Annotated in this window: 54 protein-coding genes, 1 pseudogene and 1 riboswitch (2 of these 56 running past the window's edge); of the genes and pseudogenes, 10 read left to right on the plus strand and 45 right to left on the minus strand. The window is 35.8% G+C overall.

All coding sequences use genetic code 11. The features are described from left to right. From P0092_RS15855 to P0092_RS15885, 7 genes are all read right to left on the minus strand, one after another. Window positions 1-244, minus strand: partial view of an ABC transporter permease gene (locus P0092_RS15855; protein ID WP_004616512.1) — the beginning only. The gene continues 641 nt to the left of window position 1, outside the view; the window shows 244 of its 885 coding nt (coding positions 1-244); the start codon lies at window positions 242-244; its stop codon lies off the left edge, out of view. Beyond that, window positions 238-1,158, minus strand: coding sequence for an ABC transporter ATP-binding protein (locus P0092_RS15860; RefSeq protein ID WP_004616508.1), 921 nt, complete (start codon window positions 1,156-1,158; stop codon window positions 238-240). Before P0092_RS15860 ends, P0092_RS15855 begins: the two co-directional genes overlap by 7 nt. 165 nt (window positions 1,159-1,323) lie before the next feature. After that, a complete protein-coding gene (locus P0092_RS15865; protein ID WP_004616506.1) occupies window positions 1,324-1,554 on the minus strand; it encodes a hypothetical protein in 231 nt (76 codons plus the stop codon). Window positions 1,555-1,625: 71 nt separating this feature from the next. After that, window positions 1,626-1,799 (minus strand): hypothetical protein, encoded by a 174-nt coding sequence (locus P0092_RS15870; RefSeq protein ID WP_004616505.1) that lies wholly within the window; start codon window positions 1,797-1,799, stop codon window positions 1,626-1,628. Window positions 1,800-1,929: 130 nt separating this feature from the next. Further along, window positions 1,930-2,280, minus strand: a complete 351-nt coding sequence (locus P0092_RS15875) for a DUF3221 domain-containing protein (RefSeq protein WP_004616504.1) — start codon at window positions 2,278-2,280, stop codon at window positions 1,930-1,932. 88 nt (window positions 2,281-2,368) lie between these two features. Beyond that, a complete protein-coding gene (locus P0092_RS15880; RefSeq protein WP_004616503.1) occupies window positions 2,369-3,241 on the minus strand; it encodes an AraC family transcriptional regulator in 873 nt (290 codons plus the stop codon). A gap of 191 nt (window positions 3,242-3,432) precedes the next feature. Further along, entirely contained in the window at window positions 3,433-4,092 is a 660-nt protein-coding gene (locus P0092_RS15885) for a Vat family streptogramin A O-acetyltransferase (RefSeq protein ID WP_004616502.1), read from the minus strand. 142 nt (window positions 4,093-4,234) lie between these two features. Between P0092_RS15885 and P0092_RS15890 the strand changes: the two genes are divergently transcribed. After that, window positions 4,235-5,236, plus strand: a complete 1,002-nt coding sequence (locus tag P0092_RS15890) for a nucleotidyltransferase domain-containing protein (protein WP_004616501.1) — start codon at window positions 4,235-4,237, stop codon at window positions 5,234-5,236. Window positions 5,237-5,319: 83 nt separating this feature from the next. On the opposite strand, the gene P0092_RS15895 is transcribed toward P0092_RS15890, so the two are convergent. The 5 genes from P0092_RS15895 to P0092_RS15915 form a co-directional block, all read right to left on the minus strand. After that, entirely contained in the window at window positions 5,320-6,165 is an 846-nt protein-coding gene (locus P0092_RS15895) for an AraC family transcriptional regulator (RefSeq protein WP_004616500.1), read from the minus strand. A gap of 168 nt (window positions 6,166-6,333) precedes the next feature. Next, complete coding sequence (locus P0092_RS15900) at window positions 6,334-8,337, minus strand: alpha-glucosidase (RefSeq protein WP_004616498.1); 2,004 nt, start codon at window positions 8,335-8,337, stop codon at window positions 6,334-6,336. 40 nt (window positions 8,338-8,377) lie between these two features. Next, window positions 8,378-9,247: a carbohydrate ABC transporter permease gene (locus P0092_RS15905; RefSeq protein ID WP_004616497.1), complete on the minus strand. Its 870-nt coding sequence runs from the start codon at window positions 9,245-9,247 to the stop codon at window positions 8,378-8,380. A gap of 12 nt (window positions 9,248-9,259) precedes the next feature. Next, the gene (locus tag P0092_RS15910) at window positions 9,260-10,132 is read right to left on the minus strand and encodes a carbohydrate ABC transporter permease (protein ID WP_004616495.1); all 873 of its coding nucleotides are present in this window, start codon (window positions 10,130-10,132) and stop codon (window positions 9,260-9,262) included. Window positions 10,133-10,247: 115 nt separating this feature from the next. Beyond that, window positions 10,248-11,564, minus strand: a complete 1,317-nt coding sequence (locus tag P0092_RS15915; protein WP_004616493.1) for an ABC transporter substrate-binding protein — start codon at window positions 11,562-11,564, stop codon at window positions 10,248-10,250. 627 nt (window positions 11,565-12,191) lie between these two features. Between P0092_RS15915 and P0092_RS15920 the strand changes: the two genes are divergently transcribed. Next, entirely contained in the window at window positions 12,192-12,857 is a 666-nt protein-coding gene (locus tag P0092_RS15920) for a DUF4867 family protein (RefSeq protein ID WP_004616491.1), read from the plus strand. 39 nt (window positions 12,858-12,896) lie between these two features. Then, entirely contained in the window at window positions 12,897-14,126 is a 1,230-nt protein-coding gene (locus tag P0092_RS15925) for an ROK family transcriptional regulator (protein WP_040758170.1), read from the plus strand. 125 nt (window positions 14,127-14,251) lie between these two features. Here the strand turns inward: P0092_RS15925 and P0092_RS15930 are convergent, their stop codons facing one another. The 18 genes and pseudogenes from P0092_RS15930 to P0092_RS16015 form a co-directional block, all read right to left on the minus strand. Further along, window positions 14,252-15,163, minus strand: coding sequence for a DMT family transporter (locus P0092_RS15930; RefSeq protein ID WP_004616488.1), 912 nt, complete (start codon window positions 15,161-15,163; stop codon window positions 14,252-14,254). Further along, the gene (locus P0092_RS15935; RefSeq protein ID WP_004616486.1) at window positions 15,163-16,227 is read right to left on the minus strand and encodes a transaldolase family protein; all 1,065 of its coding nucleotides are present in this window, start codon (window positions 16,225-16,227) and stop codon (window positions 15,163-15,165) included. The genes P0092_RS15930 and P0092_RS15935 overlap by 1 nt, the downstream gene beginning before the upstream one ends. An 87-nt stretch (window positions 16,228-16,314) precedes the next feature. Then, window positions 16,315-17,631, minus strand: coding sequence for an L-fucose/L-arabinose isomerase family protein (locus P0092_RS15940; RefSeq protein ID WP_004616485.1), 1,317 nt, complete (start codon window positions 17,629-17,631; stop codon window positions 16,315-16,317). Window positions 17,632-17,666: 35 nt separating this feature from the next. Beyond that, window positions 17,667-18,347: a transaldolase family protein gene (locus P0092_RS15945; RefSeq protein ID WP_004616484.1), complete on the minus strand. Its 681-nt coding sequence runs from the start codon at window positions 18,345-18,347 to the stop codon at window positions 17,667-17,669. Window positions 18,348-18,402: 55 nt separating this feature from the next. Continuing rightward, on the minus strand, window positions 18,403-18,879 hold the full coding sequence (locus P0092_RS15950; RefSeq protein WP_004616483.1) for an RpiB/LacA/LacB family sugar-phosphate isomerase: 477 nt from the start codon (window positions 18,877-18,879) through the stop codon (window positions 18,403-18,405). Window positions 18,880-18,889: 10 nt separating this feature from the next. Next, window positions 18,890-19,834 (minus strand): transketolase family protein, encoded by a 945-nt coding sequence (locus P0092_RS15955; protein ID WP_004616482.1) that lies wholly within the window; start codon window positions 19,832-19,834, stop codon window positions 18,890-18,892. A 2-nt stretch (window positions 19,835-19,836) separates the two neighbouring features. Continuing rightward, on the minus strand, window positions 19,837-20,667 hold the full coding sequence (locus P0092_RS15960) for a transketolase (protein WP_004616481.1): 831 nt from the start codon (window positions 20,665-20,667) through the stop codon (window positions 19,837-19,839). 56 nt (window positions 20,668-20,723) lie between these two features. Further along, window positions 20,724-21,845 carry an iron-containing alcohol dehydrogenase family protein gene (locus P0092_RS15965; protein WP_004616480.1) on the minus strand — a complete coding sequence of 374 codons (1,122 nt, stop codon included), beginning with the start codon at window positions 21,843-21,845 and terminating at the stop codon, window positions 20,724-20,726. Window positions 21,846-22,127: 282 nt separating this feature from the next. Then, window positions 22,128-23,775, minus strand: a pseudogene (dhaK, locus tag P0092_RS22170) (dihydroxyacetone kinase subunit DhaK). A gap of 17 nt (window positions 23,776-23,792) precedes the next feature. Continuing rightward, complete coding sequence (locus tag P0092_RS15975; protein WP_004616478.1) at window positions 23,793-24,875, minus strand: glycerol dehydrogenase; 1,083 nt, start codon at window positions 24,873-24,875, stop codon at window positions 23,793-23,795. Window positions 24,876-25,053: 178 nt separating this feature from the next. Then, window positions 25,054-26,043, minus strand: coding sequence for a PocR ligand-binding domain-containing protein (locus P0092_RS15980; RefSeq protein ID WP_004616477.1), 990 nt, complete (start codon window positions 26,041-26,043; stop codon window positions 25,054-25,056). A gap of 194 nt (window positions 26,044-26,237) precedes the next feature. Further along, the gene (locus tag P0092_RS15985; RefSeq protein WP_004616475.1) at window positions 26,238-27,038 is read right to left on the minus strand and encodes a transglutaminase-like domain-containing protein; all 801 of its coding nucleotides are present in this window, start codon (window positions 27,036-27,038) and stop codon (window positions 26,238-26,240) included. Window positions 27,039-27,051: 13 nt separating this feature from the next. Next, a riboswitch (cyclic di-GMP riboswitch) is annotated at window positions 27,052-27,134 on the minus strand. Between the two features lie 71 nt (window positions 27,135-27,205). Then, window positions 27,206-27,880, minus strand: a complete 675-nt coding sequence (locus P0092_RS15990; protein WP_004616473.1) for a class D sortase — start codon at window positions 27,878-27,880, stop codon at window positions 27,206-27,208. Between the two features lie 24 nt (window positions 27,881-27,904). Then, complete coding sequence (locus P0092_RS15995) at window positions 27,905-32,302, minus strand: SpaA isopeptide-forming pilin-related protein (RefSeq protein ID WP_004616471.1); 4,398 nt, start codon at window positions 32,300-32,302, stop codon at window positions 27,905-27,907. Between the two features lie 317 nt (window positions 32,303-32,619). Next, complete coding sequence (locus P0092_RS16000) at window positions 32,620-32,868, minus strand: peptide maturation system acyl carrier-related protein (RefSeq protein ID WP_004616469.1); 249 nt, start codon at window positions 32,866-32,868, stop codon at window positions 32,620-32,622. A 13-nt stretch (window positions 32,869-32,881) separates the two neighbouring features. Beyond that, complete coding sequence (locus P0092_RS16005; protein ID WP_004616467.1) at window positions 32,882-34,018, minus strand: TIGR04066 family peptide maturation system protein; 1,137 nt, start codon at window positions 34,016-34,018, stop codon at window positions 32,882-32,884. 20 nt (window positions 34,019-34,038) lie between these two features. Further along, window positions 34,039-35,475, minus strand: coding sequence for a Cys-rich peptide radical SAM maturase CcpM (gene ccpM / locus P0092_RS16010; RefSeq protein ID WP_004616465.1), 1,437 nt, complete (start codon window positions 35,473-35,475; stop codon window positions 34,039-34,041). Between the two features lie 105 nt (window positions 35,476-35,580). Then, a complete protein-coding gene (locus tag P0092_RS16015; RefSeq protein WP_004616463.1) occupies window positions 35,581-35,763 on the minus strand; it encodes a CLI_3235 family bacteriocin precursor in 183 nt (60 codons plus the stop codon). 397 nt (window positions 35,764-36,160) lie between these two features. On the opposite strand from P0092_RS16015, the gene P0092_RS16020 reads away from it, so the two are divergent. After that, on the plus strand, window positions 36,161-37,669 hold the full coding sequence (locus P0092_RS16020; RefSeq protein ID WP_004616461.1) for a hypothetical protein: 1,509 nt from the start codon (window positions 36,161-36,163) through the stop codon (window positions 37,667-37,669). 160 nt (window positions 37,670-37,829) lie between these two features. Here the strand turns inward: P0092_RS16020 and P0092_RS16025 are convergent, their stop codons facing one another. From P0092_RS16025 to P0092_RS16045, 5 genes are all read right to left on the minus strand, one after another. After that, a complete protein-coding gene (locus P0092_RS16025; protein WP_242831702.1) occupies window positions 37,830-37,985 on the minus strand; it encodes a hypothetical protein in 156 nt (51 codons plus the stop codon). After that, on the minus strand, window positions 37,985-38,419 hold the full coding sequence (locus P0092_RS16030; RefSeq protein WP_051131984.1) for a hypothetical protein: 435 nt from the start codon (window positions 38,417-38,419) through the stop codon (window positions 37,985-37,987). Before P0092_RS16030 ends, P0092_RS16025 begins: the two co-directional genes overlap by 1 nt. A gap of 189 nt (window positions 38,420-38,608) precedes the next feature. Further along, window positions 38,609-39,526 (minus strand): hypothetical protein, encoded by a 918-nt coding sequence (locus P0092_RS16035; protein ID WP_051131983.1) that lies wholly within the window; start codon window positions 39,524-39,526, stop codon window positions 38,609-38,611. Beyond that, a complete protein-coding gene (locus P0092_RS16040) occupies window positions 39,523-39,876 on the minus strand; it encodes a hypothetical protein (RefSeq protein WP_051131982.1) in 354 nt (117 codons plus the stop codon). The genes P0092_RS16035 and P0092_RS16040 overlap by 4 nt, the downstream gene beginning before the upstream one ends. 80 nt (window positions 39,877-39,956) lie before the next feature. After that, window positions 39,957-40,316 carry an Ig-like domain-containing protein gene (locus P0092_RS16045; RefSeq protein WP_051131981.1) on the minus strand — a complete coding sequence of 120 codons (360 nt, stop codon included), beginning with the start codon at window positions 40,314-40,316 and terminating at the stop codon, window positions 39,957-39,959. A 55-nt stretch (window positions 40,317-40,371) separates the two neighbouring features. Here P0092_RS16045 and P0092_RS16050 point away from each other — a divergent pair, with 55 nt between their 5' ends. After that, complete coding sequence (locus tag P0092_RS16050) at window positions 40,372-40,563, plus strand: hypothetical protein (protein WP_051131980.1); 192 nt, start codon at window positions 40,372-40,374, stop codon at window positions 40,561-40,563. Here the strand turns inward: P0092_RS16050 and P0092_RS16055 are convergent. Continuing rightward, a complete protein-coding gene (locus tag P0092_RS16055) occupies window positions 40,560-40,742 on the minus strand; it encodes a CLI_3235 family bacteriocin precursor (RefSeq protein WP_004616463.1) in 183 nt (60 codons plus the stop codon). The genes P0092_RS16050 and P0092_RS16055 overlap by 4 nt on opposite strands. A gap of 404 nt (window positions 40,743-41,146) precedes the next feature. Here P0092_RS16055 and P0092_RS16060 point away from each other — a divergent pair, with 404 nt between their 5' ends. Then, on the plus strand, window positions 41,147-42,634 hold the full coding sequence (locus P0092_RS16060; RefSeq protein WP_242831701.1) for a hypothetical protein: 1,488 nt from the start codon (window positions 41,147-41,149) through the stop codon (window positions 42,632-42,634). Window positions 42,635-42,717: 83 nt separating this feature from the next. Here P0092_RS16060 and P0092_RS16065 read toward each other — a convergent pair whose 3' ends face one another. Then, window positions 42,718-47,004, minus strand: coding sequence for an S-layer homology domain-containing protein (locus P0092_RS16065; RefSeq protein WP_004616457.1), 4,287 nt, complete (start codon window positions 47,002-47,004; stop codon window positions 42,718-42,720). Window positions 47,005-47,569: 565 nt separating this feature from the next. Between P0092_RS16065 and P0092_RS16070 the strand changes: the two genes are divergently transcribed. Both P0092_RS16070 and prfH read left to right on the plus strand, forming a co-directional pair. Continuing rightward, window positions 47,570-48,670, plus strand: coding sequence for an RNA ligase RtcB family protein (locus P0092_RS16070; RefSeq protein ID WP_004616454.1), 1,101 nt, complete (start codon window positions 47,570-47,572; stop codon window positions 48,668-48,670). Window positions 48,671-48,678: 8 nt separating this feature from the next. After that, window positions 48,679-49,296 (plus strand): peptide chain release factor H, encoded by a 618-nt coding sequence (prfH, locus tag P0092_RS16075; RefSeq protein ID WP_004616453.1) that lies wholly within the window; start codon window positions 48,679-48,681, stop codon window positions 49,294-49,296. Between the two features lie 93 nt (window positions 49,297-49,389). On the opposite strand, the gene P0092_RS16080 is transcribed toward prfH, so the two are convergent. The 5 genes from P0092_RS16080 to P0092_RS16100 all read right to left on the minus strand — a co-directional run bounded on the left by P0092_RS16080 (window position 49,390) and on the right by P0092_RS16100 (window position 54,758). Then, on the minus strand, window positions 49,390-50,043 hold the full coding sequence (locus P0092_RS16080; protein WP_004616451.1) for a class I SAM-dependent methyltransferase: 654 nt from the start codon (window positions 50,041-50,043) through the stop codon (window positions 49,390-49,392). A 5-nt stretch (window positions 50,044-50,048) separates the two neighbouring features. Then, a complete protein-coding gene (locus P0092_RS16085) occupies window positions 50,049-50,456 on the minus strand; it encodes a hypothetical protein (RefSeq protein WP_004616449.1) in 408 nt (135 codons plus the stop codon). Between the two features lie 244 nt (window positions 50,457-50,700). Beyond that, entirely contained in the window at window positions 50,701-53,322 is a 2,622-nt protein-coding gene (locus P0092_RS16090) for a VPS10 domain-containing protein (RefSeq protein ID WP_004616447.1), read from the minus strand. 881 nt (window positions 53,323-54,203) lie between these two features. Continuing rightward, window positions 54,204-54,395: a helix-turn-helix transcriptional regulator gene (locus P0092_RS16095; protein WP_004616443.1), complete on the minus strand. Its 192-nt coding sequence runs from the start codon at window positions 54,393-54,395 to the stop codon at window positions 54,204-54,206. A 3-nt stretch (window positions 54,396-54,398) separates the two neighbouring features. Continuing rightward, window positions 54,399-54,758: a hypothetical protein gene (locus P0092_RS16100; RefSeq protein ID WP_004616440.1), complete on the minus strand. Its 360-nt coding sequence runs from the start codon at window positions 54,756-54,758 to the stop codon at window positions 54,399-54,401. A gap of 402 nt (window positions 54,759-55,160) precedes the next feature. Here P0092_RS16100 and P0092_RS16105 point away from each other — a divergent pair, with 402 nt between their 5' ends. Continuing rightward, window positions 55,161-55,457, plus strand: coding sequence for a hypothetical protein (locus tag P0092_RS16105; protein WP_004616439.1), 297 nt, complete (start codon window positions 55,161-55,163; stop codon window positions 55,455-55,457). An 87-nt stretch (window positions 55,458-55,544) separates the two neighbouring features. On the opposite strand, the gene P0092_RS16110 is transcribed toward P0092_RS16105, so the two are convergent. After that, complete coding sequence (locus tag P0092_RS16110; RefSeq protein WP_004616437.1) at window positions 55,545-56,018, minus strand: GNAT family N-acetyltransferase; 474 nt, start codon at window positions 56,016-56,018, stop codon at window positions 55,545-55,547. A gap of 153 nt (window positions 56,019-56,171) precedes the next feature. Here P0092_RS16110 and P0092_RS16115 point away from each other — a divergent pair, with 153 nt between their 5' ends. Further along, window positions 56,172-56,588, plus strand: coding sequence for a hypothetical protein (locus P0092_RS16115; RefSeq protein WP_004616435.1), 417 nt, complete (start codon window positions 56,172-56,174; stop codon window positions 56,586-56,588). Between the two features lie 318 nt (window positions 56,589-56,906). Here P0092_RS16115 and P0092_RS22080 read toward each other — a convergent pair whose 3' ends face one another. Together P0092_RS22080 and istB are read right to left on the minus strand one after the other, a co-directional pair. Then, entirely contained in the window at window positions 56,907-57,146 is a 240-nt protein-coding gene (locus P0092_RS22080) for a hypothetical protein (protein ID WP_338054725.1), read from the minus strand. Window positions 57,147-57,265: 119 nt separating this feature from the next. Further along, on the minus strand, window positions 57,266-57,671 hold the 3' portion of the coding sequence (gene istB / locus P0092_RS16125) for an IS21-like element helper ATPase IstB (protein ID WP_004616432.1). Its footprint extends 353 nt past the window's final position; 406 of the gene's 759 nt are visible here — the last part of the coding sequence; its start codon lies off the right edge, out of view — the gene reads right to left on this strand; it ends in the stop codon at window positions 57,266-57,268.

Below are 57,671 nucleotides of genomic sequence, written 5' to 3' on the forward strand. Positions count from 1 at the left end.
CCAGTGTACTAGTCACTGTGGTTATGGACAATAATCCTGCTAAAATCCAGCTGTTTATAAGGTACGACAAATCATCGCCCTTCAGCATACCATTTGTTTGTTGATTAACAGAGTCCACTTGCATTTTTGCTAAAAATAAAATATATAATGCAATGACTATTAATACTGACAGCAAAGAAAAGAATACTGATGTTCTGTCACGAAAATACAGGCTAGAATTACGGTAAATTAGTTTTTTTAGCATTTGCCTTCCTCCTGACCTTCTCCAATTACATTTAAAAATACATCATCCATATTGCCATGTATCGCTTCAAATGATGTAATGGAGCCTTTTAAATCAGACAATATACTAATTGCCTTCTCCGAAGTTTCTATATTTATTTCAAGTATATTTTTATTATTAATATAAGCAATCTTCTTTTCGTTTAAATAATTTATAACGATTTCTTTAGGCTCGTAAATCTTGAGCAAATCACCCGTGTACTTCTCTTTCAATTGATTTGGAGTACCTTCAGCTACTATTTTACCTTTGTTAATAATTGTAATTATATCTGCATTTGCTGCCTCTTCCATGTAGTGTGTAGTCAGAAAAACGGTCATTTCAAAGCGCTTCTGCATTTCACTGATTGTATTCCATATTGATGCTCTGGTTTTAGGGTCAAGGCCTGTTGTCGGTTCATCTAAAAAGAGTATCTTAGGTTGATTTATTAGTGCACGAGCAATATCAGCCCTTCTTCTTTGTCCTCCCGATAGCTTGCCATACCTGCGATTAAGAAACTCTCCGCATTCAGTTATTTTTGAAGCCTCACTTATTCTTTTCTTTAAATCGGAGCTGCTTAAACCATAAAATGACCCTCTGACAGATAAATTCTCTCTTACAGTGAGTAAATCATCTAAAACATTGTTTTGAAATACAACTCCAATATCTTTTCTAATTTTTTGGTCATCCTTGCCCAGTTCCCATTCATTTATCACAACACTGCCCGAATTCTTGGTTATAAGTGTGGATAATATATCTATTGTTGTGGATTTACCTGCCCCGTTTGTACCCAGAAATGCAAACAAACTTCCTTTTTCAACTTCAAAGGATACATTTTTTACTGCTTCAATTGAACCGTAATTTTTTGCTAAATTATTTACTGTAATTATTTTTGCCATTAACTAAATTACCCCTGTCCAGTCCACGGTATAATGAGACTTCTTATTAGAAAAGACCATAGACTTAAAAATAGAATTATTATGTAAGATTTAGTAATATTTAATTATATAAACACTTTTTGTATATTGTAAAGAATTATTGACAAACAAACAGATTGATTTGTATTATTTGAATGAAAAATCGACTTTGCCTAATGAATGTTCATTTTCAAATATTTCAAGTGTATACTTTTCTCCCTGTACAAACTTAGGAAATTCAAAATAAACCCGGTAAGCTTTGAACATAAAAAAGTCAGGTCCTGCAAATATATTGAAATCTTTTTGCATTGTTTTATGGGATTCTGAAGTTAAAACAGCTTTTGCTCTGAACATATCGTCAGTTTGTTTCTTTATCATTGCAAAATGAAGCTGATGCGTATTTTCAAAATAAACCGGTTCACTTATCCGGATTCCATCTTCCCTTTTACTTAGTATTGTGCCTTTGAGCTTTGACTCTGGGGTGAATGCATTTGTTTTCGTGTAAATAGCATGGCATGAGTTGTAGAAATTAAATCTGACGTTAAAAAACTGTAGCCAAACAAGCCAGTTCCGATTATAGATATAAATATTACTGATATTAGGATAAGTAATCTCTTTTTCATATAAGATACCTCTTTAAGGCTATTACATTTTCTATAATTATACCATTAAATAGCTATTTAAGAAAATTCAGGAATTGATTATCATACTGAATATGTGATAACAATTCCTGATAGGCTTATACATTTACTTTTATGTTGCAAAATCAATGACCTTTATAGTTTTAGCCTTCCCCTGAACAGGATATGATTCCATCACCTCGCCTTTAAAAACTACTTCTACCCTCATGCCTTCCTTCAATTCACTTGCAGATATTTTTGTACTCTTATCTATGCTAACTGTTGCTTTATCATGTATGGTGTCGCCTTCAACCTTTCCCTCTACAAAAATACCAGTTACTTTTTTGTTATCATCCGTCAAGACCTTGGTAATTAGCCCCCGAATCCCTATCTTTTCTTCATTTTTATTATTGGATGTTTTCATGCACCCCATCATATTGAGCATTAACACAGTTGCAAGTACAATGATTAGTATTTTCTTCATATTGAGGCCGCCTCCTTTGTTTATACTCTATTTGACGTAAGAGGCATTTACAAGTTCCATGGCTACGTAATCTCATTCTTTGGAGACATTACTTTTTTAAAACAGGTATCCATATTTCACTTTTAAAAGTAGGTGAAGTAACATCTTTATGCTCATTCCACAAAATTTCCGGTCCTTCTGCCTGTTCATAGTTTGAGGCTGGAAACCATTCCGAATAGATTCGTCCCCAAACATTTTGCAAGGCATCCGGAAATGTTCCAACCGCTTCGAATACTGCCCAGGTAGAGGCTTTAACCTCAATCTTTGCCAGATTTTCCGGACATTCTTGCGTTGTGGCTACACCGATATAATGATCAAGTTCACCCTTTTCTTCCATTCTACCTTCTGAAAAGTTTACAGATGCGCTAATAAGTCCTAAGGGCTCGACATTTGACAGCTCTTTAAGTTTAGTAATAATTTCCTCGTTTAGACTTTGCCACATTGCAGCAATCTCAGGATTAACTCCACTAAAAACGATTGGTACCCTTTTTTTAATACCTATGATGTGAAACGCCTCTTTTTCTACAATTCGATAGTTCATTTCATTTCCCCCTTTAATTGATAATTGGAAAGTCATTCTTGGATAGGCTTTTAAGGATTTGCCATTATGTCTCGCTTCTGACGGTGTTATCCCATGCAAGCCTTGAAACGCTCTCGTAAAAGAATCAGGTGAGCTGTATCCATATTTAACTGCCAAATCGATGATCCTGATGTTGCTGTTGTTAAGTTCAAAGGCTGCGACTGTAAGACGTCTGCGGCGAATATATTCCGATAGTGAAATACCAGATAAAAAAGAAAACATTCTTTGAAAATGGTACTCCGAGCAAAAGGCCAATCTTGCCACTTCCTTAAGATCAATTTCATTATCAAGATTTTCTTCAATATAGTTCAATGCGTCATTCATTCTCTTTAACGAATCCATTTGTGACCTCCTTTCATCAATAGGATAGCAAAATTCAAGTAAACCTATCCGACATTCCCCGTACGCTTTATGTAGGATTTTCTTAATGATATAAGCAACATCATTGGCCTGCGGAATTCATCCGACATTTCAGGGATACTGTTCAGTAAATATTCTGCCGGTTTGGACTCAACAAGTCCTGTTATTTCATTTTATTCCTCTATAACAATCGACTTAAGCTTATTAATATCATCACTGCAAAGATTAGGAATATTTTCTGTTATCTTCTCGACACTCCAATTCCACCACTTTATTTGTTGCAAATACTCTATGACTTCATCGTCAAACCTCTTTTTTATAATCTTAGCCGGATTCCCTCCCACAATACTATAAGGCGGCACATCCTTCGTAACTACTGATTTTGCAGCTATTATCGCACCATCACCGATTTTTATTCCAGGCATGATAACAGTTTCATACCCAATCCAAACATCGTTTCCAATTACGGTATCACCCTTAAAGGGTAAATCCTTTAATTTAGGAATCCCTGCTTCCCAACCATTTTGAAAGATACCGAAAGGATATGTTGTAAATGCCTTCATTTTATGATTTGCACCATTCATTATAAACTTTACATCAGAAGCAATAGCGCAAAATTTTCCAATGAGAAGTTTATCTCCTAAGAAGTCATAGTGATACAACACATTTTTCTCAAATTTTTCAGGATTGTTGTCGTTATCATCGTAGTAGGTGTACTCTCCTACTACGATATTCGGATTCTTTATTATATTCTTCAAAAAAGCAATTCTGGTAAATTCCTCCTTAGGATAAACAGTATCCGGGCTCGGTCCGTATTTCTTTTCTTCTGTCATTAGAATTATTACCTTCCTTAAAAAATCTCCCTATTTTTATTATGAGTATAATAATATTATTTATGATAATATAGAAAGTAATCTTTCACAACCTGATCCATGCTATACTTTAATAATGGTAGGTATATAAAAGGAGACCCCTATGGATATTCAAGCCTTAAAAGATAAGCTTAATTCTAAAGAATATGATTTTTTAAGAAAAGACTCTCATCTGGGAGATAATATACTAATTCTCACAACCGGTGGGTCTATCGCCTATGGAACCAATGTAGATACAAGCGATATTGATATCAGGGGCGTTACTTTGGAAAACAAGCAGGATATTATGGGTTTGTCTGACTTTGAGCAATTTGAAGACAAATCAACCGATACGGTTATATACGGCCTTAAAAAATTCATCTTACTTTGTATAAATTGCAATCCCAATGTACTGGAGATTCTTGGAACAAAACAAGAACATCTCCTTGTCATTTCAAAAGAAGGGGAGTTGCTTAGAGACAATGTTGAATTATTTCTATCAAAAAGAGCTATACAAAGTTTTGGCAGCTATGCCACAGCCCAATTAAGAAGGCTGCAAAATGCTTTAGCAAGGGATAATTATCCCCACTCTGAAAAGGAGCAGCATATCTTAAATAGTATTCTGTCGCAAATGGAACATTTGCAAAGATCTTATAAAAGTTTTACTAACAAGGAAATAAGTTTATATATAGATAAATCTGACAGACAAGATATGGATACGGAGATATTTATAGATGTAAACTTAAAGCATTATCCCCTCCGGGACTTTAAAAATATTTATTCCGATATGAACAATATAGTTAAGGATTATTCCAAGCTGAATCACAGAAACAGCAAAAAGGATGAACTTCATCTGAACAAACATGCTATGCATCTGATTCGCCTTCTGGTAACAGGCACAGAAATCCTTAAAGGAAAAGGTGTAACTACGTATAGAGAAAAAGAAAGAGCATTTTTTCTTGATATACGCAGTGGAAAATATAGTTATACCGAGATTTTTGAAATGGTCGATGATTATGAGAATGAATTTAAATTGGCAGCTGCAAATACTGCTCTGCCGGACAAACCTGATTATAAACGAATTGAAGAGTTGATGCTAGATATTTATAGTACTACATTACCCTGACTCCTATATGTTCTTGCAGTTACCTTTTAGGTGTAAGTGGAGAGCATATAGGAAAGGTAATCATTCTTAAAGAAATCTATTCATTATTTAGGTATGATGGGAACCCATAATTCATCTTTAGGGTTATGATCAGGTGCATAAAAGCACTCAATGCATGGAAGATTAGCAAGTTCATAGCCTGAAGTCGGAATCCATTCTGTATATAAACGTTTCCAAGCTTCCACAGTATTTGGGAACACCGCCCATGTACTCGGTGGAATTACAATAGCCTCCATTCCTTCTTTAACCTCTCCATCGTACCTTACTCCCATAAAGTAATCAAATTCTTCATGGTTTATGGTTGCCTGCTTTCCACAAATTCCCAATATACTTTCCAGTTTACATTTTGGGTTTTCCCAAGACATATCAACAAGTGTCTGAACAAAACCCTCCTTCACAGCTTCTTCCCAAAGAGCAGGGATTATTTCAAACCCTCTCCTTGTTTCAACAGTTTTCTTTTTACCAATAATCCTTAATTCAAAATCCAAATTTTCAATCCTATACTCCATCTCGGTTTCTCCTTTAATAGATATTTGAAAGGATATTCGAGGAAAGGCCTTTAACTGTACCCCCTTATCACGAGCATTGGACGGATTTATCCCATGTAGCTTTTGAAAAGCCCGTGAAAACGAGTCCGCAGAGTCATATCCGTATTTTACGGCTACGTCAATAATGCGAATATCACTTCTTTGAATTTCAAACGCAGCAAGGGTTAACCTCCTTCGCCTGATATATTCCGACAGGGAAACATCCGTAATAGACGAAAACATCCTTGAAAAGTGATACTCCGAACAACATGCAGCTTGAGATACCTTCGAATAATCTATCTCACCCTCAAGATTACTTTCTATGTAATCCAATGCTTTGTTAATTCTATTTAGCCAATCCATTTGCTCTCCCCTTTCTATATCAATTTTATACAGGATGAAAAAATACTGCCCGACATTTCTTGTACGAAGATGTCGGGTAAAATTTTATTTGTTTTACCATTTTAACATATAAAACCCCCTTAACCGAAAATATAATTTCCAGCTAAGGAGGTAAAATATATCGCTGATTTATTTTATTCCATACTGCTTCTGAATTGATTCAAACAGACTTGCATACTTGGAATTCTTTTTATAAAATGCAGGTGTGAAGCCCATTCCTGCCTCCACTGTAACTGTTCCGCCCTCATACTCCTTACCTGTCCAAAGGTGAACCCACTGGTCATTTGGAAGATAAACCTCCCATTCCCGTGCATCAGGCAAATATACAGGTGCAATCAACATATCTTCTCCGAATAAATATTCGGTTTGAATATCATATGTTTTTTCATCATTTTCATAATGTAAGAACAGTGGCCTTTGTACAGGTAGTCCTGAAGCTGCATTAATACTTACAAGACTCTTTATATATGGTGCCAGCATAGTATAGATTTCCGTCAGTCTCGCAAACTGCTCCAAAGTATCTGCATCATCATAATACTGGAAGTTTTCCTCAGGCCTGTTTCCTTCATGAGTTCTCATTACAGGAGTAAATACAGCCATTTCAGCCCATCTTAAAAATACTTCCTTTGTCCTGCAATTATTAAACAGGGAGGTATAACCGCCGATATCACTATGATGCAGGCCACATCCGCTCATTGCAGCACTGAGTGCACCGCAGATTACAGTAACCAGACCATCGTGCATTGAGAAATCCACACTTTGATCCCCTGCCCACAGCAGTGTACAGTATTTTTGAGAACCGGCTCCTCCTGCTCTCATAAAGTATACTATTTCCCCAAGCTTTCCTGTTTCTACAAGAGCTTCGTAGTTGCATTTTGCCCAAAGGACAGGCCAGTGATTGTGTTCTATCATCGCCGGAGAGCCATTGTATAACTGTAAATCTGTAGGTAGGTATTCCCCGAAATCAGCCATCCAACCATCTATTCCAAATTCAATAATATGTTTTTTTATCAGCTCTTTAAACCATTCATAAGCCTTGGGATTTGTAAAATCTACAACACCGCAGTCAAACTCTCCAAAATCCACAAGATAATCATTTCCGTCAAGAGACTTAGCGAAATATCCCTTTTCCTTGCCTTCCTTATACAAATCTCCCTCTTTTACAAGGTACGGGTTGTTATAAGCAAGGAATCTGATATTTTTTGCTTTATATTCCTTAATTTTTTCAGGCAACTCAGGATACATTTCCTGATTCCACTTCCAGTTCCAGTTAAGGCGCTTACCAAATGAAGTGATTCTCTTTCCCGCCCAATCCTGACACCAGACACCTGAGACTTTAATCCCATTTCTAAGAGAACGGTCAACAAGAGCGAAAGAGCGTTCTGTGCCTCCTTGAAGCCCAAGGATTGCCCCATTATATATCCAGTCAGGCAATTCTACCTGTCTTCCAAGAAATCCGGTGAGCTTTTCAAGCAACTCAATATAGGTAGGTGCGGCTTCAATCCTAATCTGCTTTGGCACTTCCCATATTTGCAATTCATGAAAAGCTTTGTTTTTGAAGTTAAAATCCGCATAAGCAGTTGAATCAACATGGAGGTAATAGTGTTTGGTTGATACGTAAGTAGGCTGAGGATAATTAGTATTGTAATAGTCTCCTCCGGCTTTATTCTCCACATCAGACCTCCAGGTTACATAGGTAGTTTTATCCCTGCCCACACCCGGCTCCGACGTCCAGAGCGGAAAATTTCTCCCTCGCAGATTAAAATAGGACATCTGCTCTCCGCAACCGAAACATTTTTCGTTTTCATCGGCATCTATTCTAATCCAAAATCTGTTGATTTTATCATCTTTCTTTTCAAAGTCCATCAAGAACCTATTATCTTCGATTTTAATATTAGCCGTTAATTTATTTTCAAAATTTAATGAATATCCATTGTTAATTTTTTGTATAGTAAAACTCTTTAATGGATATCTTTCAATTACATAATCCTTGATATCAAAGTTTCCTCTATACATCTCCACAGTTTCATTGCCATACCCTATATAAATAGACGGATTTTCTGCCGTGTGATGAATAATACATTTATCCTGATATAATAGCTTAAAGCCATCATTTAGTTTAACTAGTTCCATTATTTCTCCTCCAGGCATATTTTTCGCGAAAATCAAAGTATTAACCCTTTACAGCACCACTTGTCAAACCCGATATAACCTGTTTCTGGAATAACATGTATCCAATAATACTAGGAGCTATACTGATAATAATTGCAGCGTACATAGAAACGTAATCTGTAGTAAACTGGTTTGTAAAATATCTGATACCTATCTGTATAGTTTTTGTAACCGGTGATGAAGTAAGAAGATTCGCATATACGAATTCATTCCAACAGGTTATAAATTCAAAAGTTGCCGCTGTTACCAAACCTGTTTTAGTTAATGGTAAAATCATTTTAAAGAATCTTCCGTAAAATCCGCTTCCGTCAATATAAGCGGCTTCTTCTATTTCAGCAGGGAAGCTGGCCATAAACCCACGAATAATAAAGGTTGAAATAGGTAATCCGATTGCAGCGTAAAGAATAATTAATGCACCTAAAGAATCTACCAGACCCATTTTACTGAATATTGAAAAATAAGGAACCATAAGTGCATTAAGAGGAACAAGTACACCTACTGAGAATAATGTAAATATGACTTCTCTACCTTTAAACTTGAAACGAGATAAACAGTATGAAAGCATAGCGGCAATCAGAACGTTTATCACTGTAGCTGTTACAGCAACAATAACAGAGTTTGAAATCATTCTGCCTAGATTTGCTTGTTGAAATGCATTTACATAGTTCTGCCATTGTGGTACCGCAGGTAAGGAAAATGGATTATCGAAATATTCCGCATTAGTTTTCAATGATGTAATAAACAGCCATAATAGTGGAAACAATGTATATACTGCAAAAAATATGATTAAAACCCATTTAAAAAACGATGTTAAGTAATCTTTGATGTTCTTTTTATCTCTTACAATTGACTGAGTAGTTTTCGCTGACATATTTCTCCTCCTTTACTCCTTATTTAATTTAGCAAATACACCACGAATGAGTAAGATAACAAAGGCTCCTGTTAATATAAGCATAACGCTGGAAGCATTTGCTCCACCATAGTTATTTGTTTTCATCTGATTGTACAGATAAAGTACAAGCACGGAAGTTCTGTTTGCAGGTCCTCCATTTGTTAACAGATATACCTGTTCAAACGTTCTTAATCCGAAAATCATAGCCAATGTTACACAAGTCTGAAATGAACCTTTGATTAAAGGTATTGTGATATGAATATGTTGTCTTATTCCGTCAGCACCATCAATTTGGGCCGCTTCATAATAGCTTTCATCAATATTGGTTATATCCGCCAACATTATAACCATATAATAGCCGATGTAAAATACCCAATAAATCAGCATACACGGAAAAGCAGTTTTTACTGTACCAAGCCAGTTTGTTGCATATTCACCAAGACCTATGGCTCTCAGCAAACCGTTAATCAAACCGAATTCGCTGTTGTACATTGCTGCCCATAACATGGCGAGAGCAATTCCCGAAATAACCTGTGGCAAAAAGTACACTGTTCTGAAAAATTGCCAACCTCTTGGTTTCTTTGATAATATTAATGCCATAAGCATTGCGAGAGGAACCTGCACGCCTCCGGCAACTACAGCCCACAGAACATTGTTTTTTACACTGCGCCAAAATACTTTATCACTAAAAATATCCCTATAGTTATATAACCCTTTAAATATAGGAGATGTAATCCCGTTCCACTCAAAAAGACTGGTTATTGATACATAGCCTACCGGTATAATAAAGAATAATGTAAATAGTGCAAGTCCCGGCAATATAAAGATGCAGATGTTTTTTATGTCATGTTTTTTAACTTCCATCGCTCCTGCCTCCATCATCCGAACCAACTCAAAATAATATAGTCGTTATTTTTACTTTGGCAGGCTGTAAAGCCTGCCAAAGCACTTCAATTTTTTGTATTGATTATAGTATTATTTATTTTGCAGCTTTTTTTAATTCTGCAACAAACTGCTCTGGAGTATATTCTCCAAGAATAAGACCTTCAAGTGCTGGTGGGAATGCTGTTACTACCTTTGTAGGCATTGCAGACTCAAATGTTCCTATCATATATGGAGCAGCAGTACTTTGTTCAATCATTGTAGCCTGAAGCTTTTCTGTTTGATCAGTAATCTTAGACTTGATAGTAAATATTGAACCTGATGAATTTGACAATTCAGTCACTCTGTCAACATCACAAATATATTTTAAGAACTTAACTATTGCTTCTTCTTTTGCAGGATTGTCCTGCTTAGCAGCAGCTATGTAAGCCTGAACTGCATTTACGTATGCTCCTGACTTACCGCCATTGTAGCCTAAACCTGCACTGATAGCCAGATTGTCATATAAGCCCTGAACACCTTCTTTTTTAATTCTGGATAAAATCCATGATCCGTTTGTATATATTGCTGATCTTTCATTAAAGAAATGTCCGTTTACAACTGTAGCATCAGCTCCAAGTGCATCAGGAGAAGTGTAAGTAAACATCTTTTGCATTATCTTTGCAGCTTCTACAAATGCAGGATCATCCAGTCCTTTTTGATAAACATCAGGTCCTCCTGCTGCTGCGAGCGCATATGAATACCAGAGCATTGAAGTCCATGCGTTTTTATTTGTCATCTGTGCAGTTGGGAATATCTTTTTAGCTTTTAGTGCATCACAGACTTTCCACAACTCTTCGTAAGTAGTAGGAACATTACTTATTCCCACGCTGTTTAATAATTTCTTATTAAACATTATTGCAATAACCGCATTCTCATATGGGAGTGCAAAGTTTTTGCCCTTGTACTGAGATGTCTTAATTACACCTTCTGCAAATTTATCAGCCCATTCCTTATCAGCCAAGTAGGAAGTGAGATCCATTAACTTACCTGATTCAGAATACAACTGTAGGTCTGCGCTTGATTTGAAGGTAAAAATATCAGGTGCATTACCAGTTGATATCATAGCCCTAATCTTATCTTCATAAGCATCATAATCTGTGTATTCTTCAATTTTTACTTCGATTTTAGATTCATTTTCCTTGTTGAATGAATTAACCATCTGACCAAAAACTTTTGCTTTTCCGTCTGTTCCAACCCAAATACTAGGGAAAGTGATTACAACCTTTTCAGTACCTGTACTTTTCCCGTTTGTTGAATTAGAGGTTGAATTTGTCGACTGGCTTACATCTGATTTACCACATGCTGCAAAAATCGCCATTGTCATTGAAAGAACTACCATTAATGCCATAATACGTTTGATAATCTTCCCCATAATTGTTAACCTTCTTTCTCATATTATTTTACCAAATAAAAATTTTACCCTGCTGTATGGATTTTAACATTGGGCACAAGCTATATTTTTAGGCATTTATACCAATTCTTCAATAAATTAAAACCTTTAATTTATTGAAGAAAAAAATAAAACTTGTCGGTGGCTATCCAGTCATTAAGTAACCCTTGGGTTCGTTATGTTACTAACAACTATACATATTCACCAAAAACATTAGTTTACAATGGCAATTATATATCATATATGATAAAAAGTAAACAGTTATTTTATATTTTTCGACTTAATAATACATTTAATAAATTTCACATTTTGTACGGTAAAATTATTTGTTTAAATATTTTAATTATGTCGCACTTCTTTAAGTATCTCAGTATTAATTGGCCTAATACGGGTACTCATGCAGCCATAGTATTTTAAGTCCAACGGATTGAAAGATTTTGATTACTATGATATTCTTAAATAAAGTTCTGCATAATATATTTTCTGGCTTTTTTATTAACACTTATAATTAATTTCTCTTTTACGATATTAATTACGAGATATATTTCCATATATTGTGTAGACAGCTTTATATTTTTTTGTAATATATTATATTTATAAGGAGACTCTATGATAAACTATTTAAAACAATTAAATCCTGCTCTGCAAATAAAAAGTATATTAGATGAAGCTTTTTTAAAGTATGGAAAAGTACTTGACCAATATGACTTTTCCCAATGTATTGAAATTACCAAAACCAAAGGTATTCCCGATTCCGGTAATGTGTATGTTGCAAGTGACGATGAACTAATGAGCACAGCTATTGCAAAAGAGCTTAGTAATAGGTTTTATGGTAACATGCCTATTCAGATAGGATATTGCAACGGTAACAGTACTATGCTCAACGCTCTGGAATACCACAAAGGCTCTGAGATAGATGTAGCTGTAACAGATTTGGTACTTATTTTAGCAGATATAAGAGATATTAAGCATAATCAACTGCCAAGTACATCAACTGAGATTTTCTTTGTTCCACAAGGAACTGCTGTTGAACTATATGGTACTACACTGCATTTTGCCCCCTGTAAAGTATCAGATAATGGGTTTATGAGTATAATAGTACTTCCTGAGGGAACTAATCAGCCACTCCCATCTATTCCGTCCCCCATATGTGAAGAGGATAAGCTTTTATGGATGCAGAACAAATGGTTAATTGCCCACAAGGATAGTATTCCGGCATCTAAAGGAGCATGTGTAGGAATAACAGGTGAAAATATTGAAATAAAATACAAATAATTTTAAGATAACATAATCTAAGGAAAAGAAGTGAGAACTATGGATCAATCCGCAAATGGAATTAACATGCTGGGAGTTAAGATAAAAAACAGGAGTTCAATTTTATATTTGATTTACCGTTCAGGTGGTATCTCCAGAAAGGAGATAGCCAATAAGCTTAATTTGACTCCGGCTGCAATTACTCTGATTACAACTGACTTGATTAACGAAGGAATCCTTGTTGAATCTGCAGTGGAACAAAATAACAATCGTAAGGGACGTAAAGAAATCCTTTTAGATATAAACAGAAAAAAATATGCAACTATCGGTATCTATATAAGTACTAATAAATTTCAGATACTATGTATGGACTTGAATAATATTGTTATTTTTGAAGATACAGTATTTACAGCTGATTGTCACAAGAAATCCTCAGCCATATTAGATAAGGTATGTACAATTTTGGAGCATAACCTTATTTATTATGATATAGTCAGAACGAGAACTATTCTGGGTGTCGGTGTAAGTGTTAAGGGTATTGTAAATTCCAGAGCCGGAGTGAGCATTAATTCTTATAACGTCTGGGAGGATAATGTTAATGTTGTTGAATATATTCAGAAAAGAATGAAGGTTCCCGCAATATTAACAAACAATATCTGTTCTCTGGCACATGGAGAAAGTTTTTTTGCAAACATGGAGCATCCCAAGGATATGCTGTTTATAAAATACGGCCCCGGTGTGGGAGCAGCCAGAGTATTTTATCAGGACACATTAAGTGTTTATGATTTCAATGCAATTCAACTGGGTCATACTATCGCAGACCCCAACGGTGCAATATGTGAATGCGGTAACCGAGGTTGTCTTGAAACCATCGCCGGATACGATGCTATCGAAAGAAATGCCGCCAATATATTATCAAACAAGCTGACGCCATATCTCTTCTCATACACAGACGGAAACACAGAAAATATAAATATAAAAAATATAATAAAAGCATACTATGATGGAGATAAATTGATAGAGGACATTCTTGACAGGTCTATTTATTTTCTGTCTATTGCAATAAAAAATGCAATGTGCTTGTTTGACCCAAAATCAATAATTTTGTACGGCGAACTTTTTGAAAACGAAAAATTCCGAAAGAATCTGTATATACATTTATCAAATTACTCAGGTTATGAAAAAGTAACCTTCAGCAGCTTCAATCTGCAATTGGAAACTCAAGGGCCTGCTTCAACCATAATAAACTTTTTCTTTGAAAACGGCGGCTTAATAGATACAAAGGATTAAATTATATTTTGCATAACTTGCGGGTTCTTCAGAACCCGCATTTATTATTTTAATGGCAAAAAAATAACTGATGCACAGTGAATATAATTTATTCTCTGTACATCAGTCTCTATACCTTAATCAGTTCAGCTTTTTTGCATTTCAGCTTTTTTCTTTTGCTCAAGCAATATTCCAAACGCTCCTGCTAAAACTATTGCTATTCCAATATACTGGCCCGACACCATAACATCTCCAAACAGGAGAAAGGCTACTATTGTCGCAACTATCGGCATCAAAAGCAGGAATACTTTAACAATCCAAACAGGGAAACGTCTAAGGTTATAATAATATACAATATAGATGAGAGTCTGTCCCAAGCCTGCGACCAATATCGCCACCAACAGCGGCCTGTTTTCAGTCAGCCTGCTGAGTTGTCCCATGGTACCCATAAATATCGACGTGCCAATAAACATAATCATAGTAATAAAATTATTATAATAAGCTACTACATTATCCGCCGCAGGATTCTTCTTGTCCAACTGAACGCTTTTAATTACAAAGGCGTTGATGGATACAAATAATGCGCTCAATATAAAGAATATATCTGCTTTATTCCCAATTTTGAACTTACTGAAATCAATTCCCATAACCATAAGAACACCAAATAGCATTATAAAGGTGTATGTCCAGTCCAGCTTCGTGAATTTTTCCTTGTATATTATAACAGAAATTAAATTAACAAAGATAATATCACATTTTAGCAAAGCTGTTCCTGCCCCTGCATGGGAAAGACTAAGTCCAATAAAGGCTGTTAAATCAAGGGAAAAACCCAGAACACCAATCAGTATTAATCTAAATAGAATGCCTTTTGTATTTAATAAAAGCTTTAGCTCGTTTCTTTTAAACATTATTACAGTTAAAAGAACCATAGTTATAAATCTAATAACAATTCCCACTGTAAAAACTGACATTTCCGAGACGGCTTTTTGACTTGCGACATAATAGCATCCCCATATGAATGCTAATAGCAATAAAGGAGCTGTTTGTTTTATTTTCATTAAATCATGTATCCCCTTACAAGTTTTAATAATTCGTCATAACCGCCAATAAACCCGGATACTGTGGTTCTGAAGCCGCCATATTTTTCGAATTCGTTATACTTCATTCCAAATTCGTCAAAGGATTTTTGAAATTCGCTAAGCTTTTTGAGTTGATTCATGTATTCTTCTTTAACAGGTATTTCAATTCTGCTTACAACTTCGATTTCACATGAGTTCAGTTTTTTATGCCAGTTGAAAGGAATAGTCATTGACAAATCCCCACCTATTAATTGTGACCAATGGTGATGGTTTCTGCATGCCGCTGAAAGCAATCTGGTTTTATAGCCTCTTTCCTTAAATATTCTGTAGGCTTCTTTCATAACAGCAACCCCTGACCATTCCATGATTTCAGGATCAACAATTATATCATTTTCGTCAGCATATTTCTTCATCCAGTCATCAGTCCTGCCTATCATTATTGTGCAAACAGGTGACATAGCGTCAGTTGACAGACCTTCAGCTTCTCTTCTCTTTAAACCTCTTTCAACAGCTTCGGCAACTGCAACAGCCTGTGCAACAGTGAAAGAAACAGTTGCATTAATACTGATTCCTCTGTAAGTTGCCTCTTCCATTGCCTTAATTCCTGCTTCTGAGGCAGGCATTTTTACCTGCATATTTTCGCCAAGGCTATTGATAACATCTGCTTGCTGTAACATTTTTTCAGTATCTCTGTAATACTTGGGATTAGTCTGAATTGACAGTCTGCCCTTTTTACCCTTTGACTCACTGAAAATAGAAAGAAGCTTTTTTGATCTAAGTTTACCTATTTCATAAATCAGAGCCCATGCCACATCTTCTTCAGTCATGTCTTTTCTTTCTGCAACCATTTCTTTTATACGCTTTTCCCAAATAGCCAATTCTCCCTTGATAACAGAACCTACTATAGCAGGATTACTTGTAGCACCAACACAGCCTCTCTCCAATGCGTAGTTCAGTTCGTTTTCACCACAGGAATCCATCCATATATCCGTATTTGGAAATTTAACTACCGTTTCATGTAATTTGCCCTTAAATGTGCTCATAATTTAACCCCCTGTATTTTTTAAATGCTTTTGTTAAGGCAATTACCATCAGTTTGTTATCTGAAAAGTAATTGCCCTATATTTTTACTACTCTATAACTTCGTAATTCATCATTTTTGCTGCCAGTCTCAATACATCTCTGTACTCTCCGTACAGCATAGCCAGATGGTGTGCGACACCTGTTTCTGTTACTGTATTGAGCAAGTCATTTATGTTCTGTTCAAATTTTACCTTTGTGTAAGTTCCGCAGAGCTGTTTCTTCATTTCTATTGACTCACCTGCTGCAAGGAACATTCTTGTTTTTCCGCGGGCAGTGTCAAACCTTATAAGATTAACATGTCCCTCTTTCATTACAAACCCTGCAGTTACACCTTTACCTCCGGCAAAATAAGTATCCAGTGTTCTTTCACTCTTTCCGTCCCACAGATTAGCCGGTGCAACACCGCAATGCCACATAAGAGCAAAATCTTCCTGGAGATCAACTTGTGAAAGGTCTGCAAGGAATGGTGTTTCAGCACCCAATGCAGCTCCTGCCAACATGGATAGAGCACCTTCAACGTCACCCTCACAGGATAAAATTATTCCTTTTGATTGAAGAATAGACATTGCTGCACAAGGTGAAATTCCGTAATTTGCTGCAAATTCCGGCCAGCATCTTACTGCTACTGCCGTAAGGCCATTTTTCTCAACAAACTTAGTAGCACTTACACAAAGCTGAGCAACTTTTTTAACCTGTGTATCATTTACTTCCTTACATATGAATAAAGAGCGGACTTCCTTTTCTTCTTCTTCAATTTCAACATCTGTAACAGGCTGTGAAAACATATCAGCAATTTCATAATGGTCTATCAAAATGCCTGTTTTCTGATAGATATCCATGTCATCAACACCAACATTAAAGAATCCGTGTGCACGATAGCCTACAAGTCCTACCCTTGCATTTTGGAGAGCAACCTTTACTCTCAAGGCATCTACCCATTTTTCGTCAATGCTGTCTCCTATAGTGCAGGAGTAGTCATCCTTTCCTGTCTTATAAAGATTGGAAGCATTGAGGTTCAAACCGCAGACAGCATTCAGACGAATTTTACCGCCGTCGTAAGGAAGCTCATTGTACGCCCAGAGTAAAAATGGCTTTTTAATGTATTTTGCAAAAATCAAGGCCAGATGTCCTAAATGGAAAGTACCGCTTATTATAACAACACCATCTACATTTGCTGCTAAAAGCTTAACCGCTGCATCTTCTGCATCTTGTATTTCAATTACGCATTCTTCAATAAACGTATAGTCCACATCAGGCAGCTTTTTCAAGTCTTCAATTGTTTTTGTATACATTGCCTGTGCTGTCTTGTATTCATAAGTAGTTCTGGTCAGACAAACAACTCCAAGTTTAACTTTTTGTTTCATAGTATCTCCCATCTACGCATACAGCGTTCGTAATATTATTCTTTTGCTGTACCATCCCAAGCATTTCTGAATACACCTAATCCATATGCTGTAAAAGGATGCTCAAAGCTTGCCTTGTATACATCCAGTCCACAGGTTACAATGTCTGCACCCAGGGCTGCGAAATCACCGATTTGCTTACCGTTTCTTACTGCTGCAACAATTATTTCAGTATCAAAGCCGTAGTTTCTGTATATATCAATAATGTCAGAAATATAATCTATTGAGTTGTCACCGCTGTTTTCCTTCCAGCCTACGAAAGGTGAAACAAACTTAGCTCCAAGTTTTCCTACAGGAATTGCCTGTGATGGAGAAAATACCAGTGTAACGTTTGTTCTTATTCCCATTTTTTCAAGCTTTTTAGCGGCAATCAGTCCCTGTTCTGTACAAGGAAGCTTTATTACGTAGTTTGGTGAATAAGATGCGACTTCCTTAGCTGCTTCAACTATATCCTCCCACTTATCATGATGTGGATTGATTTCGAAGGATACTGGAAACTTATCCATACCCTCAATTCCTTCTTCCTTTATCCATGCTGCTACATCTTTAACAACCTGCATAAAAGGCTTTCCGCTTAATTGAATATGTTTTGGGTTAGTTGTAACACCATCAATACAAAAATTTTCGTATGCATACTTGATTTCGTCCAGTTTTGCACTGTCTAAAAAATATTTCATAGAAGTTTCCCTCACTTTTCTTAATTGTTTTGGTTATTTGTTTTGGTTGTTTGGTTTATTTATAAATCTCATCTTCAATATTTTTAACTTGTATTCTTGCATTTCTTAAATTCTTTGCTCGCCATTCTTCAAGGTTCTGTGTAAATTCCGTATTAAGGAAGGTGTCTACCATGGCACAGCCCACAATTTCGGCAGTAAGCCAGCCGCCAAGGCATAAAATGTTAGCATCGTTTATAGCTCTGGCTTTTTCAGCAGCATATGTATTTTCACAAACTGCTGCATACACTCCCTTGTGCTTATTAGCAACAATTGATACTCCCATACCGGTACCGCAGATTAATACAGCTCTTTCAAATTCCCCGTCTGATACTCTCTTTGCAACTGCCGAAGCTACTTCAAAATATGGTTTGGGTTCCTCTTCGTTGAGTGTGCCACCGTCAGTAACTTCATAACCCAACTGTGTCAAATGTGCTTTTATAGCTTCCTTTAATGGAAAACCTGATTTGTCGGAACCAATAATTATTTTTTTCATAAAATCCCCCTTATCTTTTCATGGCTATGGCTTTTTCAGCTGCCAGAACTATTTCTTTTTCAGTAAGTCCATATTTTTCTTTCAGAAAGTCTGTAAAACCTACTTCTCCAAAGGTATCCTTTACTCCAACTCTCTGTACTGGAACAGGATAGTTTTCGCTGAGGTATTCTGCAACTGCTCCTCCCAATCCGTTGAGTATGGAATGATTTTCGGCGGTTACAACTGCTCCCGTCTTTCTTGCACTTTGCAGCACAAGTTCTTCATCTAAAGGTTTAATTGTATGAATATTTATTATTTCTGCGTCTATTCCTTTTGCAGACAGTGTTTGAGCTGCCTTCAAAGCCTCCGCCACCATTATTCCGCTTGCCAGAATGGTAACATCTTTTCCCTCTTTAATAACAATACCCTTACCAAGTTTGAATTCAGTATTGTCATCAAATATCTGAACTGCATTTCTTCTTAACAACCTTATATATACAGGGCCGTAATGCTCTAATATTTGTGGGAAAATCTTCTTTAACTGAGCGCTGTCTACGGGTTCGTATATAATCATATCCGGTATATTTCTCATAATTGCTACATCTTCCATACTCATATGAGTACCGCCATTAAGCTCTGCAGTCACTCCGGGGTCACTACCCATAATCTTTACATTCAGTCCTGCATAAGCAACTGATAATGTAACCTGATCACATACACGTCTTGTAGAAAAAGGAGTAAAGGTATGAGTAAACGGTACTTTTCCCATTGCAGACATTCCTGCTGCAACTCCAATCATATTTGCTTCCTGAACGCCGCAGTTTATAGTTCTTTCGGGAAAAGTTTCACCAAAGCGTGTAGTTCCAGCCGCCTTCATAAGGTCAGCTTCTACTATAACAAGTCTTTCATCCTGCTTTGCATATTCTATCAGCAGGTCTACATAGGTCTCTCTTAACCATCTGTTTTCAAGTACCATAATTATGCATCCTCCCTTTTATCCAGTAATTCCACGGCCTTTTTCCATGTATCATCGGAAATAGGCATATTATGAGAGGCAACACTATTTTCACAGAAAAATCCACCCTTACCCTTAATGGTATTTAAAATAATCATATGTGGTTTTCCTTTAATCTTCTTAGCATTGTCAATGGCATATAAAATTTGTTTTAAATCATGTCCGTCAATTGTTTGTACATGCCAGCCAAAAGCTTCCCATTTCCTGTCCAGAGGTTCAAGTCCATTTACTTCCTCTATCAGACCGTCAATCTGCATTTTATTGTAATCTGTAAAGGCTATGATATTGTCAAGGCCTCTGCTGCCTGCCAGCATGGCTGCTTCCCAAATCTGCCCTTCCTGACTCTCTCCATCTCCGATAATTGAGTATACATAAAGACTTTTCTTATCCATTTTAGCTGCAACCGCCATTCCTGTTGAAGCTGAAAATCCTTGGCCCAGTGAACCTGTCGACATGTCGATACCATTTGTTCTCTTCATGTCACAGTGGCTTGGAAGGTTTGTATTAGGCTTGTTCAGGGTATCTAATTCCTCCATTGGAATAAAACCCTTTAATGCCAGTGCCGAATACAGTGCCGGACCTCCATGGCCTTTTGATAAAACCAACCTGTCTCTGTTTTCCATTTTTGAATCATTTGAATCAATGTTCATAACTTCAAAATAAAGTGCTGACAAAACTTCACAGAGTGATAATGCTCCACCTATATGTCCAACACCAAGTTTCCCAATGGTTTGTATGGTTAACTTCCGTATTTCACATGCTCTGCTTTCAAGCATTTCAATTTTGTTATCCATTTGCTACCTCCAAATCTTTGACTACCAAATAATCATTAATTTATTTTAATTTTTCATTATAGAATTGATTTAAGAAGTTTATAAACTGTTTCCTTATTCATTTCAGCCGGAGTTAACTGTATAATCGCAGCTCCAAGACCAACTTCTGTTATATGCTCTAAGTCAGTTTCCTTAACTCCGATTTGGTGTAAACGTACAGGCATATTCATACCTTTCATAAGCTCTTCAATTGCTTCGGAGAATTTCTCCAGACTTTCAAAGCCAAGGTAATCTGTCAGAGCTTTCATTTTTGCTTCAGCCTGCTGTCCGCTGATTTTTATAAATGCAGGAAGAGTTATGGAGCAGGCAGTTCCATGGTTTGCTCCAAATTCTGTTGTTAATGGAAAACTTAATGCGTGTATACCGGTTGTTCTTGTCTGGCTGAAGGCAATTCCTGCAATCAGACTGGCCTTAATCATTGCTGCTCTTGCTTCCTTATTTGTAGGTTCGCTGTACGCAGTTTTTATATTGTCAAGTATCAGCTTCATAGCACCAATTGCAAGCATATCGCAAATTGGCTGTGATGCCTTGTTCCAGTATGCTTCAATCGCATGGCAGAAAGCATCCATTCCTGTAGATGCCGTAACCGGAGCCGGCAAGGTATATGTAAGCTCACAGTCAATTATTGAATAGTCAGGCCAGAATTCATTATTAACCATTGGCATTTTTATGCCGGCCTTTTTGTTTGTATATACACCAACATTTGTTACTTCGCTGCCTGTTCCGGCAGTTGTTGGAATACATACCAGAGTTGCCTGTCTCTTTGACAGTGTCCTGCTGCCGCCGCTGTAATAGTCATAAATGCTGCCTTCGTTTGTAACCAGACAGGAAACTATTTTTGAAATATCAAGAGCGCTTCCGCCACCTAAACCGATAACGCAATCAGCGTTTATAGCTCTTGCAACTTCTGCTGCTTTATCAACGCTTTCACATGAAGGATTAGGCTCCACATCACTAAAGTAGGCAACATTTTTACCTGACATACCTTCTCCGATCTGTTTTGCAACACCGGACTGATAGAGAAAAGGGTCTGAAATAATCAGAACATTCTTTCCGCTGATATACTTATCAACTTTCTTAGATATTCCGGCCTCAAAACATATTTTGGTAGGCATAAAAAATTCAAATTGGTTATCCATAACTTATTCCCCTCCTGAAAATAATTATTTTGCAACTTTTATATTTGATTAATCTTTTTAATTCAATTTCCAAATTTTTTTAAATTTATCTATGGATTTCGACATCTTTCGTCTCTTTATGTATAAATTATATTGCATTTCACTGTGGTATGTCAACATATTTTTAAAGGATTTAATTAATTAGATTCAATGAGTTAAAATAATAAGACCGTATAAAAATTAAGTATTTTATACGGTCTTGATATTTTTAGTATTGAGTTCAATTATCTTTAATTAAATTTTTTAAGCCAAATTTAAATCCTTTGTCAACTCAGTAAAAATTACTCCTATAGCAACTGCTCCTGCATCAGGATAGTTTACACTTCTTTCGCCTACATAGCTGGCTCTGCCTTTTGTCGCCACCATAGTTTTTGTTTTTTCTCCGCCTGCAACAGCAGCTTCAGCAGCAGCCTTCATTGCAGACAACATTTCTTCACCTTTTTCAGCACTGGCTTTTAAGGATTCAGTAGCAGGAATTAAGGCATCCAACAGAGTTTTATCACCTAACTTTGCTCCGCCTCTCTTTTGAATACCCTCTACCGCGCTTTGCATAAGTGCTGCCAATCCCGGTAAATCTAGTTCAGTCTTATCACCTGCGTACTTTGCAGCACTTCTGAAAGCAGACCCCCATATTGGCCCTGACGCTCCGCCACAGTACTCGGTAATTATCATTCCGCAGCCCTTAAGGAATGCCCCTATATTTTCCTGAGAAACGTCATTCCACTCCTGCTTCAACTGCTTAAATCCCTTTGCAACTGACATTCCAAAATCTCCGTCACCCGCAACAGAATCCAGTTCACAAAAATACACCTCGTTTGCTATGATAACATCTGCCATATTCATAACAAGCTCTGTTATTTTTTTAGTAGTCAACATATCTTGTACTTCCTCTCGTTTTTTAGATTTTTAGTGCCGGAGTATCAGCTGAAGCATCCAAATAACTCTTAAGCTCATCATCCAGCTTAAGCAGTGATATGGAAGCACCTGCCATATCTATTGCGGTCATATAGTTGCCCACAAAGGTTTTGTATATCTTTATATTTTTATTTTCAAGGGCAGCAGCAACTGAATTATTGAGTAAATATAGTTCCTGCAACGGTGTTCCTCCAAGACCATTAACCAGAAGAGCAACTTCGTCTCCTGAAACTATTGGGAGATCCTTGGTCACTAAATCTACCATTCTAACGGCCAATTCTTCTGCAGTAGCAATCTTTTCACGGGCAATTCCGGGTTCACCATGAATTCCTACACCAAATTCAATCTCATCATCATTAAGGCAAAATGTTGGTGTTCCCTTTGCCGGAACGGTACAGGAAGTCAATGCAAAACCGATTGAACGTACGTTATTTATTACCTTTTGTGCTACTTCCTTAACCTGCTTTAAATCCATACCCTGTTCAGCAGCAGCACCGGCAAGTTTATGAACAAATACTGTTCCGGCAACTCCTCTTCTTCCAACAGTGTACAAGCTGTCTTTAACTGCCACATCATCGTTTACATAAACTTTATCAACAACAATATCATCATCTTCCGCCATCTCAGCCGCTGCGTCAAAATTCATGCAGTCTCCTGAGTAGTTCTTTATTATGAGAAGCGTACCCTTGTCAGACTCTGTCTCCAGAATAGCATTGTAAACCTGTATGGTGGATGGAGATGCAAATACGTCTCCGCAAACTGCTACATCCAGCATACCTTTACCTACAAAACCTGCATGAGCAGGTTCGTGTCCGCTACCGCCACCACTGATGAGTGTAACCTTGTCTTTATTCAAGTGTTTTCTTTTAATAATTTTATATTTTTTACTGAAAGCAAGTTGCTCAGGATGCGCCTTTACAATTCCCTCGCACATTTCAATGACTATATCTTCAACTTTATTGATTATTTTTTTCATATGCGTTTACTCCTATTCTATTGGCCTAGTTTGTCGGCAGTCATTATTGCAGCATATACGTCCTTTGCCTTAACAGGGAAAGGCATGTTGTGTATTGTTTCACCTTCGGCAGTGGCAGCTTCTGCTATAGCCATGATTTTTTCTTCTGTTACCTGAACAATTCCAAGGTCTTTAAGACAAGTTGGAAGACCTACAGATTTACAATATCCAATTACATTGTCTATTTCTTCTTGTGGTGCATTTTCCAGTACCAAATGAACAACTGTTCCAAAGGATACTTTTTCACCATGCATATAATGATGAGTTTCCTCAAGTACGGTAAGACCGTTGTGAACTGCATGTGCTGCTGCAAGACCGCTGCTTTCAAAGCCCAGACCACTTAGCAGTATGTTTGCTTCAACTATATTTTCAAGTGCAGGTGTAACAACTTTCATTTCACAAGCTGCCTTTGCTTTCAAGGATTCCTCCATCAGTGTTTCAAAGCAAAGTGTTGCTAATGCGTATGCAGCCTTGGTGCTTTTGCCTCCGGGCATGTTGTTTGCGCCGGATCTTATACAAGACCTTGCCTCAAAATATGTGGAAAGCGCATCCCCCATACCTGCTATAAGGAACCTTACCGGAGCCTTTGAGATAATCCCTGTATCAACAAGTACAAGATCAGGATTCTTTTGCAGATGGAAGTATTCTTCAAATTCGCTTTTTTCGTTATATATTATAGCAAGCTTACTTGTGGGAGCATCTGTGGATGCTATGGTAGGAACAATAATTACAGGCTTCTTTGAAAGGAAGGAAGCTGCTTTAGCTGTATCCAGAGCCTTTCCGCCTCCTAAACCGATAAATACTCCGCAGTTTTTATCTTCAGCAAGTTTTTGCAATCTTGCTATTTCTTTTTTTGTACACTCTTCTCCAAACTCTCCATACACTATATCAAAGGAATCTGTTTCCAATGCTTTATCAATATAATTCTGTACTCTTGATTGGTCTACCTTTGAGGCTACCAGTAATGCCCTGTTGGAAAATTCCTTTGCATAGGTTCCTAAATTATACAGTTCATCCTCACCCTGTATATATTTTGATGGTGATATCATTACTTTTTTCATAAAAATAAACCACTCCTTTAAATTTAATATAGAAATGAAATTAAATACTAATTACATTTTCATTATAATTTAAGGAGTGGTCAGGAACTTGAACATAAAAGCACAGTTTTGGGAAAAATCAATAGTAAAATTGCGCAATGATAGTAAAAATCAGCACAAATTTTTTATGTATTTTTTATCAAAGAGCATCGTTTCTGAATTTAGAAGGTGTAACTCCCTCGAATTTTTTAAAGACTTTAATAAAATAGCCGCTGTCTTCAAAGCCCAAATCCAACGCTATATTTGTTATGGGAATATCAGTGGTTTCAAGGAGTTCTCTGGCTTTTTTTATTCTGATTCTGTTTATGTGATTTGAGAAATTATCGCCTATTGTTCTTCTGAACAGCTTACTGAAATAACTTGTACTGATATTGCATAAGCTGGCCATATTATTAAGGCTGATATTTCGGGTATAGTATTTTTCTATATAATCAAGAGCCGGTTTAAGAATAATATTTTCCCGGTTGCTTATATCACTTTTATTTTTTTCAGATATGCCTGTATTCCAGCTTTCCGTATTTACAGACGTTTTGTTATGCTGATAATGATTATAGTGTGCTTCCTTTGAAATAGCCCCATCGCTAAGGTTTATTTTCAGAACTGCTTCGCCTACAATATAGTTACAGATGTTATATATCATTGCAGCATTGGCTCGTACCTTTTGAAGCTTCATTACCGGCAGACTTTTGTACAAATCTTCAAGTTCATTTTTATTGATATAATCAAGAATATCTGTTTTTTGGCTGGTAATTTTCTCTAGTGATTCCATTTCCGAGGCATCTTCAACTCGAACCTGACCTCCCATAACAGCACCAAGGTACTGCCCGTCAACTGCTATGGGTATGGCAAAATCCACTATCCCCATATGGCACAAGTATATATAGGGCTGATTTAACCGAGCTGCCTCCAGACCTCCTCTGGAATCACACTTTTCGCATATGAGGGACAGTTCAGGATGAGAACGTACAAATTTACATAAATTTGTACATTTGCTATGATGAGTTATGGGTTTACCCTTGTAATCCACCGTAATAATAGCCATATCTGTGGAATCAGCAATTGAATCCTGAATATTTCTATAGTTATCGGCGTTTATTATATAATCCAGATCCAACAAGTTCTTTTTCACAGAAAAGACCTCCATTAGTACAGATTTTTACCATATATTTCCTTTTATTTACATAATATTTTAAGTCTATAGATTAACTGTACTATAGATATTTATACTTTTGCAAGTGTATTTTATGGCGGGAAGGTTTGTAAGGGATTTTGGGGACAAAAAAAGCGAGTTATTTGTTTAACTCGCCTTTGGCCTTTTATGTACTAATATATTTTCATAACTTTATAATCACTATTTTGTTTAATCATTGAAACTTTTTTGTTATTACTCAGTTTTGTAGAATCATACGTAGTATCTATGGTAACCCACTTGTTAATTTCCTTGATATATACCTCATTCCATGCATGGTAAGTTTTTATATCGGATTTATATCCTGTAACCATTTTTGCCGGAATCCCCACACTTCTTAACATTGCTGAGTAAATCACTGCAAAATCATAACAAATGCCTTTAGACTTTTTATATACAGTAGGTATATCCGTAATATAATCAGCACTTACTTTTGAAATCTTGCTATAATCATATTTATAATTTTTAACTACATAATTATAAATTGCAATTGCTTTTTCATTATCAGTTTTAAGGTTCTTTGTTAAGCTTGCAGCTTTCTTTATAACCTCCATATCATTATTCCAATTTATTAATTGGATTGACTGGAGAAACACTTTATTTTTGTCCTTTAAATCAAGGGTAATCGTATCGTCTTCTATCAGCTGATAAGAATTTCCTTCTATGTTCTCCCAAACGGAAACATCATAATCCCCATCCCCCAATGTCAATGGGTAAACACCATTATTGTTTAAATTATATGTGTATTTGACGCCATCTTTGGTAATTACAACCTTAGTTTTGGCACCGGAATCAGATGAATAATTAATACTAATAATGCCGTTTCTAAGATTACTTTTATCAATTGCTGTTGATTCTCCTCGTACAACGGTTGTAGAGAAAAATATTGATAAAACCAACACTAGTGACAGTATTGCAGATAGTTTTTTAAACATAAAAAACTCCCCTTTCGGTAACTGGCTATCAACTCAAATGAGTAAGACCCTATAGTTTTGCGTCCTAATCTTTCGATTAGTTTGCCTTTGTCGGTGGAAAGTCACCGCAATCATATTACAATTAAATTTTAGCATGTGGTGCTTAATATGTATATAGGTATTACTACCTAATTAATTTTATTAAGTACTCCCTTTACTACCAGTCTATGTGTTGCAATTCTAATTGGTGAACAGGTGATTAAAGTAATTGTTGGTTTTGCAGTAGTATTAAGTACCCACGTGTCTTCAGGCTTGACTACGATTTTTTCTGTAACAATATATTCATATGTCTTTGTGCCACTCTTGATACCAATAGAATCTCCTTTTTCCAGTTCATCCAATCTGTTAAAGAACTGTCCGTATTTATAACTTCTATGCCCAATTACTGCAAAATTTCCATTTTCACCGGGGTAAGCTGTTTCTAAGAAATGTCCAACAGTGTATCTCATTGCTGCATTGGATGAACCGTCACCAATAGCTACTTTTAAATCTAATTTTGGGATACTCATAATTCCTATAATCTTCGGGAGCTTTCTTTCCTCCTCTTTTTTCTCATTTTCTTGGTCAGGATTCATTATAGTGTCAGGTAACTTTTTTTCGGTAGGTTTATTACTATCAAGAGAAACCTCCGGATTATTATCCGAAGGTCCCCCTTTTTGATTCTTTATATTCTCGCAATATTTCTCATACTGATTTATGAGTTTATGCTGGTTCCAATAAGTATCAGCTTTAAGATATATTGCAAATCCAATTATTAAGCAGCCCAATACTATTAGAATCCAAGGTATTAATTTTTTGAACATTGCTTTCTCCAATCAAACCTAATCTCACTCTTTAGAAAGCTTTCTCTTTCTGGAATTAATGAGCAGTGTTGTACCTGAAATAACTAATACAGCACCTGACAATAACAGCATATATGTATCCATCATTTCTCCCGCCTGCGGAAGTGTTCCTTTTTTATGGTCATTTTTAGTGCTGTTTGGATTGTTTGGCTTACCATCATCTTTATCCGGATTACCATCATCAAACCACCCAAAAGGTACATCTTCGTCTTGTAAATCCTCAACTCTCCTGTTTCTAAAATCAAGTTTTAATGTTTCCTTTTTATCCAACTTGATATCCAGCTTTTTAGTATCTATAACATAACCTTTAGGAGCTTTTGATTCTTGTACTTGATAGTTACCCGGTTTAAGGTTGGAGAAAACCGCCTGTCCATCGGCTCCCGAAACTGCTTTTGCTATAATATTACCTTTTGAATCAAACAGAGTAAATTCAGCACCTGATAAAGGTTTATTCTTGATATCTACTTTATTAATAATTATTTTAGAAGTTCCCTTCTCTTGAGGGATGTCGGTTCCGGGCAATCCGGCATCTTTCTTCTTATTTACAAAAGTAATCTTTTTTGTACTGTTGCTTTGAACTACTACGCTAATGGAAACAGTAGAAGCAACGTATCCTTCCGGAGCTTTACTTTCAACAATTTTATAACTTCCTACCGGGATATTGCTGAATGATACTATACCTGATTTACCGGTTATTGATTTGGCGACTGCTTTGCCTGCATTATCAAACAAAGTAAACTCCGCACCCTCTAAAGGATTTCCGCCTTCATCGTTCTTTTGGACTTCAATTGCTCCATACTGTTTCTTTGTGTTATTTACAACAGTTATTGCTTTAGTATCTCCTGTTGTTACATTAACAGGGTAATCATTTTTGTTGAGTTCATAGCCTTCAGGAGCTTCCGTTTCACGAAGGCTATATTGTCCTGCAACCAAATTATTAAACCTGAGTTTACCGTCATTTTGTGTTATTCCCGATTGAATTATTGTTCCGCCTGCGTTTAATAGTACAAATTTTGCTTCCGGCAATATTTTACCGTTCTCATCTGTTTTCGTTAGAACTAAATCACCGAAAGATACTCCCGGAATTGGACTATTCTTAATTACATTTTTAGAAAGAGTAACTGCCATACCTGTTTTGTCTGCCTTGGTATCTACAGTTGCCAGTATAACGTCGTTTGAAGCATAGTATCCCGATGGTGCTTTTGTCTCTTTTATAGTATATTCACCTTTAGGAATATCACTGAATAAAACTTTCCCCAAACTGTCACTTAAAGCAGTTTTTACAACAGCCCCATTGCTTTTGTTATATAGCGTAAACTCCGCTCCACCCAGAGGTTGGCCTCCCGCACTCTGCTTATGGAACTCTATCTTTGCAGTTGCCTTTTGGTTTTTAAAGGTTATAACATAAGGAGTTTCCGAATTAATTTTTACTTTTTGCAGTTCTGTATTTATCAAGTAACCATCTGGGGCTTTAGTCTCACCAATATAAAAGGTTCTGAATTTAAGTGAAGTGAAATCAGCCTTACCGTCTATATCTGTTGTTTTTGTTGTTACTAATTGTTTGTTTATATCATATAGAGCAAACTCTGCTCCACTAAGCTTTTTGCCGCTATCATCGGTATCCTCTTTTATGATGGATATTTGCCCTCGTTTAGCATACCCAACAGCACTTGAATCATTCACATCAACCCTAACAGTACTTGCAGTACTGCCTGCACTAAATGCCGAACCCTGAAAGGTTATACTGTTTTTTACAGTTGCGTTGTCTGTAAGTACGTCTGTAGTAAATTCCAGTTGATACGCCCCTGTGACAGGGCCTTTTAAAGTCAGTGTGAAGGTTTTACTGCTGTAAGCCACAGAATAGACCGTTTTTGGCAATGGAGACAAAGGATTAACCTTTGTTAATGTTCCGTCCGCATTCAGATTCATTTCATATAACTTTACAGTATCCATATCCAATTCTAATTCATTTTGTAGATTATCTGTTAAAGTTATTCCATCCCAACTTACCTTGCCTGTATTTATAGGCACAACCCAATCAATACTGTCTGCACCTTTTATGTATTGTGATGTCTTATTTACAATTGGATTCTTTATGACCTGTGTTGCTGATGAGCTTACTGTCTTGACCTTATTATCTACAATAATACTGATACTGACATTATTAGTAAAATTCTGTGTAGGAAATTGATTAGCTTTAAGATAACTTTCCTTCATCTCAGTTTCATAAGATATATTGTAGGTTTCACAATCTGAAATTCCGTTGAATATATATTGAAAAGTATCTTTGCCAACAGTATCAGAATCTTCTTTATTAAGATACGTCAAAGCCCCCGCACTGTCGGTTACAGTATTTCCTTTACTATCCAGTACTTTAAAGCTACCGCTTATAAACTTCATTCCTGTTGGTATGGTATCATTAATTTCTGCCTTTGTAAGGGGTATTTTGTTTTTATTAACTGTTATATTCCACTTTACTCTGCGAGTTATATAGTTATATTGCGTCTGTACAGTCTTTTTAATTACTTCGCTGTCAAAAACCTGAGTAGCCGGGCCTGATGTCTGAACTCCTCCTGCGACGCTGGAGCTTTCGAGTTTAGCTGTGTTTGTAAAACTAATTACGCCACCTGTACTGCTATTACTAAAAAATTTAGTGTAATCCGTTACTTTGGTACGGAAAGTAATTGTGTATGTACTATTAATGGTTCTATTTCCAAAATCATATTTTATACTAGATGCGGTGGTTGTTAGTGTACCATTGAAACTCTCCCCGGTTTTATCATTTATGTCAAAAGAATCAGCTACATATTCAACACCGGAAGGAAAATCATCAGTTACAATAGGGTCTACCATGTCAATTTTATTTCGATTGACATATATGGTCCATGTAATAATATCATTTTTATCTTTTTCAAAAGATATTTTGCTTCCTGCTGATTTGGCTATTACGCTTAACCCTATACCTACTCCCAGTCCATCGGATGGAGTTCCATAGGTTGTATTTTCATCCCAAGTAATATTTGCAGTATTATTATATACTTTACCGCCGTTCTGATTTAAGGCAGTGTTATAATCTGAAACTAATGTATCAAAAGTTAATACCTGTCGTCCTGTTAATGTGCCGATATGACTATAAGTTAATTTATTAGCCACATATGTATATAAATCAGACGTTCCTAAACTGGTAACAGGATTATTATTTATTTTTACAGAATCTTCAACTAAATCTAACCCATCCGGAAGAGTGTCAGTAATTACAGGATTAGTCATACTTTGACTGGATGTCGTTGTATAATGCTTGCTATCTTCGGCTACTGAATCATTATTAAAATTAATAGTCCAGTGAATAAGTCTATAATTATTTTGATCGACTTGACCGTTCTTTTGAATCCAATTCAGAGCAACCTTTGCAGCAGCTGTACCTTTGACATCGGTACCCTGTTTTATTGTAGCAGTGTTAACATACTCAACACTTTCATGGCTGCTGTCTTCTGCATTAAAAGAATCCTGTGCCAGTGTTGTTTGGTATGTAATTACTTTTTCTACTCCCATGCCTATGTCTTCCGGGAATACATATGTAAGTTTATGTGCTGATGTATCAACAACTAAATCGGCAGAAGTCGGTACACCATCAACTGCAAATGAGTCACTGACATATTGCTGATTATTACTATATACATCCTCTACGCTAATATTTTTCCCTGTGGTATTTGTTGGTTTTACTTTGACCGTCCAGGTTATCAGATTATTTTGAGGATCATAAACCCCTGACTTGTAGGTATCAACAACTAAATCCGGGTCTGGAGGCGTCTGGGGTTCCTGATGGAATCTAATAGTTATGGCATTACCAGCAAAAATGAATTTTACAGGGTCCGGAGAAGGGTTATTATTTATACTACTATCAAAAGAACCATTTATTGTAAATGAACATCCCATATCACTGTTATTGGATGAATCATCTACATAGTCATTAAAGGTTACTATAATAGAAGAACCGCTGCAGGTCACCACACCCATTTGAGTATTACTGGCATCCTTAATTGGTATACCCTCGGAAGGAACACTAAAAACTATACCCGCCGGTAAAGTAATTGTATGAGTTTGATTTTTATGATAATGGTATTCGGTACCGGCACCGTCATCATCAAGTAATTTAAATGCATACTCAATTTTAAAGGTAGCATTTGTCGGAACATTATCATACTGATTACCGTTTGGCAGTATTTCAGTACCTCCATCCATAACTTTCAAGTTCGCTGTAGTAACTTTAATCTGGTTTTGCGGTATTTCATCTGTATCCGCCGATACAAAATTTATTGGTGAGATAATCTGAAATACCAATGCTATTACTACTAATAGCCATAATTTTTTCTTGTTTTGCATTTAGCATCCCCTTTCGGTAAATAAAAGTTAAACAATAAAACATTTTATAGTAACCATAGACAAATACTTCCTTTAGTTACCTCTCTCTTCTAATTGGAAAAAAATTTTTCCAACTATATTATTACACATCTTACATTTTATATCAATTGTGAAATGTCATACAAAATGACATGGAAATTATGAAATAAATTAGCAATATAGTGTAGCGGAAAACTAGGGTTTCTTTTTTTGAATACTATTATACAAATGTTAAAATCCCCTTTAGGACAACCTTTAAAAAGGTTGTCCTAAAGGGGATTTTAGAATAATGGACAAACTTAATTAAGTGAAAGCAAAATATCAGCTGTTTTATTAATTGTACAAAAACTGCCGTCAGCAATACATTTCTCCGGTATCCGAACACCATATTGCGTTTCAACCTCCAGAAAATAATAAACCAGTTCTCTGGGGGAGATACCTAATTTATTGGAAAAATAGTGTTCGTCAGACATTGTGTTATCTATTTTTTTATTAAACATATCATTAAACATATTTATCAGTTTTTTGACTACTTCTTCCCGCTCCATTATATGCCCCCTTCTAAACACTTTTTACCTCTGCATTTTGACCTAATTCGTCTAACAAGTATTCGTATAGTTTTAACGAATCATGGACATTAATTGAGTTAAACACCGGCAGACCCTCTCGCTTATACTTCTCTGCATTATTATCAATGGCAGGCTTCGCCAGAGTAATATACTGTATGGTATCTTTTGCAGCAGTGGCATCCCAGCTGATTTTTGTATTGGAAAGGTTAAAGGCATTCACATCGTATCCGAATTTGTACTTAATAGAAAGTTTGATTTGCTTAAAATACTCCGGAAAGTAATCTTCGAACAAGGTGCTAAATATTGAAAAATCAGGGGATACCGCTTGGGATACCATATAGTTTACCAAACCAAAGTGGTTATGATATTTATCGGTATATGGCATAATTCCTCCGGGAACACCTATTACAATAATATCGGGGTCCTCCCTCTTCTCCAACTCTATTACAAAACGGTTAAAGCTTTGAATCTTCTCAACATTATCTATTTGTTTGTCAAACATAAATCTTGGAAATGAGTGAAAACCTAACATTTCGCAATAATGTCTGGAGCCTATCTGGCCAACCTTATAGCCATTTTCCAGAAAAAACTTACGCAAAGTCAGTTGTATATCAAACTTATTTGCACGTTCTCCGTTTCCAAACACTAACACCACAGGGACTTTAGGCTCTTTAATAGAATATCCGGCTGAAACCTTTGGCTCTGTATTTCCTAGATAAAAAGCCTGACCATGACTTGGAAAATAGGTAAAGTCTACTCCTTTTTTTTCGCAGTAGTCTTCTATTTCTTCTACCTGATTTTTCTCCAAGGAAAGAAAACACAATATATCTTTTCCCTTTTCAGCTGCCTCAAAAACTTTCGGTCTCAATACTTTGGTATAGTTTAATTCAATATAGGATTCAGTAAATATTACAGTATCACAATTCTCCAAGCTGCCACTAAAATCTCCATTTACAACATGCCCCGTACTAAGCCCTGCTATATGTCCTGCATCAGTCTCTGTCAGACCCCAACCATTAGGTGATACTGTTCTGACAATCTCATAATCGGTTATAAGAGCTGAATTCTTTACAAGTGGAAAACTTTTAAAATCGTAAGGGTATAAAATTGCCCTCTTTTTTTTGCTCATATTTATCCTCCTGTATATTTCTAAAGTATATACACATCTTCTTCATCGAAGTTCATTTCCTTTAATAAACAGTATTCCTTTAATTGTTGCTCTACATTTTCTCTAACTTGCTTACAATAGAACATCTTTCTATCTATTGATAAATTACCTGAATCATCAGCAAATAACGCACATAAATAACAAAACTTTGCAGCCCAGCACCCTTTACACTGGTTCTCCGTTAACTGTCCTATGTTTATTAATTGGTAGATTTTATCCTGGTTGAAACCACTATCAATACTTCCAATTTTCATTGCTTCTGAGCATTCACTTACTTTTTCACAAGGATAAAAATCTCCCTGTGCATTAACAAACAACTTGTGCATTCCTGCTATACACGGCCCTCCATGATGCCCAATCTTTGCCATACCTGCAGTAACGGGACGGTTATCTATCATAGCATTTTTAATATTAAGATAGTAGGCCTCTACAATCTTGGATACATGTTTTTTATCCAAGCGCCCTATTTTTGACATAAACAGCTTAAAAACTTCATAATCATACTGTTTTGAATATTCTTCGGCTGTATCATATACATCATTTATGATATATTCTTTGGCAATATGGGCAAAGCTTGAGTAAAACCCATTAATTCCTTCATAGTTTGTAAAAAATTCATTTATACATCCAAAATCGTTCCGTGGGTCAAGTACACAATTAAACATGACTTTATCCCCATAGGAAGGAAATTTTTCTGATATCATTTTAATATTTTCTATGATTGTATCGAATGAGCCGGAACAGTCCTTCTTGATACGATTTTTATCGTGTATCTCCTTTGGACCATCTATGCTGATTGTTAGCCTGACATCATATTCCTGTAAAAAAGAAACAATTTCTTCATTTAATAAAGTAGCATTAGTGGTTAGATTATACCCCTTTTCCTTCCCCTCGCTGTTTTTTTCTATATACTCTATTACGTTTTTAATAAGCTCAAACTCCAGAAGCGGCTCGCCGCCGTAAAAACCAAAGTTTAGTTTATCGGTATTCGTAGAATGTTTTATATAAAAATCAACTGCTTTTTTTGCAGTATCATAACTCATTCTTACATTTGAGTGGTGTCTGTTCACAAAATTACCTGAATATGTACAATATGCACACCTTAGATTACAAGCCTGAGTTACCTGAAGTGTAAGCATTTGCATACAATTATCAAGGTAATATGGCAGTAGTTTGCTTGCCGGATGCAAAATCTCTTTCCACCGGAATGAATTTAAGTAGCCCTGACGTTGTATTGAACTAATCACTTCTTTTGAATCAGGACATGTAGAATTTAGTTCTCCTGTTTCCACAAACTGTTGAATATCATCATATACATCACTATTAACTTTCAAAATAGCATTTGTATTAAAGTCATAAATGTAGTTAGCTTTGTGGGTTTTAAAAAAGTGTACGAATGGGGTACTATTATTCTTCATATTTCCCTCACTTTTGTTTTGAAGTAAAAAATATTATTAAGGAAACGAAGTTTCCGATAAATTGCGGAAACTTCGTTTTCAGATATCCAGCTATGTAGCTTTTGCTTAATTTCTCCTGCTAGAGTAAGAAGCATCGCTGGAGCTGTACTTTGTACTGCTAAACAGAGAACTGGAAAGGGATGCATCACCCCAACAGTTGCAATAGCAACCGCAGCCGGTACACATACAGTAAGCATATGCTTGTACAGTTTCCTTTGTAGCAGTAAGCTTTTTACCGAGATTTCTCATGAGTTTTCCCTCCTTAAATAATGTAAAATTATCTAACAGCAGCCAAGCTAATGTTAGACTATTACATGTGCTTTTACACATGCAATACCTATATTTTTACCATATTATTACATCTATGTCAATTTATATGCAAATGTATTTTCATATTATTAAATGTATTAATATTTAAACATGTATGGTATTTCGTGTCATTAAATGTAATTAATTGTGTATTTTGTATATTGTAATGGAAAATGTAAAAATATAGAATGTAGTTGTTAACAAGCTTGCTAATATGTAAACAAAGAATAAATGAACTATTTTTTACTTTTCCTCGGCTATTGTTCTGAAAAAATATGCCCCTAAAAAACCTAAGTAATAATTCATTTATCCGAAATATAATATCTAGGAGGTCGTTATGTTAATAAAAAATTACAAGAAATTGGTATTTTTAGTAATGCTAGCATTTACTCTATCTGGAACTTTTTTATTTACTCCACTTGCAAACGCTCAGGTTAATGTAATATCTGACACACCTGCTGTGGGATTTGATAGTACTCTTGCTACAAGTGCCTGGGAAGCAGAGGGACTTTTTAATACGCATAAGCTAACAGCAACTCCCGGAAAGCTTTCTGTTACTTGTGACGGAAGTACTTTTAATGCTGATGGTGTTACTTTAACTAATGATCAATACGCATATAGTGTATATAGAACAACCGTAAGCTTAAAACCAAATACACCTTATGTGATGTCAGGCTATGTCAGAGTATCCGATCTTGCAATAAACCCCAGCCATTTAGCAAATAAAAATCCAAGCCCTTTCGGATTTTCTGTGAAATATAAAGATTATTATAATACAGAAGTAATAAAAACCGCACGCTTATTAAACTCAGCAGGAAATGCTACTGATGGATGGAAAAAACTTGAGTTTCATTTTATTTCTCGTCCACAAACAGATGCAGTAATTAATTTACATCTTGGTAATTTGGCTTATGATGCTAAAGGGAAAGTTGAATTTGCAGGTGTTACATTAAAAGAAGACTCCAGCTATAAAACAGTTTCTCACTCAGACTTTGTAGCTGCGGTTCCTGTAAGTCAACTGGAAGAATACTCTGTAAGCGATACGGAATTTGATAATTGGGGTCTTAAACTAAACTCTGTTACTCAAAAACTTAGACAATTAACTAGTCAAGATGATTTAGGAGTAACTCAGTGTTTCATGCATAATAATAAAACTTTAGATGATGACTACAATGAACCTTATGCATACGCATATTTTGGTGGAATTCTACCTTGCCACTTTAGCACAGCCTGCTCCGAGTTTACTATGCAATATGCTCTTAATCAGGATGCCGTAGAACATTCACAAATTCATGAAATCTCACATACATATAATACAGACCTTAATCGTAAATGGAACTTTGATGATGAAATATTTACTAATGTTCGTGCTGCATATGCTGCTATAGAAAGCAATATTAATGTGGTTTGCGCTCCTAATTCAAAGGTATATAGAGGAATTGAATATAAACAACACTATGATTCTGCATGGGCAGATTATGCATCTAATTCAACAGTAAACAGAAACGGTTACGATCAAAAAGCTATGGGTGATATTTATTTAAGAATGGTTTATGGCGATACTTCAGCCAATTTACCTGCACTTGGTTGGGATGTATTTAAGGAATTCTTTTCACATGGAGCTTCTTACACTCCTACTAATGAAATAAAGTTAGACCCTAATTTGACTTATACTGATGACTTTAAAGTATTTATGAACGGTTTGGACATTATTGCACAAATTTCTCATAAGAGTATGTCCGAAATTATTAAGTACATTCCAGATGGTTTCTATTACAGATGGTATTATAATCCTTCACAATCTCGTTTTAAAGCATATAACCCACAAGATCCAAATAACATATAATTAGTCATTATTGATTTTTATGTAGATGCCCAGTTAGTGGTAAATAGCCACTAACTGGGCATTTTTTTATTTATATCATACTGCTACATATCAAGGAATAGGACATAAACAATTATATAATTCTAAATTAGCAGAATATATGTCCAATTCAGTCGATTAGTTAATCAACTAAACTACTCTTATGTTCTTCATTAATGGCAGAAAATTTGAAGGTTTTACTGTCGTTTTCCAAGTCCTCTTTTGAAATAATGGCATCTGTAAAGAAAAATCTCCATTTCCCAATTTCAGGGTTATAGTAGTTAATTACACCATGCATCAGTGTTGGTACATAGCTGCTGTTTCGTTAATTGTTATCTGGCTTGTGGGAGGAGTATATATTTCTAAACCAATTTTAAAAGTAACTATATCAGCTAAATCCTTAAACTTTGTAAACCAGCCATATGGATTGCACTCCACATTTTCAGCATTTGGTATATTAATGACTGCACCGGCTGCAGCTGTTACCTTTCCTATAGTAAAATACTCCTCTGATAAATCACTGTCATTATTCTGGTAAAAATCCAACGTTCCGCTGCTTCCCAGCTCAACGTCACCGATTGATACCTTTCTATTATTTTGTGAACTCACAGTAATAGCAACAGTATAAGTACCTGTGCCGCTGATATTTCCAACTTTTGTAACACCCTCACTGCCCTGTATACTGAGTGTAACTCCATCAGCTAAGGTAATGTTTCCTACTTCACCGCCCATTATATCTATTGCATAAGAACTTTTTAAAGCATTCTTTACAATAATATCACCAAGTGTGTTTCCACCGATGATTGTAAGTTTTGCGGTATCAGAATCTAATAAACGGGAATACCACTTTCGGCAAAGTGACCCATCAAATCAATTTCAATGGTTACGTCTCCAATTACTTTAATAGATTCTAAGACTCCATTATCTCATTAATGAATCTGAGTAATAAACCGTTTGACCTTCCTTAATGGTCAACATGCTATTTATTCTGCCAGCTACGCCTCTGGCTACCTTGTAGTAAACTCCACCTATCATAACTCGTTCAGTATCAGCACTTGTTACTTTGTAATAATTATCTGTTGGAGCAAAGTCTGTTGGCGTTTCGGCAGTAGATAGTCTTGTCCAAATATCGCTTTCACTAAAGCTAATGCTTGAGTCAGCAGGAGTAATATTCTTTGTTATTTTATATCCTTTAGTTGGCTCTGTACTGGAATCTGCAACTAATTCACTATAAAAAGTAATAAGTAATGCAGAATAACCCAAATCTTGAATTTTATTACTTTGTAATTTATAATGATAATTTTGAGGCAACTGATATTTAGCAATTTCATCCGAATTATTAACGATTGTCAAATTTCTTGAAAATTTTATCGTATACTCAGAAGCCTTTCCGCTAACTGTACCTTTTATGCTTGCCCATCCCAAATCAGCCACTATTTTATTAGTTCCGGTTGGTGAGGTAAAGTTAGCATCACCTATAATTGCATTATAGTCCGCATCAGTTAAATTTATTTTTACATATCCAGGAACATTGCCGTACAATAATTCATAAGTTCCGGGTTCATCTGGTTTTCCAACCTTCGTGTAACTTGATAATTGATGTTTTTCAGAGCCTATCATAACACTTATTTTTGTTGTATCAATAGTCAAGTCACTCGCCGATGCACCATTAGAGCCGGAGAAAAAAAATTGTATATTCTTAACAGCTGAATCCTTGTTAAAGTTAGATACATAACCCACCTGCATACTCAGCTTTATAGAAGCAACTGCCGCATCGGTGTATGCACTGAAATCGGAATTCTGATACTGCGTATTACTGTCTGTTACAATAGCCTTCACTCGTGCAACATAGGAGTTTCCGGCGCCGAGTATGCAGCAATATCTAAGGAGTATTCTTTTATGTTGCTGTCTTCTGCGACATTAGCTGCAGTGATTGTATAAGCAAGTCCGCCTGTTTCAGAAGTATTTGGGGATAGTGTTACACTTGGAGTACCTAATTTTATTAAAACAAAATTTGAATATGGATTTATGTCGGTAATTGAGAGTATATTAGAGGTATTACCTGAAGCATCTTCCGTTACTATATATGCTGTGTATTTTTGATTTGGTGTCAAGCCTGTGAGATTAATCGTATAAAACTCAGGGTTTCCTGAAGCTGTCCCTATTTTATCTGATGCTTTAATCTCCACTATACTAGGAACACTTGCACTTGCATCTTTTACTAAATAATAGTATTTAACGGTTCCTTTCTCTTGTGTAGCTTTATATTTTAATGTAGCCGTTGCCTTTTAGCAGAGTCGTCCGCCGAGACAGCTGAAATTATAGTTGTACCTTCTGCCAATGGAGTTACTATACCGTTATTAACGGTTGCAACGGTTTTATTGCTGGATGACCAGATTATATTTTTGTTTGTTGCATTTGAAGGACTAATTGTTGCTGTTATTGTTCCCGTTGCTTCACCTGCTATCAAGGTCATTGACTCAGGCGAAACACTAATAGAATTAACCTTTACTGGTGCCGGAGTACCACCACCGTTATTTCCGTTACTTCCATTATCTCCTTGACTAGGCGTTGTAGTACCACTTCCTGTATTATTATTTACAACTGAAGTTCCACCCGTTATAGGCACTCCTCCCGCGGTTGCTCCTGTTACACCTGTTGACGCCGTTACATGAGTGTTGGGTGTGATAACACGAGAATTATTTGCACCTGCCTTGAGAAGAACTTGCTCTACAGTTCCTTCACCACTAACAGTAGTTTCTGCATCTGAAAATATTGTGTTAACAACTGCACCCTTTTCAGCCTTTATTGCAGTATTTTCCGATAAATTGCGGAAACTTCGTTTTCAGATATCCAGCTATGTAGCTTTTGCTTAATTTCTCCTGCTAGAGTAAGAAGCATCGCTGGAGCTGTACTTTGTACTGCTAAACAGAGAACTGGAAAGGGATGCATCACCCCAACAGTTGCAATAGCAACCGCAACCGGTACACATACAGTAAGCATATGCTTGTACAGTTTCCTTTGTAGCAGTAAGCTTTTTACCGAGATTTCTCATGAGTTTTCCCTCCTTAAATAATGTAAAATTATCTAACAGCAGCCAAGCTAATGTTAGACTATTACATGTGCTTTTACACATGCAATACTTATATTTTTACGATAATATTACATCTATGTCAATTTTTTATAAATTGTATTAGCCTATATTACTAAATGTATTAATATTTAAACATGTATGGTATTTCGTGTCACTAAATGTAATTTATTGTGTATTTTGTATATTGTAATGGCAAATGTAAAAATATAGAATGTAGTTGTTAACAAGCTTGCTAATATGTAAAAAAGAATAAATGAACTATTTTTTACTTTTCCTCGGCTATTGTACTGAAAAAATATGCCCCTAAAAAATCTAAGTAATAATTCATTTATCCGAAATATAATATCTAGGAGGTCGTTATGTTAATGAAAAATTACAAAAAATTAGTATTTTTAGTAATGCTAGCATTTACTCTATCTGGAACTTTTTTATTTACTCCACTTGCCAACGCTCAGGTCAATGTGACAAGTGACACACCTGCTGTGGGATTTGATAGTACTCTACAACCCCCAAATTGGCACGTATCAGCATATTGGAATACAAATGCACCAACAGCAGTTCCCGGAAAGCTTGATGTTACTTATAACGGAAGTACTTTTCAGGCTGATGGTGTTACTTTAAGTTCTTCTACTTACGGATACGGGGCATATTCAACATCCTTAAACTTAATACCAAATACTCCTTATGTTATGTCAGGTTATGTTAAGGCAACGAATATTGAAATAAACCCTAATCATATGGGTTATACTAATAAAGGCCCTTTCGGATTTTCCAGATTTGATAATATTAATCAGCAGTCAAACTCAAAAACATATACCACACAATTATTAAACTCAGCAAATAGTACTGACGGATGGATAAAACTCGATTTTCATTTCATTTCTTCGTCATCGGGTTTAACATATCTTGATTGTAATCTTGGAGGCTATTGCTGTGACACTAAAGGAACAGTTGAATTTGCAGGCCTTACACTAAAACAAGACTCAAGCTATAAAACAGTTTCTCACTCAGACTTTGTAGCTGCGGTACCTGTAAGTCAACTGGTAAACTATTCTGTAAGCGATTCAGCATTAGATAGTTGGGGTAGTAAATTAAATGGTGCTACGCAAAAACTAAAAGAATTAACCGGTATTAATGATTCAAGAATAAGTCAGATTTATATGCTTAATGATACGGCTTTAGAGGAGCAAACCAAGGTAGATTTTGCATATGCAGGTATACCGTGCATTTTTAACGCAGTAGCCTCCAACTTTACTTTCCACTATGCTGTTACTCAAGATGCTGTAGAACATAGCCAACTTCATGAACTCGGACATACATATAATACAGACCATAACCGTATATGGAACTTTAATGATGAAGTATTTGCTAATGTCCGTGCAGCATATACTGCTGTACAAAATAATATAAAGGTTCGTTTTTGGACAACAGACACATCTAATATTCCAACATATCAAGGAATAAGCTATAAACAATTCTACGATTCTAAATTGGCAGAATATATCTCCAATCCAACTGAAAACGCAAAAGGGTACGAACTCTTTGCTACGGCCGGCATTTATTTAAGAATGGTTTACGGTGATGCTTCAGCAGGTTTACCTCCACTTGGTTGGAATACACTTAAGACATTCTTTACAAATGGAACTTCAACTTCTTACAATCCTACTAGCGGAATCTATCTAGACCCCAATAGAGGTTATACTGACGACTTTAAAGTTTTTACTCAGAGTTTAAACATTATTGCACAAATTACAGGCAAGAGTGCTTCCGATATTGCTAACTATGTTCCAAACGGTTTTTATTGGAAATGGTACAATAATCCTTCACAGTATCCTTTTAAAAGTATAAATTAAAAGATTCGTTAATATTATATAAAAAAACCGCAGGGAGTCTAATTTTGGTATGCTCCCTGCGGTTTTCATATTTATTCTTGGTTCTACTCAACTAAACTACTCTTATGTTCTTCATTAATGGCAGAAAATTTGAAGGTTTTACTGTCGTTTTCCAAGTCCTCTTTTGAAATAATGGCATCTGTAAAGAAAAATCTCCATTTCCAAATTTCAGGGTCATAGTAGTTAATTACACCATGCATCAGTGTTGGTACATAGCTGCTGTTCCCGTTAATTGTTATCTGACTTGTTGGAGGAGTATATATTTCAGAACTAATTTTAAAAGTAACTATATCAGCTAAATCCTTAAATTTTGTAAACCAGCCATATGGATTGCACTCCACATTTTCAGCATTTGGTATATTAATAACTGCACCGGCTGTCGCTGTTACCTTTCCGATATTAAGATATTTCGCTAATAAATCACTGTCATTATTCTGGTAAAAATCCAACGTTCCGCTGCTTCCCAGCTCAACGTCACCGATTGATACCTTTCTATTATTTTGTGAACTCACAGTAATAGCAACAGTATAAGTACCTGTGCCGCTGATATTTCCAACCTTTGTCACACCCTCGCTGCCTTTTATACTCAATTTAACTCCATCAGCTAAGGTAATGTTTCCTACTTTACCACCCATTATATCTATTGCATTAGAACCTTTCAAAGCATTCTTTACAATAATATCACCAATTGTGCATTCACCGATAACGGTAAGTTTTGCGGTATCAGAATCTAGATAAACGGGAATACCACTTTCGGCAAAATGACCCACCAAATCAGTTCCAATGGTTACGTCTCCAATTACTTTAATAGATTCTATGGCTCCATTATCTTTGAATTTGAACATTAATGAATCTGTGTAATCAACCTTTTCATTATTGATTAAACCATCCTTAAAAGTCAATAAACTGTTTATTCTGCCTGCAACCCCTCTGGCTACCTTGTAGTAGGTTTCATCTATCATAACACGGTCAGTATCTGCTGAGGTTACTTTACAATATTTATCTGTTTGGGCAAAATCTGTTGGCATTTCGTCTTGTGAGTATTTTTCCCAACTGCTGTCTTCAAAGGTAACACTTGAGTCAGCAGGAGTAATCTCCATTTCTGCTGTATATCCTTTTTCAGGTTCTGTAACAAATTCACTATAAAAAATGATTTTTGATACAGAGTAACTTAAATCTTGAATTTTATTACCTTGTAATTTATAATAACTACCGTCTAACAGGTATTTAGCAATATACTCGTCGGAATTGTTTACGATTGTCAAATTCTTTGAAAAATTAATCGAAGACTCAGAAGCATCTCCGCTAACTTTATCTTTTACGCTTGCCCATCCCAAATCAGCCACTATTTTATTAATTCCGGTTGGTGAAGTAAAGTTAGCATCTCCTGTAATTGCATTATAGTCCGCATCAGTTAAATTTATTTTTACATATCCAGGAACATTGCCGTACAATAATTCATAAGTTCCGGGTTCATCTGGTTTTCCAGCCTTCGTGTAACTTGATAATTGATGTTTTTCAGAGCCTATCATAACACTTATTTTAGTTGTATCAATAGTCAAGTCACTCGCCGATGCACCATTAGAGCCGGAGAATGAAAATTGTATATTCTTAACAGCTGAATCCTTGTTAAAGTTAGATACATAACCCACCTGCATACTCAACTTTATAGAAGCAACTACCGCATCGGTGTATGCACTGAAATCGGAATTCTGATACTGCGTATTACTGTCTGTTACAATAGCCTTGACTCGTGCAACATAGGAGTTTCCGGCAACAATACCATTATCAGTTGTTATTATCCCTGAAAGTTTGTCCTTCGGAACTGTTAACGTAAGTAGTGTCTCTACAGGAGTTTCCGGCGCTGAGTATGCAGCAATCTCTAAGGAATATTCTTTTATGTTGCTGTCTTCCGCCATATCAGCCGCAGTAATAGTATAAGTAAGTCCGCCTGAAGTATTTGGGGATAGTGTTACATTTGGAGTACCCAACTTTTCTAAAACAAAATTTGAATAAGGATTTATGTCTGTAATGGTGAGGATATTAGAAGAATTACCTGATGCATCTTCCATTACTATATATGCTGTGTATTTTTGATTGGGTGTCAAGTCTGTCAAATTAATCACATAAAACTCAGGATTTCCTGAAGCTGTCCCTGTTGTATTTGAAGCTTTAATCGCCGCTGTGTCAGGAGCACTTGTACTTGCATCTTTTACTAAATAATAGTATTTAACGGTTCCTTTCTCTTGTGTAACTTTATATTTCAATGTAGCTGTTGTGCCAGTCTCTGTACCCAGATTTTCAACTGTTCCGTCAGAAAGTACAGGCGGTGTCATGTCTTTACAATAAGGATTTATGTCTGTAATGGTGAGGATATCAGAGGTATTACCTGAAGCATCTTCAATTACTATATATGCTGTGTATTTTTGATTGGGTGTCAAGTCTGACAAATTAATAACATAAAACACAAGATTTCCTGAAGCTGTCCCTTTTGTATTTGAAGCTTTAATCGTCGCTATGTCAGGAGCACTTGCACTTGCATCTTTTACTAAATAATAGTATTTAACGGTTCCTTTCTCTTGTGTAACTTTATATTTCAATGTAGCTGTTGTGCCAGTCTCTGTACCCAGATTTTCAACTGTTCCGTCAGAAAGTACAGGCGGTGTCATGTCTGCTTTATTAACGGTTACGATAGTCGTAGCTTTTATAGAAGCATCTTCAGCTGATACAGCTGAAATTATAGTTGTACCTTCTGCCAATGGAGTTACTATACCGTTATTAACGGTTGCAACGGTTTTATTGCTGGATGACCAGATTATATTTTTGTTTGTTGCATTTGAAGGACTAATTGTTGCTGTTATTGTTCCCGTTGCTTCACCTGCTTTCAAGGTCATTGACTCAGGTGAAACACTAATAGAACTAACCTTTACTGTTGTTGGAGTACCACCGCCGTTATTTCCTTGATTAGGCGTTGTTGTACCACTTGTTGTTCCACTTCCTGTATTATTATTTACAACTGAAGTTCCACCTGTGACAGGCACTCCTCCAGCGGTTGCTCCTGTTACACCTGCTGACGCTGTTATATGCGTGTTGGGTGTTGTAACACTGGAATTATTTGCACCTGCCTTGAGAAGAACTTGCTCTACAGTTCCTTCACCGCTGACAGTAGTTTCTGCCTCTGAAAAGATTGTATTGACAACAGCACCCTTTTCAGCTTTTATTGAAGTATTTTCTGCTGAATTAATTACAGAAACTGATTTTATTTTTGATTGCTTATCTACCAAAAGGGTAGCGTTGGCACTTGCAACCTTTGTGTCTGAAATATTTGCTGCAATGGCTTTAACAACTACATTTGGAATTCCTATCTCCAAGGTTCCAACGGAACCTGTAACTATAATTTCTTCACCTTTCGCAATTTCAATTTCTTTTACAGTGTTGCCCTCTGAAATTGCTATTCTCAGTTTATCATTAACTTTTTCAATTTTGATATTTGAGATATTTGAAGTACCGGTAATATGTATGGAATTTTCACCACCACCCCTAACTACAGTTTTACCCTTAACGGTTACACTGTCAAGAGTGACATCTCCTTCACCTACACCTTCTGCAATAATCAGATTCTCTGTTATATTAGCTCCCTTTAGTTTTACATCAGGTACCTTTATAACTACCGTTCCGGCTACATTGTCGTTATAAGTACCTGCTTTTGTATAATAGCCTTTTACAATATTATTTAAGATTGCTACAATTTCTGCTCTTGTAATATTTGTTTTTGGATTAAACTTGCCCTTATTTCCATTTACATAACCCTTGGCTTCCATCCCAAATACAGAAGTTTTAGCCCAAGATGATACTTCTTTTTTATCAGCAAATTGAGTATTGGAAGTAGTTCCTTCATTTACTGCAAATGCTTTTGCCATCATTACTACTGCTTCTTCTCTTGTTATCTTATCTGTTGGACGAAGGAGTGATGCTCCATCACCATTAATAATTCCTGCAGCATTTACCTTTAGAACTGCATTGGTATAGAACTTCCCTGCTTCTAAATCTGAAAAAGTATTCTTTGAAGCAGATTTGTAGTCCATAATGTTATCGAGAATACATGCCATTTCCCCTCTGGTTATTGAATCATTGGGTCTGAAAAGTCCGTCATGTCCCTTAATAACACCCTGTTCTGACCATTTGTAGATAGCATCTGATGCCCAGTGGCCATTTAGGTCTTTAAATGTTTGCGGAGCTGTTTCCATCGTTTTATCTGATGCTGCAAATGATGTTACAAATGAACTCATCAGCATGGCTACAGCAACAATGGCAGAAAGTGCTTTCTTCATAGTACTTCCTCCTTATTAAATTTGATTATAAGTATATGGAAAATTATTAAGTACTTTTAATTTTGTCATTCGATATAATAAAAGTCAACCAAAATATGACATTATTATTAAAAATATTGTATGTTTTTATATATTTTGCATTTTGAAGGTATTCAATATTAAGTGATATCCATTTCAATTTAGTTACAATTATTGACAAAGAGGTTTGTCCTAGATTAATATGTTAATAAAGCTATATTTATAAAATCAGGTTAAAGGAGTGTTGAAAATGACAGTAAAAACTAATAATGAGGTACTTTATATATAACTCAATATAGGACCCAAAAGCAAATTTGCAGCAATCATTTGCTTTTTATTTCAGTATGCTTTTGTGGTTGAATTTATAGTGCATTTTACATGCACTTTGTAGCCGTCACCTGATTAGTAAATAATATGCTTTACAAGTTACACGATGGGTATCGTGTTTTTTTATTGCAAAAATAACCGTGGTTACATTAAATCACGGTATTTTTATGTCCTTTTAGAGATTAAACAATATTGAATGTAAGGAGTTACAAAAATATATATGAATAATGTCACAATAATTTCATCTGAAAAGAATTGGTTAGAACACTGTGCTGTGAGTCAACTTAACGGCATAGCCTCCCTTCCGGGAGTAGTGAATGCGGTAGGACTGCCTGATTTGCATCCCGGCAAAACCCCGGTAGGTGCTGCTATAATTACTGAGGGAATTATATACCCTCATCTGGTAGGCAATGATATCGGCTGTGGAATGGCCTTGTTTATGACTGAACTTGATAAAAGAAAGTTAAAAACGGAACGGCTGGTAAAAAAAGCCGAGAGTTTCGAAAGCCTAAAGGAAATACGGTTGCCGAGCGAGTTTGAGGATGTAAGTAAATCTCCTTTGGGCACAAGTCTGGGAACAATCGGGGGTGGAAATCATTTTGCCGAACTTCAGGAGGTTGAAACTATATTCAACCAAGAAGTCTTTGGACAACTGGGATACGATAAAGCCAAGATTATGTTATTGGTTCACAGCGGCTCAAGAGGCTACGGTCAAGCCATTCTGGAAGATAGTCTCTTAGTGTATCAGTCTCAGGATGGACTTTCTGTTACTTCACAGGGAGCAAAAGAGTATATGAAAAAGCACAACGATGCAATTCATTGGGCAGCAATCAATAGAGACTTAATTGCATATCGGTTTCTTAAGCTTCTTGGTATTAGTACTCAGACAATAAAGTTATCTGACACCTGTCATAATGGTATCTGCATAAAGGAATATGACAAAACCCCACGGTATATTCACAGAAAAGGTGCTTCTGCCTGTGATACGGGTGCTGTTGTAATACCGGGTTCAAGAGGTTCACTAACCTATCTGGTTATGCCCACAAGCAATACCGATATTTCAGGGTATTCCCTGTCACACGGTGCAGGCCGGAAATGGGAACGAAGTGTGTGCAGAGCTAAGCTGGAAAACAAATACACAAAAGAAACTATAAAATACACTAAATATAAAGGAAAAGTCATTTGTAATAACAGCAACCTTCTTTTTGAGGAAGCTCCTGAAGCGTATAAGAATATTGATACTGTGATTGAAAGCCTTCTGGAATTCCGATTAATAGAAGTAATTGCAACGTTTAAACCCATTCTGACATATAAAGCATAGGAGGAATTATGTGGATACAAATAAGTTCAGGGAAAGGCCCTGTCGAATGTGAACTTGCAGTAAGCCTTTTCTTAAAAGCGTTTGAAAATGAATGTAATAAGAATCAGATAAAAATCAACATTATTGATGCAGTGCCAGGTGAGATATCCGGCAACTATAAATCCGTACTCCTTTCCCTTGATTGCTCTGAGCATCAGGTTATTGATAATATCAAAAGCGGTACGGTTTTATGGATTTGCAAAAGTCCATACCGTCCCAATCATAAAAGAAAGAACTGGTTTATTAATGTTGACGTATTCCAGATACCCGATAAACTATCTTTTTGTGAAAAGGATGTACGTTTTGAATCAATGAGAAGCTCAGGTCCCGGAGGTCAAAATGTAAACAAGGTTGAAACTGCCGTAAGGGCAATTCATCTTCCTACAGGCCTGACAGCAACTGCAAGGGAGGAAAGATCCCAGTATATGAATAAAAAACTTGCACTTTGCAGACTGTCAAACCTTATTCGAGAAATGAATGATTCAAAATTCTCTGTCCAGAAAAGAAACCTGTGGGAACAGCATAATGCTTTGGAAAGAGGCAATCCAATACGGATTTATAAAGGAAAGGAATTCAAAATAAAGTAAGTTAATATTATTGCTTAAATAAAAGATGTGTACCAATTTTGATAATTACGTCAAAATCCGGTACACTTCTTTATTGTAAACAGACTACTTCAATTAAAACGAAGTGAAATTCATTACATCCATTCGTTCAAGCATATCTATAGTGATATTTCCTTTTTGTATGTAATAAAGAGTATGACATTTTTCCCAATGAACACCCTTTACTTTACATGATCCAACATAATCAAATCCATATTCCGTTATCTCAGCTTTAATCTTAGAAATAGAATATTTTACCTTATTATCATCTTTATCTCTCCAATTCCCCTGATGAAAAGGAAGAACAGATAAACATCCACCCTTTTTTAACACGCGATGGGCTTCGTCTAACAGCATTTTCTTTTTTGAAAAACTAGCGTGTAAAGTATCATATAACAGCACCATATCTATGGAATTATCCTCAAACCTGTTTAAATCACTTACCTCTTCACCAATTATCTTTATATTGGTAATTCCTCGTTTCTCAATTTTATCTTCAACTTCTTTAATACAAATTCCGTAACCATCAATTCCATAAATCATGCCTTTTGGATATGCGTATGCTGCTGCAAAAAGATACTGTCCAAAGCCAAAACCAAAATCTAATATCTTCGGGGTGTAATTCCCATTTAATGGCATAGACTTCATTAATTCAATGCCTTCTGTTTTTTCCCACACAGCGATGTCTTCATATAAATATTCGTTTGAATTCTTATAATTATTTACCATATTTATTATGACTCCTTTTCCTCAACTGCAATATATACATCCATATATGAAATCCCGTCTATGGCATATTCTTTTTCAAAACACGAAATAAACTTCTTATCCTCCTTATGATTTATACCATTTACATGCATATGTGTCATCAACACCTTATACGCATTGGGAATTAAACGAAATGGTGCTATCATTGGATTTTTTATTGTGATAACGATATATTTTTGTTTTTCTTGGTACACAATATCCATTGCATTATCAGTTTTTGTTATATTATCCGGCAATACCAATGCTGCAACGTAACCATGCATATTAAACACATTTATCTGCTCTTGTGACAAAACCGGAAAATCCCAGCCAATAATCTGTGTCATCTTGTTTCTCATTTTCCTTAAAAATTGAATATTATGTCCAAAGCTCATAATTTTTCTCCTTTATAATAGTTAAAACAAGCTTACACCAAGAATAACACATATTCCACCAATCTTATGTTTCTTTATAAAGAATTACATGCAACTTTAAGTTGCGCAAATTCAAAATTTGTTTACCTCATTACACTTTACCATAATTAAAGCAGGCAAGGTGTCATCTATTGATATCCTTGCCTGCTTTTACTTTATAACTTCACTAACTGTTGACTCTTAACTAAAAACTAAATTGAACTTATTAAAAATGCGTGATTATTCCCAATATAAAGCTTTTTAATTTTGCCAAGTCAATTGAATTTATCGAGCCATCACCATTAACATCAGCGGCAATCTTTTGTTTATCGGTAAGTGTCGTTGGATTAAGAATATACTTCTTTAATGCTGCAAAATCGATAGCATCAACCTGACCATCCTCATTAATGTCTCCGATAATAGTAGTCGGTGTATCTGAGTTAGGCTCACCATATACGATACCTCTTCCATTTGTTGCAACAAATACACGGCCATAAACTCTTAAATCCCCTGTAATTGAGTAGTTTATCGAGCCATACTGATGCTGGTCGTCATTTACTCTAACCCAGCTTTTTGCCATATCATCGGAACGATAAACTGCATACAAACCGTCTTTTTCACCGCACATATAGATTGCAAGATAATCTTCACCGGCTTTGGCTTTACCGAAGCCAACTACATCCGCTCTGGTAACGCCATTAACTTCATTAATAGTGTTACCTCCGTCAGTTGTGTAGGAAAGACCTGTGGTTGAACCGGGAATCCAAACATGCCCTTCTTTACCAGGAACTGCTTTGATTTTGGAAGTAGCAGCCTCAAGATCTGTTTTTACGGCTGTGAAGGTTTGACCTCCATCGTTACTTGAATAGAAAGTACTGTTTGCATATGCATAGAATACTTTAGGGTTAACTCTGTCCGAGCAAACATTTGCACCTGCTGGAAGTGTACTGACTGCTTTCCAGCCGCCATTTTCAAAACATACAACGCCCTGACTTGTGCCTGTTGACCATACAAATGTTGAACCGTCAGCAGAAACTGCAACAGTACCACCCTGTACAATGTCATCTTCAGTTTTTGCCGGGAAGGTATAACTTATATTTGGCTGAACTTCAGCCCATGTAGCGCCTCCATCTTTAGAAATGGCAACACTTTTTTTAATCATCTCATACTGTTCTTTATCTGCATTACCTACTCTTACTATGGTTTCCGGATTGAGTTCTGCATAATCCAGACCTGTAGTGCTGGTAAATCTAGGAGATAGCATCATCATGTCCGGACCTGTTTTTAAGTCTTTATGTACGAATCCACAGATATCTCCAACTCCGCTTATCAGTTCTACACCGTTAACCGGAGGACATATCAGACTTAAAACAGCAGTTTCTTCAACTCCCGTTCCCATAACCTCGATATTTACTAATTTACCGCTATCCCAATCTGTCAGATTTTTTGAGCCGTAAATAGTAGCACCTGTACCATACATCATTTCGTCGGAATCAAAAGGATTGATTGCAAGAGCACTCATCATCCAGCCAAGCTTTGGTGCAGGATAATTCATTATTTCGTCGCCTTTTACCAAACCACCGCTTGCTGCGTTTATCTTATTTCCAAAAGTAAGCCATGGTGCTTTTGAAATATCCATTGTATATTTGAGGTTTCTTGACGGATATGACTCACCGTGTTCCCAAATAGCATCCCAAGTTTCACCTGCATCTCTTGAACGGAAAATAAAGTTATCAGGCCACCATGATTGAAGTGAAGATATTATAAGGGTATCCTGATTTTGTGCATCAACACTTAAACCTGAGAATCCGTAGTAGTTTTCATATTTGGGTGAACCATCCCAGTTTTTACCTGAAGGAGGTGTGATATCTTTCCAAACACCTGTATTTGTATCATATTTATAAATTGCACCGTCGTCACACTGATAAGGACCGCCCCTATCACAATATGTAACAAATAAAATTCCTTTGTTGTTTACAACGGCATGTTGAGGAATACCGATTTTCAAGGCTTTACTGTTATGCTGAGTAAAAGTACTTTCTGTCGGCTGACCTTCAACCGGGCTCCATGTTTCTCCTGCATCATGGCTGACATACAATGGATTCTTTTTATCAGCAACACCTACATAAATGTCCTTAGTCGGTGTACCTTTAGTACCCTTGTATGAATCAAAAGTTACAAAACATAATCCCAGATTATCCGATGAATATTCAAATTTGGGATCTTCAACATAGTTTCCTACATTTGTGAAGCTGCTGACCTTTGCCCATGTTTTACCATAGTCCGTACTTTTCCAAAGACCTTTACCGCTTCTTGCTGCAAAATATAATATGTTATTGCTGTTTGGATCAATCATCAAACGTTCGCCAACTGAACGCCCCGGCATGTTTCCTCCGAATTTGAAAGGCAGCTCAGTTCTTTCCCACGTTTTACCGTAGTCTTCAGAACGAAGAATATATCCGTTCATTGGTGTCCAGCTGTTTGTATATGTACCTGCTGCTATATAAACTCTATTTGTATCAACCGGGTCGGTAGCTATACTTTCACACCCTAAAAGGTTCCATTCATCCGGCGATACCCAGTCGGTAATAGGCTCCCATTCTAATGTCTGCTTGTTTCTTATGTATGCTCCGCCCATATCGGTACGGGCATAAACAAGGCCTTTCTCAGTTGGGTTATAAACTATTCCGCAAACATATCCTCCCCCTCCGCCAATTTTAACGTTATCCCAATTATACGGAGCACTTACGGCACCATTTGCAGATACAGGTGGTACAAATAGAGAAGTACACGTAAAAGCAATAAGTAAACATAAAATCATTATTTTTTTAATATTTCTAATCTTCATAATATTTACCTCCTAAATTTTTTATTTTTTTGATTCATAAAACTAATAAATACAAAAAAAGTCAGCTCTCCCCCTTTCTTTTGAATGAAATGTATTTAGCTACCTGTGTTTTGTTTTATGTAAATATATACTAATATGTAATGTTTATTATATTTAATAAATATTTACATCAAAAGACTGTATCAAACCATGCGAACTCCATAATATAACAGTTAATTCCATATATAGTGTTGAGAACAATGATATTTGCAATAATTTAAATAAGGATAGCAGGTTGTGAGTAATGAATGAAAACTATAGGAAGGCAAGGTTTATGAAATGTTACACATTCTTGCAGGTATTGAAAAATGCCTTAATTGGTCTGATTCTTGTTATGAAAGTAGAATATTTCTACATTAGATGTTGTACTTTTTAATAGGTAAAAAGCCAAAACCTGTAAGTGATAAGGTTTTCACCTTTTGTTATATTATGATGCCCAATATAATAATTTTCAAGGTTCGATTGTACAAACTCAGATAGCCGGTACTTCCTGTATTTGTATTCTATCACCTCCACATAAAAGAAACTCTCCTCTAATTTCTTTAAAAAAAGATTTTTTATAGTCCAAGCTTTTTTAGCCACTGTCTACCGCCATGCGAATAGAACTCTCATCTGACATACATCTGCCTTATAACACTTTTATTACTATAAATATACAATATAGATGTTAAATTTACAATATTAATAATTATAGGTAAATATTCATAGTATACTATGAATATTTACCTATTTTATTAGTCTGGTTATATAAGTTCTAAAGTATTCGAAAAGCGGCAGACATGTATGACAATATGCGTTCAAATTCCTAATTAAATCACTTTCATATTGGTAAAGCCAGGAAGTTACTCTAAAACAAATAATTCTTCTATGGTCGTATCCAATAATCTAGCCATTTTCATAGCTAACTCCAGTGTTGGATTATATTTGTTGTTTTCTATTGCTATTATTGTTTGCCTTGAGACATTTAATGAGACAGCCATATCCTCTTGACGTAAACCTTTGGCTTTTCTTAATTGTTTAATATTATTTTTCATTTTTTATACTCCTGAATAGACTATCAAAGCACCAATCGAAATAATAATCGCCGCCACAATTACCCCTACTACGGTAATTTTTAAAATTGGAGTAGTGTCTTTATATTCATCATCACCTTTTACAGCTCTTTTTTGCAACACAAGTTGCGATAAAATCAGTACAAAACTGGTAGATACTAATAAAAAGCCGGGTACTAAATTGAGAGATACGTGTTGTGTATATACTTTGAAAGATTCGAACAAAGACCATATTACTAAAACTAATAAAACATAAATCAAAGCATTTCTTTGTGCCTTAAGGGCAATATCCTTCTCCATTTCGTCCATTTTACGAAAGCCTAATTTTGAAAAAAACATTTTCATGATATACCTCCAATGTAAATAAGTCTTTACATATATCATATATATAAAAATCCAAAATGTCAAGAACATTTTACATTTGTTGGTTATAAAAATCCTTTAGCAGTGAGTCTGCATTGACTGTACTATAAGTAAATATGTTATAAACTTGTTGCAAAAATCTCCCATAATAGATATAATCTTTTTAGGGAAAATTAAATAGTTGCCATGATTTCTAAGTGCGCCAACACTCAGAAACTCATGCAGGTGATGTTACCACCCACACGTATGGACTTTCGTCCACCACAGCAACCAGTTTTTATTATACTTGCTTTTGCTTTTTTTTGCAATAAAACAAGTGCGTGTAGGGTCACACCTATCCGCACTTTTTAATTTTCCCTCCATTTTTTCTTTGGAGGGGAATATATGATTTTTAACAATGACGATGATTTTATGGGCAGGGAAACTTTCATTCAATCTTGTATGGACAGAAGAATTGATAATTTGGGCGACGATTTCACCAGTTCTGCTGCCTATATGGAATTCTCCGATAAGTATCAGGACATCTTGAAGAAACTGGCGAATTTATTGCCTTCTGAGACTTTTGAACTGGTTTTGCAGCTTGACTGCTTAAACGGAAAACTATCCGTTGATAATCAGGTTTTCTTTTACAAGCAAGGTTTCTTCGACTGTCGAAGGCTTTTTAATTTCTTGAGGCGATGAAACAGCTTTTAGCAATAAATCCTTTTGGCTATGACCCCCACAGGCTATATAGCTTGTGGGGAGTTGTACATTTTTTTGAATATTATGTCAAAGTAAATACATTTTCATTTCTGTAAAATGAGAATGCTCCAATTCTTTAAAACCTAACTTCTTATATAATGGTTTCCCTAATTCTGACGCCGATAACTCAATATAAGATAAATCTTGATTTTTTGCCTCTTGAATCAGTAAATTCATTACCTTTGTAGCATATCCCATTTTACGGTATTTAGCATAAGTGTGAACATTGAGAATCATTCCTGTTTTGCCCGTTGGCCAGGATAAATTTGCGGGCTTTTCAAAAATTACTAAGAATGCTGTCGATACAATATTTCCACTATCATCCTCAACGAAAGCAGCAAAAAAATCAAGATTTAAGTGCTTTGAGTAATACTCTTTTAAATGAGAATTAATCAAATCTCTCTTATCATCAGCTATTTCCAATTTTTCAACAGCAAAATAGTCAAACCTAACCTTTATAAGCGTATCAGCATCATTATGGTTTGCCATTCTTACATTCATAGCTACGTCCTCCTGCTTTTATTTATAAATACTACAGTCTATGTTGAAAGCGTGAATTAAATCAACTATACTTAATTTGTAAAATTATTACTTTATTTTTAATTATATAACATTTAAGGCAACATAAAAATTAATTTCTTGGGAGGCTGTAAAATGTATCAGGTAATACCAAAAGATGATTCATATAAAGACTTGTTATCATCAGTAGTTTCAATATATAAAATAATTCACCATAAAGGTTTTTTGCACAGCTATTTTTCCGAAGAAAACTTTAAAACAAAGTTTTACAGCACCAAAAGAATTTTGCAAGCAGCAGTTAATCTTTACTGTGAAGGTTATGTTGATTCTATCTTTTATTTTATTATTGAGCTAGAATTCAACAAAGCTGTTAATCACAATCCCCCTATCTCTGAGGAAGAACTATGCGAACTAACATTAGCAAAAGTATTGGTAAAATACATAAGGGAAAAAAACTCTGATGCCATATATGATTTGATTGGCTATACCTGTACTGGTTCTACAAGATTTGAACTTGTACTAAACACAGATTGGGCTGATAAGCTAATATAAGAATTTATAGATAAATAGGTAAATTCTACGAATAAAACGTTATGTTATTTGCTAAATTTGATAAACCATACCTGTTAAAAATTAATTCCTGGGGGTAAATCCTTTACAAGATTGTAGATTTTCAATATCGTTTAAACACTTTTGAATATCTTTTACCACCAGCGATTGCATACTTTCTTTGTATCTTGCAGGATTAGCACGATATAGTGCGTTCAAAATATCCTGCTTCAAATCCGGCTTGTATTTTGCTACAATAGGCAATACCTTAATGCATTTCCGTGCAGTAATCGGCTTATCGTCTGTAATATGCAGAAGGTATTAGTCAATAATTTCATCTATTTTATAGTCATTATCCCACTGTGCATTTGCAGCAATCAAAACAATGCCTCTTGTCCTTATATAAGAATTCACATTTTCAAGCATATCTGCAAACACATCAAAGTACGGGTATACGACATTGGATTGGCAACTTTCATTTTCCAATTGCTTTAAACATTGATAAGCCTTTTTGTCATCACTATTCATTAAACCGTCAATCAATTTCTGAATATTCTCCACAATATCACTCCGTAACTAATATAAATTTTACCCATTGGGTGTTTTTTGACTTCTTGTTAATGTCAATCGAAATTTAGGCCACTTGCTGGTCAAATTTTAGGCCACCTATACATAAAAATTTAAACATTCTCAGTCTGTTTGGCAAGGGCCTGTTTAAACCGATAACTGTCACCATTAATATTTAATATATGGGCATTATGGGTTATCCGATCCAATAAAGCCGCAGTCATTTGTTCATCTCCCAACACCTCCGTCCATTTTGGAAATTCCAAATTTGTAGTTATGATTAGACTACCTCTTTCATATCGGGAAGAACAAAACTGAAACAGCAATTCCGCACCTACCTTACTGAATGGTACATATCCCAATTCATCCAGAATAACTAAATGTGGCCCCAACCACTGTTTTTCAAGCTTGTTTAAACGATATTCCTGTTGTGCTGCAAGTAATTCGTTTATCAATCCTGCTGCCGTATAGAATTTTACTCTCATACCCTGACGGCAGGCTTCATAACCTAGAGCCGTT

This window comes from Ruminiclostridium papyrosolvens DSM 2782, from assembly GCF_029318685.1.
Taxonomy (GTDB): Bacteria; Bacillota; Clostridia; order Acetivibrionales; family DSM-1351; genus Ruminiclostridium; species Ruminiclostridium papyrosolvens.

What these genes read in the sequence shown, in the direction of transcription:
- P0092_RS15860 (WP_004616508.1), bottom strand. Translation starts at nt 1,158, where the DNA reads ATGGCAAAAATAATTACAGTAAATAATTTAGCAAAAAATTACGGTTCA.
- P0092_RS15865 (WP_004616506.1), bottom strand. Translation starts at nt 1,554, where the DNA reads ATGATAAAGAAACAAACTGACGATATGTTCAGAGCAAAAGCTGTTTTA.
- P0092_RS15870 (WP_004616505.1), bottom strand. Translation starts at nt 1,799, where the DNA reads ATGAAAAAGAGATTACTTATCCTAATATCAGTAATATTTATATCTATA.
- P0092_RS15875 (WP_004616504.1), bottom strand. Translation starts at nt 2,280, where the DNA reads ATGAAGAAAATACTAATCATTGTACTTGCAACTGTGTTAATGCTCAAT.
- P0092_RS15880 (WP_004616503.1), bottom strand. Translation starts at nt 3,241, where the DNA reads ATGGATTCGTTAAAGAGAATGAATGACGCATTGAACTATATTGAAGAA.
- P0092_RS15885 (WP_004616502.1), bottom strand. Translation starts at nt 4,092, where the DNA reads ATGACAGAAGAAAAGAAATACGGACCGAGCCCGGATACTGTTTATCCT.
- P0092_RS15890 (WP_004616501.1), top strand. Translation starts at nt 4,235, where the DNA reads ATGGATATTCAAGCCTTAAAAGATAAGCTTAATTCTAAAGAATATGAT.
- P0092_RS15895 (WP_004616500.1), bottom strand. Translation starts at nt 6,165, where the DNA reads ATGGATTGGCTAAATAGAATTAACAAAGCATTGGATTACATAGAAAGT.
- P0092_RS15900 (WP_004616498.1), bottom strand. Translation starts at nt 8,337, where the DNA reads ATGGAACTAGTTAAACTAAATGATGGCTTTAAGCTATTATATCAGGAT.
- P0092_RS15905 (WP_004616497.1), bottom strand. Translation starts at nt 9,247, where the DNA reads ATGTCAGCGAAAACTACTCAGTCAATTGTAAGAGATAAAAAGAACATC.
- P0092_RS15910 (WP_004616495.1), bottom strand. Translation starts at nt 10,132, where the DNA reads ATGGAAGTTAAAAAACATGACATAAAAAACATCTGCATCTTTATATTG.
- P0092_RS15915 (WP_004616493.1), bottom strand. Translation starts at nt 11,564, where the DNA reads ATGGGGAAGATTATCAAACGTATTATGGCATTAATGGTAGTTCTTTCA.
- P0092_RS15920 (WP_004616491.1), top strand. Translation starts at nt 12,192, where the DNA reads ATGATAAACTATTTAAAACAATTAAATCCTGCTCTGCAAATAAAAAGT.
- P0092_RS15925 (WP_040758170.1), top strand. Translation starts at nt 12,897, where the DNA reads ATGGATCAATCCGCAAATGGAATTAACATGCTGGGAGTTAAGATAAAA.
- P0092_RS15930 (WP_004616488.1), bottom strand. Translation starts at nt 15,163, where the DNA reads ATGAAAATAAAACAAACAGCTCCTTTATTGCTATTAGCATTCATATGG.
- P0092_RS15935 (WP_004616486.1), bottom strand. Translation starts at nt 16,227, where the DNA reads ATGAGCACATTTAAGGGCAAATTACATGAAACGGTAGTTAAATTTCCA.
- P0092_RS15940 (WP_004616485.1), bottom strand. Translation starts at nt 17,631, where the DNA reads ATGAAACAAAAAGTTAAACTTGGAGTTGTTTGTCTGACCAGAACTACT.
- P0092_RS15945 (WP_004616484.1), bottom strand. Translation starts at nt 18,347, where the DNA reads ATGAAATATTTTTTAGACAGTGCAAAACTGGACGAAATCAAGTATGCA.
- P0092_RS15950 (WP_004616483.1), bottom strand. Translation starts at nt 18,879, where the DNA reads ATGAAAAAAATAATTATTGGTTCCGACAAATCAGGTTTTCCATTAAAG.
- P0092_RS15955 (WP_004616482.1), bottom strand. Translation starts at nt 19,834, where the DNA reads ATGGTACTTGAAAACAGATGGTTAAGAGAGACCTATGTAGACCTGCTG.
- P0092_RS15960 (WP_004616481.1), bottom strand. Translation starts at nt 20,667, where the DNA reads ATGGATAACAAAATTGAAATGCTTGAAAGCAGAGCATGTGAAATACGG.
- P0092_RS15965 (WP_004616480.1), bottom strand. Translation starts at nt 21,845, where the DNA reads ATGGATAACCAATTTGAATTTTTTATGCCTACCAAAATATGTTTTGAG.
- P0092_RS15975 (WP_004616478.1), bottom strand. Translation starts at nt 24,875, where the DNA reads ATGAAAAAAGTAATGATATCACCATCAAAATATATACAGGGTGAGGAT.
- P0092_RS15985 (WP_004616475.1), bottom strand. Translation starts at nt 27,038, where the DNA reads ATGTTTAAAAAACTATCTGCAATACTGTCACTAGTGTTGGTTTTATCA.
- P0092_RS15990 (WP_004616473.1), bottom strand. Translation starts at nt 27,880, where the DNA reads ATGTTCAAAAAATTAATACCTTGGATTCTAATAGTATTGGGCTGCTTA.
- P0092_RS15995 (WP_004616471.1), bottom strand. Translation starts at nt 32,302, where the DNA reads ATGCAAAACAAGAAAAAATTATGGCTATTAGTAGTAATAGCATTGGTA.
- P0092_RS16000 (WP_004616469.1), bottom strand. Translation starts at nt 32,868, where the DNA reads ATGGAGCGGGAAGAAGTAGTCAAAAAACTGATAAATATGTTTAATGAT.
- P0092_RS16005 (WP_004616467.1), bottom strand. Translation starts at nt 34,018, where the DNA reads ATGAGCAAAAAAAAGAGGGCAATTTTATACCCTTACGATTTTAAAAGT.
- ccpM (WP_004616465.1), bottom strand. Translation starts at nt 35,475, where the DNA reads ATGAAGAATAATAGTACCCCATTCGTACACTTTTTTAAAACCCACAAA.
- P0092_RS16015 (WP_004616463.1), bottom strand. Translation starts at nt 35,763, where the DNA reads ATGAGAAATCTCGGTAAAAAGCTTACTGCTACAAAGGAAACTGTACAA.
- P0092_RS16020 (WP_004616461.1), top strand. Translation starts at nt 36,161, where the DNA reads ATGTTAATAAAAAATTACAAGAAATTGGTATTTTTAGTAATGCTAGCA.
- P0092_RS16025 (WP_242831702.1), bottom strand. Translation starts at nt 37,985, where the DNA reads ATGCATGGTGTAATTAACTACTATAACCCTGAAATTGGGAAATGGAGA.
- P0092_RS16030 (WP_051131984.1), bottom strand. Translation starts at nt 38,419, where the DNA reads ATGGGCGGTGAAGTAGGAAACATTACCTTAGCTGATGGAGTTACACTC.
- P0092_RS16055 (WP_004616463.1), bottom strand. Translation starts at nt 40,742, where the DNA reads ATGAGAAATCTCGGTAAAAAGCTTACTGCTACAAAGGAAACTGTACAA.
- P0092_RS16060 (WP_242831701.1), top strand. Translation starts at nt 41,147, where the DNA reads ATGAAAAATTACAAAAAATTAGTATTTTTAGTAATGCTAGCATTTACT.
- P0092_RS16065 (WP_004616457.1), bottom strand. Translation starts at nt 47,004, where the DNA reads ATGAAGAAAGCACTTTCTGCCATTGTTGCTGTAGCCATGCTGATGAGT.
- P0092_RS16070 (WP_004616454.1), top strand. Translation starts at nt 47,570, where the DNA reads ATGAATAATGTCACAATAATTTCATCTGAAAAGAATTGGTTAGAACAC.
- prfH (WP_004616453.1), top strand. Translation starts at nt 48,679, where the DNA reads ATGTGGATACAAATAAGTTCAGGGAAAGGCCCTGTCGAATGTGAACTT.
- P0092_RS16080 (WP_004616451.1), bottom strand. Translation starts at nt 50,043, where the DNA reads ATGGTAAATAATTATAAGAATTCAAACGAATATTTATATGAAGACATC.
- P0092_RS16085 (WP_004616449.1), bottom strand. Translation starts at nt 50,456, where the DNA reads ATGAGCTTTGGACATAATATTCAATTTTTAAGGAAAATGAGAAACAAG.
- P0092_RS16090 (WP_004616447.1), bottom strand. Translation starts at nt 53,322, where the DNA reads ATGAAGATTAGAAATATTAAAAAAATAATGATTTTATGTTTACTTATT.
- P0092_RS16095 (WP_004616443.1), bottom strand. Translation starts at nt 54,395, where the DNA reads ATGAAAAATAATATTAAACAATTAAGAAAAGCCAAAGGTTTACGTCAA.
- P0092_RS16100 (WP_004616440.1), bottom strand. Translation starts at nt 54,758, where the DNA reads ATGAAAATGTTTTTTTCAAAATTAGGCTTTCGTAAAATGGACGAAATG.
- P0092_RS16105 (WP_004616439.1), top strand. Translation starts at nt 55,161, where the DNA reads ATGATTTTTAACAATGACGATGATTTTATGGGCAGGGAAACTTTCATT.
- P0092_RS16110 (WP_004616437.1), bottom strand. Translation starts at nt 56,018, where the DNA reads ATGAATGTAAGAATGGCAAACCATAATGATGCTGATACGCTTATAAAG.
- P0092_RS16115 (WP_004616435.1), top strand. Translation starts at nt 56,172, where the DNA reads ATGTATCAGGTAATACCAAAAGATGATTCATATAAAGACTTGTTATCA.